General features: G+C 67.1%; 53 protein-coding genes and 1 riboswitch (2 of these 54 cut by a window edge). Of the genes, 45 read left to right on the top strand and 8 right to left on the bottom strand.

Annotated elements, in window-relative coordinates; genetic code table 11:
* Positions 1-528, top strand: the 3' portion of a protein-coding gene (locus IHD13_RS04795; protein WP_195859898.1) for a TRAP transporter small permease. Its footprint begins 3 nt before the window's first position; 528 of the gene's 531 nt are visible here — the last part of the coding sequence; its start codon lies off the left edge, out of view; it ends in the stop codon at positions 526-528.
* Here IHD13_RS04795 and IHD13_RS04800 read toward each other — a convergent pair.
* On the bottom strand, positions 525-1,406 hold the full coding sequence (locus IHD13_RS04800; RefSeq protein ID WP_195859899.1) for a DMT family transporter: 882 nt from the start codon (positions 1,404-1,406) through the stop codon (positions 525-527). The two genes, IHD13_RS04795 and IHD13_RS04800, sit on opposite strands and share 4 nt — an antisense overlap.
* 103 nt (positions 1,407-1,509) lie before the next feature.
* Between IHD13_RS04800 and IHD13_RS04805 the strand changes: the two genes are divergently transcribed.
* From IHD13_RS04805 to IHD13_RS04895, 19 genes are all read left to right on the top strand, one after another.
* Positions 1,510-2,376, top strand: coding sequence for a LysR substrate-binding domain-containing protein (locus tag IHD13_RS04805; RefSeq protein WP_195859900.1), 867 nt, complete (start codon positions 1,510-1,512; stop codon positions 2,374-2,376).
* A gap of 339 nt (positions 2,377-2,715) precedes the next feature.
* Positions 2,716-4,185 carry a protein adenylyltransferase SelO gene (locus IHD13_RS04810; protein WP_195859901.1) on the top strand — a complete coding sequence of 490 codons (1,470 nt, stop codon included), beginning with the start codon at positions 2,716-2,718 and terminating at the stop codon, positions 4,183-4,185.
* A gap of 9 nt (positions 4,186-4,194) precedes the next feature.
* Complete coding sequence (locus IHD13_RS04815; RefSeq protein ID WP_195859902.1) at positions 4,195-5,163, top strand: LysR substrate-binding domain-containing protein; 969 nt, start codon at positions 4,195-4,197, stop codon at positions 5,161-5,163.
* Between the two features lie 98 nt (positions 5,164-5,261).
* Positions 5,262-6,728, top strand: coding sequence for a 2-hydroxymuconic semialdehyde dehydrogenase (locus tag IHD13_RS04820; RefSeq protein WP_195859903.1), 1,467 nt, complete (start codon positions 5,262-5,264; stop codon positions 6,726-6,728).
* 14 nt (positions 6,729-6,742) lie between these two features.
* Complete coding sequence (locus IHD13_RS04825) at positions 6,743-7,552, top strand: fumarylacetoacetate hydrolase family protein (RefSeq protein WP_195859904.1); 810 nt, start codon at positions 6,743-6,745, stop codon at positions 7,550-7,552.
* 11 nt (positions 7,553-7,563) lie between these two features.
* A complete protein-coding gene (locus tag IHD13_RS04830) occupies positions 7,564-8,505 on the top strand; it encodes an acetaldehyde dehydrogenase (acetylating) (protein ID WP_195859905.1) in 942 nt (313 codons plus the stop codon).
* An 11-nt stretch (positions 8,506-8,516) separates the two neighbouring features.
* Complete coding sequence (dmpG, locus tag IHD13_RS04835) at positions 8,517-9,539, top strand: 4-hydroxy-2-oxovalerate aldolase (protein WP_195859906.1); 1,023 nt, start codon at positions 8,517-8,519, stop codon at positions 9,537-9,539.
* Positions 9,536-10,303 (top strand): 2-keto-4-pentenoate hydratase, encoded by a 768-nt coding sequence (locus tag IHD13_RS04840; protein ID WP_195859907.1) that lies wholly within the window; start codon positions 9,536-9,538, stop codon positions 10,301-10,303. The genes dmpG and IHD13_RS04840 overlap by 4 nt, the downstream gene beginning before the upstream one ends.
* 21 nt (positions 10,304-10,324) lie before the next feature.
* Positions 10,325-10,756, top strand: coding sequence for a RidA family protein (locus IHD13_RS04845; RefSeq protein WP_195859908.1), 432 nt, complete (start codon positions 10,325-10,327; stop codon positions 10,754-10,756).
* Positions 10,756-11,328, top strand: a complete 573-nt coding sequence (locus IHD13_RS04850) for a 3-hydroxyanthranilate 3,4-dioxygenase (RefSeq protein ID WP_195859909.1) — start codon at positions 10,756-10,758, stop codon at positions 11,326-11,328. Before IHD13_RS04845 ends, IHD13_RS04850 begins: the two co-directional genes overlap by 1 nt.
* Positions 11,325-12,311, top strand: a complete 987-nt coding sequence (locus IHD13_RS04855) for an amidohydrolase family protein (RefSeq protein ID WP_195859910.1) — start codon at positions 11,325-11,327, stop codon at positions 12,309-12,311. Before IHD13_RS04850 ends, IHD13_RS04855 begins: the two co-directional genes overlap by 4 nt.
* Before the next feature lie 186 nt (positions 12,312-12,497).
* The gene (locus tag IHD13_RS04860) at positions 12,498-13,484 is read left to right on the top strand and encodes a TRAP transporter substrate-binding protein (RefSeq protein WP_195859911.1); all 987 of its coding nucleotides are present in this window, start codon (positions 12,498-12,500) and stop codon (positions 13,482-13,484) included.
* 44 nt (positions 13,485-13,528) lie between these two features.
* Positions 13,529-14,077 (top strand): TRAP transporter small permease, encoded by a 549-nt coding sequence (locus IHD13_RS04865; RefSeq protein WP_195859912.1) that lies wholly within the window; start codon positions 13,529-13,531, stop codon positions 14,075-14,077.
* Positions 14,074-15,333, top strand: a complete 1,260-nt coding sequence (locus IHD13_RS04870; protein WP_195859913.1) for a TRAP transporter large permease — start codon at positions 14,074-14,076, stop codon at positions 15,331-15,333. The genes IHD13_RS04865 and IHD13_RS04870 overlap by 4 nt, the downstream gene beginning before the upstream one ends.
* 258 nt (positions 15,334-15,591) lie before the next feature.
* Positions 15,592-16,695 (top strand): TRAP transporter substrate-binding protein DctP, encoded by a 1,104-nt coding sequence (gene dctP, locus IHD13_RS04875; RefSeq protein WP_195859914.1) that lies wholly within the window; start codon positions 15,592-15,594, stop codon positions 16,693-16,695.
* 86 nt (positions 16,696-16,781) lie between these two features.
* The gene (locus tag IHD13_RS04880) at positions 16,782-17,285 is read left to right on the top strand and encodes a TRAP transporter small permease subunit (RefSeq protein ID WP_195859915.1); all 504 of its coding nucleotides are present in this window, start codon (positions 16,782-16,784) and stop codon (positions 17,283-17,285) included.
* On the top strand, positions 17,282-18,607 hold the full coding sequence (locus IHD13_RS04885; RefSeq protein ID WP_195859916.1) for a TRAP transporter large permease: 1,326 nt from the start codon (positions 17,282-17,284) through the stop codon (positions 18,605-18,607). Before IHD13_RS04880 ends, IHD13_RS04885 begins: the two co-directional genes overlap by 4 nt.
* Before the next feature lie 31 nt (positions 18,608-18,638).
* Entirely contained in the window at positions 18,639-19,532 is an 894-nt protein-coding gene (gene mmsB, locus IHD13_RS04890) for a 3-hydroxyisobutyrate dehydrogenase (protein WP_195859917.1), read from the top strand.
* Positions 19,533-19,878: 346 nt separating this feature from the next.
* Positions 19,879-20,673 carry an IclR family transcriptional regulator domain-containing protein gene (locus tag IHD13_RS04895; RefSeq protein ID WP_195859918.1) on the top strand — a complete coding sequence of 265 codons (795 nt, stop codon included), beginning with the start codon at positions 19,879-19,881 and terminating at the stop codon, positions 20,671-20,673.
* Positions 20,674-20,745: 72 nt separating this feature from the next.
* Here IHD13_RS04895 and IHD13_RS04900 read toward each other — a convergent pair whose 3' ends face one another.
* Entirely contained in the window at positions 20,746-21,729 is a 984-nt protein-coding gene (locus tag IHD13_RS04900) for an AraC family transcriptional regulator (protein WP_195859919.1), read from the bottom strand.
* 199 nt (positions 21,730-21,928) lie between these two features.
* The gene (locus IHD13_RS04905) at positions 21,929-22,948 is read right to left on the bottom strand and encodes an AraC family transcriptional regulator (protein ID WP_195859920.1); all 1,020 of its coding nucleotides are present in this window, start codon (positions 22,946-22,948) and stop codon (positions 21,929-21,931) included.
* 225 nt (positions 22,949-23,173) lie between these two features.
* Between IHD13_RS04905 and IHD13_RS04910 the strand changes: the two genes are divergently transcribed.
* The 18 genes from IHD13_RS04910 (at position 23,174) to kynA (ending at position 41,151) form a co-directional block, all read left to right on the top strand.
* Entirely contained in the window at positions 23,174-24,406 is a 1,233-nt protein-coding gene (locus tag IHD13_RS04910; protein WP_195859921.1) for a dienelactone hydrolase family protein, read from the top strand.
* A 19-nt stretch (positions 24,407-24,425) separates the two neighbouring features.
* A complete protein-coding gene (locus IHD13_RS04915) occupies positions 24,426-25,214 on the top strand; it encodes an SDR family oxidoreductase (RefSeq protein ID WP_195859922.1) in 789 nt (262 codons plus the stop codon).
* Between the two features lie 50 nt (positions 25,215-25,264).
* The gene (locus IHD13_RS04920; RefSeq protein WP_195859923.1) at positions 25,265-26,506 is read left to right on the top strand and encodes a styrene monooxygenase/indole monooxygenase family protein; all 1,242 of its coding nucleotides are present in this window, start codon (positions 25,265-25,267) and stop codon (positions 26,504-26,506) included.
* Between the two features lie 2 nt (positions 26,507-26,508).
* Positions 26,509-27,030 carry a flavin reductase family protein gene (locus IHD13_RS04925; RefSeq protein WP_195859924.1) on the top strand — a complete coding sequence of 174 codons (522 nt, stop codon included), beginning with the start codon at positions 26,509-26,511 and terminating at the stop codon, positions 27,028-27,030.
* 64 nt (positions 27,031-27,094) lie between these two features.
* Entirely contained in the window at positions 27,095-27,982 is an 888-nt protein-coding gene (locus tag IHD13_RS04930; protein WP_195859925.1) for a SphA family protein, read from the top strand.
* A 226-nt stretch (positions 27,983-28,208) separates the two neighbouring features.
* Positions 28,209-29,597, top strand: a complete 1,389-nt coding sequence (gene antA, locus IHD13_RS04935; protein WP_195859926.1) for an anthranilate 1,2-dioxygenase large subunit — start codon at positions 28,209-28,211, stop codon at positions 29,595-29,597.
* Positions 29,598-29,600: 3 nt separating this feature from the next.
* Positions 29,601-30,086 carry an anthranilate 1,2-dioxygenase small subunit gene (antB, locus tag IHD13_RS04940; RefSeq protein ID WP_195859927.1) on the top strand — a complete coding sequence of 162 codons (486 nt, stop codon included), beginning with the start codon at positions 29,601-29,603 and terminating at the stop codon, positions 30,084-30,086.
* A 19-nt stretch (positions 30,087-30,105) separates the two neighbouring features.
* The gene (antC, locus tag IHD13_RS04945) at positions 30,106-31,122 is read left to right on the top strand and encodes an anthranilate 1,2-dioxygenase electron transfer component AntC (RefSeq protein ID WP_195859928.1); all 1,017 of its coding nucleotides are present in this window, start codon (positions 30,106-30,108) and stop codon (positions 31,120-31,122) included.
* Positions 31,123-31,200: 78 nt separating this feature from the next.
* Entirely contained in the window at positions 31,201-32,136 is a 936-nt protein-coding gene (gene catA / locus IHD13_RS04950) for a catechol 1,2-dioxygenase (protein WP_195859929.1), read from the top strand.
* A 68-nt stretch (positions 32,137-32,204) separates the two neighbouring features.
* On the top strand, positions 32,205-33,188 hold the full coding sequence (locus tag IHD13_RS04955; RefSeq protein ID WP_195859930.1) for a TRAP transporter substrate-binding protein: 984 nt from the start codon (positions 32,205-32,207) through the stop codon (positions 33,186-33,188).
* 10 nt (positions 33,189-33,198) lie between these two features.
* Positions 33,199-33,765, top strand: a complete 567-nt coding sequence (locus IHD13_RS04960; RefSeq protein WP_195859931.1) for a TRAP transporter small permease — start codon at positions 33,199-33,201, stop codon at positions 33,763-33,765.
* Entirely contained in the window at positions 33,762-35,021 is a 1,260-nt protein-coding gene (locus IHD13_RS04965; RefSeq protein ID WP_195859932.1) for a TRAP transporter large permease, read from the top strand. Before IHD13_RS04960 ends, IHD13_RS04965 begins: the two co-directional genes overlap by 4 nt.
* Before the next feature lie 82 nt (positions 35,022-35,103).
* Positions 35,104-36,090 (top strand): TRAP transporter substrate-binding protein, encoded by a 987-nt coding sequence (locus tag IHD13_RS04970; RefSeq protein ID WP_195859933.1) that lies wholly within the window; start codon positions 35,104-35,106, stop codon positions 36,088-36,090.
* A 101-nt stretch (positions 36,091-36,191) separates the two neighbouring features.
* Entirely contained in the window at positions 36,192-37,208 is a 1,017-nt protein-coding gene (locus IHD13_RS04975) for a TRAP transporter substrate-binding protein (protein ID WP_195859934.1), read from the top strand.
* Between the two features lie 56 nt (positions 37,209-37,264).
* On the top strand, positions 37,265-37,828 hold the full coding sequence (locus IHD13_RS04980; RefSeq protein ID WP_195859935.1) for a TRAP transporter small permease: 564 nt from the start codon (positions 37,265-37,267) through the stop codon (positions 37,826-37,828).
* On the top strand, positions 37,825-39,099 hold the full coding sequence (locus tag IHD13_RS04985; protein ID WP_195859936.1) for a TRAP transporter large permease: 1,275 nt from the start codon (positions 37,825-37,827) through the stop codon (positions 39,097-39,099). Before IHD13_RS04980 ends, IHD13_RS04985 begins: the two co-directional genes overlap by 4 nt.
* Before the next feature lie 18 nt (positions 39,100-39,117).
* Complete coding sequence (locus IHD13_RS04990; RefSeq protein WP_195859937.1) at positions 39,118-40,272, top strand: alpha/beta hydrolase; 1,155 nt, start codon at positions 39,118-39,120, stop codon at positions 40,270-40,272.
* A gap of 27 nt (positions 40,273-40,299) precedes the next feature.
* Positions 40,300-41,151: a tryptophan 2,3-dioxygenase gene (kynA, locus tag IHD13_RS04995; protein ID WP_195859938.1), complete on the top strand. Its 852-nt coding sequence runs from the start codon at positions 40,300-40,302 to the stop codon at positions 41,149-41,151.
* Positions 41,152-41,155: 4 nt separating this feature from the next.
* Here kynA and IHD13_RS05000 read toward each other — a convergent pair whose 3' ends face one another.
* Positions 41,156-41,617: an Lrp/AsnC family transcriptional regulator gene (locus tag IHD13_RS05000; protein WP_195859939.1), complete on the bottom strand. Its 462-nt coding sequence runs from the start codon at positions 41,615-41,617 to the stop codon at positions 41,156-41,158.
* A 137-nt stretch (positions 41,618-41,754) separates the two neighbouring features.
* Between IHD13_RS05000 and kynU the strand changes: the two genes are divergently transcribed.
* From kynU to IHD13_RS05015, 3 genes are all read left to right on the top strand, one after another.
* The gene (kynU, locus tag IHD13_RS05005; RefSeq protein ID WP_195859940.1) at positions 41,755-42,987 is read left to right on the top strand and encodes a kynureninase; all 1,233 of its coding nucleotides are present in this window, start codon (positions 41,755-41,757) and stop codon (positions 42,985-42,987) included.
* Positions 42,988-43,083: 96 nt separating this feature from the next.
* A complete protein-coding gene (locus IHD13_RS05010; RefSeq protein ID WP_195859941.1) occupies positions 43,084-44,481 on the top strand; it encodes a sodium-dependent transporter in 1,398 nt (465 codons plus the stop codon).
* A gap of 200 nt (positions 44,482-44,681) precedes the next feature.
* Positions 44,682-45,575, top strand: a complete 894-nt coding sequence (locus tag IHD13_RS05015; RefSeq protein ID WP_195859942.1) for a hypothetical protein — start codon at positions 44,682-44,684, stop codon at positions 45,573-45,575.
* Between the two features lie 63 nt (positions 45,576-45,638).
* Here IHD13_RS05015 and IHD13_RS05020 read toward each other — a convergent pair whose 3' ends face one another.
* The 3 genes from IHD13_RS05020 to IHD13_RS05030 all read right to left on the bottom strand — a co-directional run bounded on the left by IHD13_RS05020 (position 45,639) and on the right by IHD13_RS05030 (position 50,282).
* Positions 45,639-46,745, bottom strand: a complete 1,107-nt coding sequence (locus tag IHD13_RS05020) for a histone deacetylase family protein (RefSeq protein WP_195859943.1) — start codon at positions 46,743-46,745, stop codon at positions 45,639-45,641.
* A gap of 176 nt (positions 46,746-46,921) precedes the next feature.
* Positions 46,922-49,096, bottom strand: coding sequence for a catalase/peroxidase HPI (gene katG / locus IHD13_RS05025; RefSeq protein WP_230086144.1), 2,175 nt, complete (start codon positions 49,094-49,096; stop codon positions 46,922-46,924).
* Positions 49,097-49,343: 247 nt separating this feature from the next.
* A complete protein-coding gene (locus IHD13_RS05030) occupies positions 49,344-50,282 on the bottom strand; it encodes a LysR family transcriptional regulator (RefSeq protein WP_195859945.1) in 939 nt (312 codons plus the stop codon).
* 379 nt (positions 50,283-50,661) lie between these two features.
* Here IHD13_RS05030 and IHD13_RS05035 point away from each other — a divergent pair, with 379 nt between their 5' ends.
* Together IHD13_RS05035 and IHD13_RS05040 are read left to right on the top strand one after the other, a co-directional pair.
* Positions 50,662-52,161 carry a CoA-acylating methylmalonate-semialdehyde dehydrogenase gene (locus IHD13_RS05035; RefSeq protein WP_195859946.1) on the top strand — a complete coding sequence of 500 codons (1,500 nt, stop codon included), beginning with the start codon at positions 50,662-50,664 and terminating at the stop codon, positions 52,159-52,161.
* A 137-nt stretch (positions 52,162-52,298) separates the two neighbouring features.
* On the top strand, positions 52,299-52,886 hold the full coding sequence (locus IHD13_RS05040) for a peroxidase-related enzyme (RefSeq protein WP_195859947.1): 588 nt from the start codon (positions 52,299-52,301) through the stop codon (positions 52,884-52,886).
* Between the two features lie 6 nt (positions 52,887-52,892).
* Here the strand turns inward: IHD13_RS05040 and IHD13_RS05045 are convergent, their stop codons facing one another.
* On the bottom strand, positions 52,893-53,570 hold the full coding sequence (locus IHD13_RS05045; protein WP_195859948.1) for a hypothetical protein: 678 nt from the start codon (positions 53,568-53,570) through the stop codon (positions 52,893-52,895).
* 224 nt (positions 53,571-53,794) lie between these two features.
* Positions 53,795-53,895, top strand: a riboswitch (TPP riboswitch).
* Here IHD13_RS05045 and IHD13_RS05050 point away from each other — a divergent pair.
* The gene (locus IHD13_RS05050; protein ID WP_195859949.1) at positions 53,885-55,291 is read left to right on the top strand and encodes a sodium:solute symporter family transporter; all 1,407 of its coding nucleotides are present in this window, start codon (positions 53,885-53,887) and stop codon (positions 55,289-55,291) included. (Overlaps the previous riboswitch by 11 nt.)
* A protein-coding gene (locus tag IHD13_RS05055; RefSeq protein ID WP_195859950.1) for a TenA family protein crosses the window boundary here: on the top strand, positions 55,288-55,639 show its 5' portion. 344 nt of this gene lie beyond the right edge of the window; only the first 352 of its 696 coding nucleotides appear in the window; its start codon is at positions 55,288-55,290; its stop codon lies off the right edge, out of view. Before IHD13_RS05050 ends, IHD13_RS05055 begins: the two co-directional genes overlap by 4 nt.

Here is a 55,639-nt window from a genome sequence, read left to right on the forward strand (position 1 = left end):
TTCGCGCGACTCTCCCGGCGCCTCGCCCGTGGCGAGGAGATCGCCGCCGCCGCCCTGGCGGCGGCGGTGACCCTGCTGATCCTCATCAATGTGGCCTTCCGCGCCGCCGGCCATCCCCTCTACTGGGTCAGCGAGCTGGCCATCTACGCCATGATCTGGATGACCTTCCTGATCTCCGGCGTGGTGCTCAAGCGCCGCCAGGGCATCGCCGTGACCCTGCTGGTGGATGCCCTGCCGCGGCTGCCCCGCTACCTGCTGGGGCGCTTCGTGGACCTCACGGTGCTGGGCTTCGCGCTGCTGATGCTATGGCTCTGCTGGCGCTGGTTCGAGCCCCTGGCCCTGGCCCGCAGCGGCTTCGACGTGCGCGCCTTCCAGGGCGAGACCTTCAACTTCATCTATGCCGAGAACACCTCGACCCTGGGCATCAGGAAGTTCTGGGTGTGGCTGATCCTGCCCTGGTTCGCCCTGTCGCTGACCCTGCATGGGCTGGTTAATCTGGTGACGGGGTGGCGCTCTACCGGCGCCTAACGGCTGGCGGTCAGGCTGCCCGTCACCACCAGTGCCGCGGCCAGCGGCAGGCGCCAGTCCGGCGTGGTGACGCCGGCCAGCACCAGGAAGAGGGTGGCGAGCACCGGGACGGCGTGGGCCAGGTTGCCGAGCCGGTGGGCCTGGGGGTCGCGCAGGGCGCGATCCCAGGCCAGCATGGCCAGGCCATAGGGGCCCAGGCCCAGGGTGGCGGTGATGACAAGGGTCTCCGCCGAGGGCAGGGCGGTGGCGCCTTCCAGGGCCAGGCTGGCGGCGCCGGTGATCAGGCTGGCAATGAGCAGCAGGTGGGGCATGCGCCCGCCCAGCCGCCAGGCCGGCACCTGGCAGGCCAGGGAGTAGAGCGCCCAGCACAGGGCCGTGATCCCGGCCAGGCCATAGCCGCCCCAGGCGCCGGAAGCGCCACCGGCCAGCGCCTGGGGCGCCACCAGCAGGGCGGCACCGCTGAAGGCCAGGCCGGCACCGACCAGGGTGGTGGCCGGCAGCCGCCCCAGCGCCAGGCGGCGGCTGGCCAGCAGGAAGAGCACCGGCCAGGTGTAGAGGATCAGCGCCGCCTCCTCGGCGGGGGCGCGGGTAAAGGCGGCGAAGCCGGCGCCCACCGCCCCGGCGATCAGCAGTGGTACCCCCAGATGGACCATCAGGGCCTGCCCCCAGGGGAGCGGGGCGTCGTGGCGATGCCGGCGTGCCATGGGCAGGGTGCCCAGGGCGCCGGCCAGCAGCGCCAGGGTCGCCAGGCGCAGTGGCGGCAGCGCCTCGGCGAGACCGGCCAGCAGCGGTACCAGGGCCCAGAGCAGCACCGCCAGGCCGGCGGCGGCGGGGCCCTGCCAGGTGGAGAGATGGCGTGCGGAAGTCACTGTCTGCATGGTCGAGCCTCCTGGCGGGGATGACGAGAGCAGCCTATCCATCCCATACTCATCATAAAATCGATCTTTTTTGATCCAATCCATCAAGCCTGGTGATGTATCGATGCGTGCCGAGACCCTCGACCTGAGCCTGCTGCGCACCCTGGTGGCGGTGGCCGACACCGGCAGCGTGACCGCCGCGGCCCGGCGCCTGGCCTATACCCAGTCCACGGTGAGCATGCAGCTCTCGCGCCTGGAGGCCTTCCTCGACGTGGCGCTCCACGAGCGGGAGGGACGCCGCATCCGCTTCACCGCCGAGGGCCAGCGCCTGCTGGGCCATGCCCGTCGCCTGCTCGCCCTCAACGACGAGGCCCTGGCCGATATGCGGACGCGCCGGGTGGTGGGGGAGCTGACCCTGGGGATTCCCGAGGACTATGCGTCCCTGTTGACCTCGGTGTTTGCCTATTTCCACCAGCTCTACCCGGAGGTGAGCCTGCAGGTGGTCTGTGCCACCAGCGCCGACCTGGTGGCGCGAGTGCGCCGGGGCGAGCTGGACCTGGCCCTGGTGACTCGCCAGCGCCACTCGCCGGGGGGCGAGGTGATTCGTCGCGAGCCCCTGGCCTGGGCGGTGGGCGGCCAACGGCAGCCCTCCTTGGAGGATCCCCTGCCGCTGGCGCTCTACTCGCCGGGGGCGGACCTGTTCCGCGAGGTGGCCGAGCAGGTACTGGCCGCTGCTGGACGCGACTGGCGCCTCGCCTATACCAGTCAGTCGATGACCGGGCTGACGCCGGTGGTGCAGGCAGGCCTGGCCATCGTGGTGGTGACCCGGAGCATGCTGACGCCGGAGCTGCGGGTGCTGGAGGCGAGCAGCGGCCTGCCGCCCCTGCCCGCCGTGGAGCTGGCCCTGCACCGGCCGCCGCATCGTCCTTCCGAGCCCGCCCGGCGCCTGGCCGAACTGATTCGCGAGCAGCTCTCGCCCGGCAGTGACTGATGTCGTGAGTTGATCAGTCGCAGGCAATCACGTCGGAATGGCTGAGGGGCGCTGGGGACAGCTGGAGCAAAGCGTCTTTTCAGGGGTGAGGAAGCCCCTTCCGAACGGGTAGGCCATGGATGGCCTACCCCGGTCCTGAAAGCGAAGCAGGACAGCGTAGCGCCTCAGGAAAAAGTCGAGCGCCCAGGGAGGGGTTCACAGCGTCTTTGCGAAGGCTTGTCCCCAGGGTAGCCCCGGGCCTCAACAGAGGGGAGCATTACCCGAGCGGGGTGGGGAATGGTGGCCAGCCTTCGTGGTCATCCGTAGAGTAAGCGCCATTATCCGATTGCGGAGCCTGCCATGTTTCCCGACTTCACCCTGCGCTATGCCCGCCTGCCGGCGCACTTCTACGAGCCCTTCACCCCCGTCCCGGTGGCGGCGCCGCGGCTGTTTGCCTTCAACCGCCCGCTGGCCGAGGAGCTGGGCTTCGATTTGACCGCCTTCGACGAGGCCCAGGCCACCGCCTGGTTCTCCGGCAATGCCGTGCCTCCCGGTGCCGAGCCCCTCGCCCAGGCCTATGCCGGCCACCAGTTCGGCGGCTTCAATCCGCGCCTCGGCGATGGCCGGGCGGTGCTGCTGGGAGAGGTCACCGACCGGGACGGGCGGCTCAGGGATATCCAGCTCAAGGGTGCCGGGCGCACGCCCTTTTCGCGGGGGGGCGACGGTCGCTCGCCGCTGGGGCCGGTGCTGCGGGAGTACCTGGTGAGCGAGGCGATGCATCGCCTCGGCGTGCCCACCACCCGGGCCCTGGCGGCGGTGACCAGCGGCGAGCGGGTGTTCCGCGGCGTGCCGGAGCCCGGCGCCATCCTGACCCGGGTGGCCTCGAGCCATATCCGCGTGGGGACCTTCCAGTACTTCGCCGCCCGGGGCGACCAGGAGGCGGTGAAGACCCTCGCCGACCTGGTGATCGAGCGTCACTATCCGAGCCTGCGCGAGGAGGCGGCGGGCGAGCGCTACCTGGCCCTGGTGGCGGCGGTCCAGGCCCGGCAGATCCGCCTGGTGGCCCAATGGATGGGGCTCGGCTTTATCCACGGGGTGATGAACACCGACAACTGCAGTATCGCCGGCGAGACCATCGACTATGGCCCCTGTGCCTTCATGGAGGCCTACGACCCCCGCACGGTGTTCAGCTCGGTGGACGATGGCGGCCGCTACGCCTATCGCAACCAGCCGTGGATCGCCCAGTGGAACCTGGCGCGCCTGGCCGAGACATTGCTGCCGCTGATCGACGACGACCATGAGCGTGCCGTGGCTCGGGCCACCGAGCTGATCCAGGCTTATGAATCGGACTACGAGGCCGAGTGGCTGGCGGTCTTCCGCACCAAGCTGGGGCTGACGCAGGCCGAAGCGGGCGATCAGGCGCTGGTCGAGGCCCTGCTCGAGGCGCTGCAGGCCGGCCACGCCGACTTTACCCTGAGCTTCCGGTACCTTGCCGAGGCGGTCGAGGCAGACAGCCCGGCGCTGCTCGAGCGGTTCGAGAACGACGCGGCGTTGCGCCGCTGGCTGCCCCGCTGGCGCGAGCGTCTCACGCGGGAAGGCGTCGATGCGTCCGCCATCGCCGAACGGATGACGGCGGTGAACCCGCTCTATATTCCCCGCAATCACCAGGTGGCGGCGGCGATTGCCGCCGCGGAGGACGACGACTTCGCCCCCTTCGAGGCCCTGCGCCAGGTGCTCGCCGAGCCCTTCGCCGAGCAGCCCGGTCGTGACGCCTATGCGCGGCCCGCGGCCCCCGCCGAGCGGGTCTTCCGCACCTTCTGCGGTACCTGAGGCCAGGCCATGAAATACACCGATATCTCCATTGCCCGTAAGCTCAAGTTCCACCAGCTGATGGTGCTCGATCAGGTGGTGCAGAGCGGCTCCATGCTGCGCGCCGCCCAGGCCCTCAACCTGACCCAGCCGGCGGTCACCAAGGTGATCCACGACCTGGAGGCCTACTTCGATGCGCCCCTGCTGGTCCGCGGCAACCGGGGCGTCAGGCCCACCGAGCTGGGCGAGCTGGTGCTCAAGCGCGCCAAGGGGCTGCTCGCCGAGCTGCGCAGCCTTACCGATGAGGTCAATGCCTTCCAGGAAGGCACCAGCGGCCAGGTGGTGGTGGGCACCCTGATCTCGGCGTCGGTATCGCTGCTGCCCAGGGCGATCCGTCTGCTCAAGCAGCGGGCGCCAGGGGTGATGGTGTCGCTGCGGGTGGGACAGATGGATCAGCTCTTCCCGGCCCTGGCGGTGGGAGATCTCGACCTGGTGGTAGGGCGCATCCCCGATGACTGGCAGTGGCGGGACGAGGCCGCCGAGCTGTCGGTGGCATCGCTCTACAACGAGGGGCTCAGCGTGGTGGCGGGGGCCGATCATCCCCTGCATGGCGAGTCGGCGCTGCGCCTGTCGGACCTGCAGGGCTACCCCTGGGTGCTGCCGACCCGGGAGTCGCTGCTCAGGCGCACCGCCGACCGGCTCTTCGCCGGGGCGGGGCTGAGCATGCCGCAGAATGTGGTGGAGTCCCTCTCCATCCTCACCAACCTGGCGTTGATGCAGGATCAGCAGACCATCGCCTTGATGCCCCAGGAGGCGGCGCGACCCTTTACCGAGGCGGGGTTGCTCAAGGCGTTCGACCTGGGCGAGTCGCTGGTCTTCGGTGATATCGGCTGCTTCTTCGCCTCGGGGCGGGAGCTGGGGCCGGCGGCGCGGCTATTCCGCGAATGCCTGGAGCGGGTGAGCGAGGCCGATGGTGGGCCGTTGCTCCCTGGTATTTAAACTGGGAATATCTGAAGCCTCTAGTTTTATTATCGATTAATACCCGCTCTGGCTAGACTCGATCCGAAACAAGCCATCACGCCGTTTCGGAGAAGACCGTGTCGACCCCAGCCCCCCAGCTCCTCAATTATGTCGGCGGTGAGTTTCTCGCCACCGACCAGACCTTCCCCAATATCTCGCCCATCGATGGCCGCCTGCTGAGCCGGGTCTGCGAGGCCGACGAGGCCCTGGTAGGCCGTGCCGTGGCCGCCGCCAAGGCCGCCCAGTCGGGCCCCTGGGGGCGTACCAGCGCCAGCGAGCGGGCCGATCTGTTGATGCGCATCGCCGATGGCATCGAAGGCCGTTTCGAGGAGTTCGTGGCCGCCGAGGTGGCCGACACCGGGCGCCCGGTGGAGCAGGCGCGGCGCCTGGATATCGCTCGCGGGGTGCACAACTTTCGCACCTTCGCCGAGCTGATTCGCCAGTCCGGCGGCGACTACTTCGAGATGCGCGCCGCCGACGGCAGCGATGTCTTCAGCTACACGGTGCGCAAGCCCCATGGGGTGGTGGCGATCATCTCGCCCTGGAACCTGCCGATGCTGCTGCTCACCTGGAAGGTGGCGCCGGCCCTGGCCTGCGGCAACTCGGTGGTGGTCAAGCCCTCCGAGGAGTCCCCCTCCACCGCCACCCTGCTGGCCGAGGTGATCCACGCGGCGGGCCTGCCCGAGGGCGTCTTCAACCTGATTCATGGCTTCGGGCCGGGCTCCGCCGGCGAGTTCCTCACCAAGCACCCGGAGGTCGATGCCATCACCTTCACCGGCGAGTCGCGCACCGGCAGCGAGATCATGAAGGCGGCCGCCGACGGCGTGCGGGACGTCTCCTTCGAGCTGGGCGGCAAGAACGCCGCCGTGGTCTTCGCCGACTGCGACTTCGAGGCGGCGGTGGCCGGCGTGGCCCGCTCCAGTTTCACCAACTCGGGCCAGGTCTGTCTCTGCTCGGAGCGGGTCTATGTGGAGCGCCCGATCTTCGAGCGCTTCGTGGCCGCCCTCAAGGCGAAGGCCGAGGGCCTCAAGATCGGTTACCCGGACGAGCCCGGCGTCGACATGGGCTCGATGATCTCTCGGCAGCACCGGGACAAGGTGCTCGGCTACTTCGACCTGGCCCGCGAGGAGGGCGCCACCCTGGTGACCGGTGGCGAGGTGCCCGAGTTCGGCGATGCCCGCGACCAGGGCGCCTATGTGCGTCCCACCATCTGGACCGGCCTGCCCGACGATGCCCGCTGCGTGCAGGAAGAGGTGTTCGGCCCGGTCTGCCATATCGCCCCCTTCGATCGTGAGGAGGAGGTGGTCGAGCGGGTCAACGGTACCGCCTATGGCCTCGCCACGGCGCTGTGGACCCGCGACCTGGGCCGCGCCCATCGCCTCTCCCGCCGGTTCCATGTGGGCATGGTGTGGGTCAATACCTGGTTCCTGCGCGACCTGCGCACCCCCTTCGGTGGCGCGCGTCTCTCCGGCCTGGGCCGGGAGGGGGGCCGTCACTCCCTCGATTTCTATTCCGAACTGACCACCATCTGCGTCAACCCCTGAGCGAGGAGATTCCCATGCATACCGCCCTGATCGAGGCCGCCGAGCGCCTTCGCCAGGCCCAGGCCTCGGGCCGGCCCTGCGCGCCGGTGCGCGAGCTGATCGCCCGCGCCCAGGCCGAGGAAGACGGCGACCGGGTCGCCCTGGCCTACGCCGTCCAGCAGCACAATACCCGCCTGGCCGAGGCCCAGGGGCGCCGCCGGGTGGGCTTCAAGGTGGGGCTCACCTCCCGCGCCGTGCAGCGCCAGCTGGGGGTCGACCAGCCGGACTTCGGCGTGCTCTTCGCCGATATGGCCGCGGGTGATGGCCAGCCCATCGCCGCGGAGGCCGTGTTGCAGCCCAAGGTGGAGGCGGAGATCGCCCTGGTGCTGGGTCGGGACCTCGACCACGAGCGCCACACCCTGGCGGACCTGATCCGCGCCACCGACTTCGCCCTGCCGGCCATCGAGGTGGTGGGTAGCCGCATCGCCGACTGGGATATCCGCCTCGAGGACACCATCGCCGACAACGCCTCCTCCGGCTGCTTCGTGCTGGGCAGTCGCCCGGTCAGGCTCGAGGCCCTCGACCTGGTGCGCTGCGGCATGAAGATGACCCGCCGCGGCGAACCGGTCTCGGTGGGCGCCGGGGCCGCCTGTCTCGACAACCCCCTCAATGCCGCCGTCTGGCTGGCCGACACCATGGCCCGCTTCGACGAGCCGCTGCGGGCCGGCGACGTCCTGCTGACCGGTGCCCTGGGGCCCATGGTGGCCGCCGCGCCGGGGGATGTCTTCCAGGCCGACATTCAGGGGTTGGGCAGCGTGACCGCCGCCTTCGCCCAGTCACAGTGAGGGGAGCGACCATGAGCAAGAAAGTCAAAGTGGCCATCATCGGTTCCGGCAACATCGGCACCGACCTGATGATCAAGATCCTGCGCCACGGCGAGTCCCTGGAGATGGGTGCCATGGTGGGCATCGACCCGGCCTCCGACGGCCTGGCCCGGGCCCGTCGTTTCGGTGTGCCCACCACCGCCGAGGGCATCGATGGCCTGCTGGCCATGGACAATATCGACGAGATCAAGATCGCCTTCGACGCCACCTCCGCCGGGGCCCACCAGCGCCACAACGCGCTGCTCCAGGCCCGCGGCATCAAGGTGGTCGACCTGACCCCGGCGGCCATCGGCCCCTACGTGATCCCGCCCATCAACCTGGACGAGCACCTGGACGCCCCCAATATCAATATGGTCACCTGCGGTGGCCAGGCCACCATCCCCATGGTGGCGGCGGTTTCCCGGGTCACCCAGGTGCACTACGGCGAGATCGTGGCCTCCATTTCCAGCCAGTCCGCCGGCCCCGGCACCCGGGCCAATATCGATGAGTTCACCGAAACCACCTCCCAGGCCATCGAGACCTGCGGCGGGGCCGCCAAGGGCAAGGCGATCATCGTTCTCAACCCCGCCGAGCCGCCGCTGATCATGCGTGACAGCGTCTTCGTGCTCGCCGAGGAAGCCGACCGGGACGCCATCGAGGCCTCCATCGGCGCCATGGTCGAGGCGGTGCAGGCCTATGTGCCGGGCTATCGCCTCAAGCAGCGGGTGCAGTTCGAGTCGATTCCGGCCGAGCGCCCGGTCAACCTGCCGGGCCTGGGCCCGACCCACGGCCTCAAGGTCTCCATCTTCCTGGAGGTGGAGGGCGCCGCCCACTACCTGCCCGCCTATGCCGGCAACCTGGACATCATGACCTCTGCCGCCAAGGCCTGTGCCGAGCGCCTCGCCGAAACCTGCCTGCTGGCCGCCACCGTCTGAGGAGACCCGCCATGAGCAGAAAACTCTATATCTCCGACGTCACCCTGCGCGATGGCAGCCATGCGGTACGCCATCAGTACGGCCTCGAGGAGGCCAAGCGCATCGCTCGCGCCCTCGACGCCGCCCGGGTCGACTCCATCGAGGTGGCTCACGGCGACGGCCTGCAGGGCTCGAGCTTCAACTACGGTTTTGGCGCCCACAGCGATGTGGAGTGGATCGCCGCGGTGGCCGAGGTGGTGGAACACGCCATGATCACCACCCTGCTGTTGCCGGGCATCGCCACCGTCCATGACCTGGACGCCGCTTTTGCTGCCGGCGCTCGGGGGGCGCGCATCGCCACCCACTGCACCGAGGCGGATGTCTCCCGCCAGCATATCGAGCATGCCCGCAAGCTCGGCATGGACACCGTGGGCTTTTTGATGATGAGCCATAGGCAGACGCCCCGGGGCCTGGCCGAGCAGGGCAAGCTGATGGAGTCCTACGGGGCCCAGACCATCTATGTGGTGGATTCCGGTGGCGCCCTGACCATGGACGGGGTGCGCGAGCGCTTCCGGGCCATGAAGGACATCCTCGATCCGGCCACCCAGCTGGGCATTCATGCCCACCACAACCTGAGCCTCGGCGTGGCCAACTCCATCGTCGCGGTGGAGGAGGGGTGCGATCGGGTCGACGCCAGCCTGGCCGGCATGGGCGCCGGCGCGGGTAACGCGCCCCTGGAGGTGTTCATCGCCGCCGCCGAGCGCCTGGGATGGGATCACGGCACCGACCTCTACACCCTGATGGATGCCGCCGACGATATCGTGCGGCCGCTGCAGGACCGTCCGGTGCGGGTCGACCGGGAGACCCTGGCGCTGGGCTATGCCGGCGTCTACTCCAGCTTCCTGCGCCATGCCGAGGCCGCCGCCGAGCGTTATGGCCTCAAGACCGTGGACATCCTGGTGGAGCTGGGCCATCGCAAGATGGTGGGTGGCCAGGAAGACATGATCGTCGACGTGGCCCTGGACCTGTTGGCCCAACAAGGAGAGCGCGCATGAGCATCGAGATTTCCGCTATCGCCGAGGCGCTGGATCAGGCGGCCCGCCGTGCCGAGCCCCTGGCCCAGTTCAGCACCCACACGCCCTTCAGCCTGGACCAGGCCTACGCGATCCAGCGCGCCTCCATGCAGCGCCGCCATGACGACGGCGAGCGCAGCATCGGCATCAAGCTGGGCTTCACCAGCCGTGCCAAGATGCAGCAGATGGGCGTCGACAGCCTGATCTGGGGCTGGCTCACCGACGCCATGCTGGAGGAGGACGGTGGCGAGGTGGCGCTGTCGCGCTATATCCACCCCCGCGCCGAGCCGGAGGTGTGCTTCCTGGTGGGACGCACCATCGACCGGCCCCTGACCCTGCTGGAGGCGGCCGACTATATCGAGGCGGTAGCCCCGGCCATCGAGATCATCGATTCCCGCTACGAGGCCTTCAAGTTCAGCCTCGAGGACGTGGTGGCCGACAACTGCTCCTCCTCCGGCCTGGTGGTGGGGCCCTGGTCCCGGGACCTTGCGGGGCTCGACAACGCCGGGGTGCTGGTGCGCCTGGACGGCCAACTGGTACAGGCCGGCTCTACCGCGGCGATTCTCGGTAACCCCCTGCGCAGCCTGGTCGAAGCCGCCAAGCTGGTCAGCGAAGCGGGCCTCAGCCTGCCCGCCGGCAGCCTGATCATGGCCGGCGCCGCCACCGCCGCCGAGGCGTTGCGCCCCGGTGTCCACGTCAGCGTGGAAGTGGCCGGCTTCGGCGCATCCGCCTTCACCTGCGTCTGATTACCCCACGAGGAGCCTGTCATGAGCACCCGTCGTGCCACCCTGGTAGAAGGCAAGGCCAAGCCCCGGGGTGCCTTCCCCCATATCAAGCGCGCCGGCGACTTCCTGTTCGTCTCCGGTACCAGTTCACGCCGCCCCGACAACAGCTTCGAGGGGGTCGAGGTGGACGAGATGGGCACCACCCGGCTCGATATCCGCGCCCAGACCCGGGCGGTGATCGAGAACATCCGTGACATCCTGGCCAGCGAAGGGGCGGGCCTCGGCGATGTGGTGGAGATCAGTGCCTTCCTGGTCGATATGAACGACTTCGGCGGCTACAACGCCGTCTATGCCGACTACTTCGACGAGACCGGCCCGACCCGCACCACGGTGGCGGTGCATCAGCTGCCCCATCCGCATCTGCGCATCGAGATCAAGGCCATTGCCTATTCGCCCCGCAAGGAGAACGAATAATGGACAAGCATCACTACAGCCCACCGCTCAACTTCAATCGCTGGCTCGAGGAGCATGCCCATCTGCTCAAGCCCCCGGTGGGCAACCGGCAGATCTGGGCCGACAGCGACTACATGGTCACCGTGGTGGGCGGGCCCAACCAGCGCACCGATTTCCACGACGACCCGGTGGAGGAGTTCTTCTACCAGTTCAAGGGCAACGCCTACCTGAACATCTGGGATCGCGGCCGCTACGAGCGCATCGAGCTCCGGGAGGGCGACATCTACCTGATGGCGCCCCATGTGATCCACTCGCCCCAGCGCCCGGAGCCCGGCAGCCTCTGCCTGGTGATCGAGAAGACCCGCCCCGAGGGGCTGCATGATGCCCTGCAGTGGTCCTGTGCCCGCTGCGGCAATGTCATCAAGCGCTACGAGATGCAGCTGGAGAGCATCGTCACCGACCTGCCGCCGGTCTATGAGCGTTTCTACGCCACCAGTGAAGAGGAGCGGCGCTGCAGCCAGTGTGGCGAGGTCCATCCGGGTCGCGACTGGGAGACCTGGCACCGCATGCTGCATGAGGTGCATGGCCAATGAAGATCGATATTCACTCCCACTTCATGCCGCCCATCAGCCAGGCCGAGGCGGCTCGCCTCGATCCGCTGCGGGCGCCCTGGCTGAAGACCGAGGGGCGCGGCGGCCAGATCATGGTGGGCGACACGCCCTTCCGGCCGGTCAACGACCTGCTCTGGGATCCGGCGCGGCGTGTCGATTACCTGGACGAGCAGGGCCTCGACGTCCAGATCATGTGCGCCACCCCGGTGATGTTTGGCTACGACCAGCCGGTGGCGCGGGCCCTGCCCTGGGCCCAGTTGATGAACGACAAGGCCCTGGAAATGGCCGCCTTCGCGCCGGATCGCCTCAAGGTGCTGGCCCAGGTGCCCCTGCAGGATATCGATGCTGCCTGTCGCGAGGCGAGCCGCGCCAAGGCCGCCGGCCACCTGGGCGTGCAGATCGGCAACCATGTGGGGCCCAAGGATCTCGACGAGGAAGGACTGGTCACCTTCCTGCAGCACTGCGCCACCGAGGAGATTCCGCTGCTGGTACACCCCTGGGACATGATGACCGACGGACGCATGAAGAAGTGGATGCTGCCCTGGCTGGTGGCCATGCCCGCGGAGACCCAGCTCGGCATCCTCTCGCTGATCCTCTCCGGTGCCTTCGAGCGCATCCCCGAGACACTGAAGCTGTGCTTCGCCCATGGCGGCGGCGGTTTTCCCTACCTGCTGGGGCGCGTCGACAACGCCTGGCGGCATCGGGACATCGTCCGCGAGGATTGCCCGAACCTGCCCTCCAGCTACGTGAAGCGCTTCTACGTGGACTCGGCGGTCTTCGACGACGGCGCCCTGCGCCTGCTGGTGGACGTGATGGGCGGCGACCGGGTGATGCTCGGCTCCGATGCGCCCTTCCCGCTGGGCGAGCAGTCCATTGGCGCCGGGGTCAGCGAGCACCCGACCCTGCCAGCGGCGGACAAGTCGCGGATCCTGGGGGGTAACGCCAAGGCGTTCTTCGGGATTTAAGGCGGCATCGGGACCCTGCCCGAAGACGAGGGGACACCCGCGCCTACAGGTATTCCATATTAAAATACCAGGGGCCGATTAATTTATTTTTAGATTATATCCGCGCTGGCTAGACTCCCGAGACAGGGGGAATCCCGCCCGGATCGGGCCCTGGAGACGTCACCACCACGAGGTCGAGATACCATCATGAACAATATCAACAAGATCGCATCGACAACCCTCGCCATTGGCCTGGCCATGGCGTCCTGGAACGTTCAGGCACGGGATTTCCGCCTGGGCATGATCACGCCGCCTTCCCACCTCTGGACCCAGGCCGCCGAGGCCTTCGCCGAGGACCTGGCCGAGCGCTCCGGCGGGGAGCACAGCGTCAGCGTCTTCCCCTCCCAGCAGTTGGGTAACGAGGCACAGATGGTGCAGCAGATGCAGGCCGGCTCCCTGGACATGGCCTTCCTGACCATCGCCGAGATCTCTAATCGTATCGATGACTTCGGCGCCCTCTATGCCCCCTACCTGGTGGATGACGTGGAACATGCCGCCCGCCTGCTGCGCTCCGACGTGGCCGGTGAGCTGCTCGAGCTGATGCCGGCCGAGATCGGCCTGGTGGGGGTCGGTTACGGCATGTCGGGGATGCGCCAGATCCTCAGCCGGGGGGCCATCGGGTCGCCCGATGACCTGCGCGGCCAGCGCCTGCGCATCACTCCCTTCGAGCCGATTCGCGACTTCTATCTGGCTGCCGGTACCGCGCCCACCCCGCTGCCGCTGCCGGACGTCTATGATGCCCTGGCCAATGGCCAGGTGGACGCCATCGACATGGATTTCGAAGCGATCGAGGCGCTCAAGTTCTACGACCAGGCCGAACACCTGCTGATCTCCAACCACATGATGTTCCCGATGGTGGGCGTGGTCTCGGGACGGGTCTGGCGCGAGCTCTCCGCCGAGGACCGTGAGCTGATCATCACCACCATGAACACTCACCTGGATGGCGTCATCGAGAGCGTCCTGGAGCGGGAGCCGGCCCAGGAGGCCACCCTGCGTGGCCTGGATATCACCATCACCGAGGCCGATGAGACGTTCTTCCGGGGGGCCGTCGAGGCATGGGAGGCGACCTGGCGCGAGCGAGCACCGGCACTGACCACGCTGCGTGAGGCGGCGGCGGTGCTCCGGGTCGAGTAATGCATCATCCAATGCCCCGGGGTCGCCCGGGGTTGGGGCTCCCTATGCTTAAGCAACTCTCTCAAGGGCTGGTCCGTATCGAGTCGATGGCCGCGGCCCTGCTGGCGGCGGCGGTCACCGCCCTGATCCTGCTCAATATCGTCACCCGGGCCCTGGGCAGTCCGCTCTACTGGGTCAATGAACTGGCGATTCACGCCATGGTCTGGATGACCTTCCTGACCACTTCGGTGGTGCTGAAACGCCGTGAGGGGATCGCCGTGACCCTGCTGGTCGAGGCGTTGCCTGCCCGTGGGCAGGGGCTCTCCCGCCTGGTGGTGGATGCTGTGGTACTCTTCTTCGCTGGCCTGCTGCTGTGGCTCTGCTGGCGCTGGTACGACCCCATGACCCTCTGGGCCACGGGCTTCGATATCGCCGCCTTCCAGAGAGAGACCTTCAACTTCGTCTACTCCGAGCGCACCAGCACCCTGGGGCTGCCCAAGTTCTGGTCCTGGCTCTGTCTGCCGGTCTTCTCGGCGTCTCTGGGGCTGCATGGCCTGGTCAACCTGATCGATAGCCTCAAGGGCCTCGCGGCCGGGCAAAGGAGACTGGCATGACTCTCGCCGTATTCGCACTCTTGCTGCTGGGGGCGGTACCCATCGCCCTGGTGCTGGCCCTCTCCGCGGCCTGGTATATCGTCGATTCCGGCAACACCCTGCTGTTCGCCTCCTACCCCCAGCAGCTGTTCGGGGCCATTGAGCACTACGGCCTGCTGGCGATTCCGCTCTTCATGCTGGCCGGGGAGCTGATGAACGAGGGGGGCCTGACCCGCCGGCTGATCGACCTGGCGCGGATCCTGGTGGGCGGCTTCCGCGGCGGCCTGGTCTATATCAACCTGGTGGCCAACATGATGATGGCGGCCATCGTCGGCTCGGCGGCCTCGCAGATCGCCATCATGTCCCGGGCCATGGTGCCGGCCATGGAGCAGGAGGGCTACGACAAGCCCTTCGCGGCGGCGGTCACCGCGGCCGGTGGCCTGATGTCGCCGATCATCCCGCCGTCGATGCTCTTCGTGCTGTTCGGGGTGATCGCCCAGGTGCCCATCGCCGACATGTTCATCGCCGGTATCCTGCCGGGGCTCTTGATGGGCGGGCTCTTCTTTATCGCCATCACCGCGATCGGCCTGGTGCAGCAGTATCCCAGGGGCGACTGGCCGAGCCGTGCCCAGGCGCGCCATTACCTGTGGATGGGGCTGCCGGCGGTATCGATTCCGTTGATCATCATCGGCGGCATCCTCTCGGGGCTGGCCACCCCCACCGAATCGGCGGCACTCGCCTCCCTGGCGGCGCTGCTGATCGGCCGCTACGTCTACCGGGACCTGAGCTTCGATCGTCTGCCGCGGATCCTCGAGCGCACCGCCATCAACGCGGGACTCGTGATCATGCTGATCGCCGCCGCCGGGGTCTTCGGCTGGGTGATTATCTACGAGCAGCTGCCGCAGATGGCCGCCGCCTGGATCGCCGCCCTGACCACCGATCCCTTCCTCTTCCTGCTGCTGGTGATCGGCGTGCTGCTGCTGGTGGGGATGATCGTCGACGGCATCGCCGCCCTGATCCTGGTGGTGCCGATCCTGCTGCCCATCGCCACCCAGCAGTTCGACATCACCCCCTACCAGTTCGGCGTGGTGGTCTCCCTGACCCTGGTGCTGGGGCTGCTGACGCCGCCGGTGGGGGCGGGGCTCTTCATCGCCTCGTCGATGACCGGGGTGCCGCCGCTGCGGATCTTCCGGGCCCTGCTGCCCTTCCTGCTGATGAGCCTGATCGCCCTGGTGCTGCTGGCCTGGCAGCCCTGGCTGACCCTGGCACTCCTGTAACCCCGCGTGACTCCCCGAAGACGAGGCGCTTGTGCAGTAATGCACAAGCGCCTTGTGCTATTGCGTGTTGTTCGCCAACGATCCCCCTGACTACACTCGATGAGGCCGTATTGGCTTTACCTAATGGTCAGGCCGATCGGCGAATAACGACAAGAATTCCGGGTTGGCCTGGCGATGGCGCCGGTTGCCCAGGCGGGCGGGAGTCTGTCTAGGCGTGCATCTGGGCACGGGCTGACCGATCACAAGGAGCACGCAGCAATGACAAGACGAGTGAGCTTCGCGGTATCCAGCCTGGTCGCCGGCATCGCCCTGGCGGGCCTTTCCAGCACTGCCCAGGCCCAGCAGCAGTGGACCATGACCACCACCTGGCCGGACAGCCTGGCGCTGATCGAGATGGACCGTCACTGGGCGGAACTGGCCAACCTCTTGACCGGCGACGAGCTGCAGATCGAGTTTCACGCCGGCGGCACCCTGATGCCCGGCACCGAGGTGTTCGATGCCACCGAGAGCGGCAGCATCGAGGCCGCCGGCGACTGGCCCGGCTACTGGGCCGGGCGCAACTCCGCCTTCTCGCCCCTGGGCACCACCACCAGCCTGTTCAATGCCGTGGATTACCTGAACTGGATCCTGGAGTGGGGCGGCTTCGACCTCTACCAGGAGATCTACGGCGAGTACGACCTGGTCTACCTGCCCTACGGCATCACCAACAACGAATCGGGCTTCATGGGACGCACCCCCATCGAGAGCCTGGCCGACCTGGACGGCAAGCGGCTGCGTCTCTCCGGTCGCGACCAGGGCCGGGTGCTGGAGCAGTTGGGCGGTTCCCAGGTGACCCTCTCCGGCGGCGAGATCTACCAGGCCGTGGAGCGGGGCGTGGTGGATGGTGCCGAGTTCTCCACCCCGGGGGTCGATTTCGGTGCCGGCTTCGCCGAGGTGGTGGACTACTGGGCGGTGCCTGGCTGGCACCAGAGCGCCAGCGTCTTCGGGGTGATGATCAACCGCGACGCCTGGGACGCCCTCTCCGAGGAGACCCAGCAGAAGCTGCGCATCGCCGCCGAGGCCACCATGGCCTGGTCCCTGGCCTGGTCCGAGCGGGGCTCCACCGAGGGCACCGAGGCCTTTATCGACGCCGGGGTGCAGATCTCCCAATTCTCCGATGAGGACCTGGCACGTATCCAGGAGATCACCAACGCGGTGATCCTGCAGGGCGCCTGCGAGAACCCCACGCATGCCCGGGTCTACCACTCCATGGTCAGTTACCTGGAGCACTACGCCAGCTGGCGCGATATTTCCGCGCCCTTCAACATGAGCCGAAGCAACGACAACCTGCCTTCTTTGGAGGAGCTCGAGGCCTGCCTCTAGGCGCCTGCTTGCGCTCAGCCCCATAAGGCCCGCCCCTCGGGCGGGCCCTTCCCCGCCGCGCTTTGTCTTGCCTAGAGGAGATCGTGATGGAGGCCATTGCCAAGGTCATTGATCTGATCAATGAGTGGTTCGGTCGTCTGCTGGCACCGCTGATCGCGGTGATCGCCCTGGTGGTGCTCTACGACATCGGGCTGCGCTTCTTCAGCGGTCGTCCCAGCGACTGGGCCTTCGATATCACCAAGATGCTGTTCGGCGCCCACTTCATGCTGCTGGCGGCCTATGGGCTGCGTCACCACGCCCATGTGGAGGTGGACGTGATCAAGCGTCTGCTGTCACGGCGCAAGCAGGCGGTACTGGAGATCCTCGGCTACCTGATCTTCTTCGTGCCCTTTATCTACCTGCTGCTCAGCTATGGCTGGAGCTTCTTCATGCGCTCCTTCAGCCGCGGCGAGACCACCTACGGCATGGTGGCGATCCCGGTCTATCCGGTGAAGGCGGTGATCGTGATCGCCGCGGTGGCCATCCTCCTGCAGGCCATCGCCGTGGTGATCCGCGCCATCCTCGAGCTGCGCCGGGAGGAGATGCCATGAGCGCCGAGCTGTTGACCCTGTTCATGTTCGCCGGCCTGCTGGTGGGACTCTTCATGGGCCATCCCCTGGCCTTCGTGCTGGGTGGCGTGGCGGTGGTGGCGGCCTACCTGGGGCCCGGGCCCCAGGTGCTGGGCTCGATCATCAACAACGTCTACGGGCGTGCCATGGACAACTATGTGCTGGTGGCCATCCCGCTGTTCATCCTGATGGCGCGCTTCCTCAACGACTCCGGGGTCACCGAGAAGATGTTCCAGGTGATGCGCCTGCTGCTGGGGCGGGTGCGCGGCGGCCTGGCGCTGACCGTGGTGATCGTCTCGGTGCTGCTGGCCGCCACCACCGGCATCGTCGGCGCCTCCATCGCGGTGATGGGGATGATCGCCCTGGTACCGATGCTGCGCCATGGCTACCACACCCAGCTCAGCACCGGGGTGATCATGGCCAGCGGCTGCCTGGGCATCCTGATCCCGCCCAGCATCATGCTGATCCTGATGGCCAGCTACTCGCCGGTCTCGGTGGGGGCGCTGTTCGCCGGGGCCCTGGTGCCGGGGCTGCTGCTGGGTACCCTCTATGCCCTCTATGTGCTGGTGGTGTGCTTCTTCAAGCCCGAGTATGGCCCGCCGGTGGGCGCCGAGGAGCGCGCCGAGACCGGGCTCGGCGAGCTGCTGGTGATGCTGCTCAAGTACGTATTGCCGCCCATGGGGCTGATCCTCGGCGTGCTGGGGGCCCTGTTCACCGGCCTTGCCACCGCCACCGAGGCCTCGGCCATCGGCGTGCTGCTGGCCTTCGTGCTCTTCCTGGTGTTCGGCGATCGCAAGCCGCGTACCTGCTACCGCAGCTTCCTGGAGGCGAGCAAGACCACCACCATGGTGATGTTCGTGCTGGTGGGCGCCACCGCCTTCACCGGGGTCTTCACCCGCGGCGGCGGCATGCGGGTGATCCAGGAGCTGGTGATGGCGATGCCCGGCGGCACCGCCGGGGCCCTGCTGCTGATGCTGCTGTTGGTCTTCGTGCTGGGCATGTTCCTCGACTGGACCGGCATCGTGCTGCTCAGCTTCCCGATCATGCTGCCCATCGTCGACGCCATGGGGGTGGACCTGCTGTGGTTCGTGGTGATGGTGGCGGTGGTGCTGCAGACCTCCTTCCTGACGCCCCCCTTCGGCTATGCGCTCTTCTATCTCAAGGGGGTGGCCCCGCCCGGGGTGGAGATCGTCCATCTTTATAAGGCGGTGATTCCCTTCTGCCTGCTGATCCTGCTGGCCTGTGGGCTGCTGGCCCTCTTCCCGAGCCTGGTGACCGGGCTGCCGGCGCTGCTGCTGGGCTGACTTTCGAAAACCACCGCAAGGAGTGACTACCATGAAAATCGCCTTTATCGGCCTGGGCAATATGGGCGCCCCCATGGCCACCAACCTGGTCGCCGCCGGGCATGACCTGCATGTCTTCGACCTCTCCGCCGAGGCGATGCGCGCCCTGGGCGAGGCCGGGGCCCAGGTCGCCGCGAGCGCCGCGGCGGCGGTCGAGGGCGCCGCGGTGGTGATCTCCATGCTGCCCGCCGGGGCCCATGTGAAGGGGCTCTACCTGGGCCGCGACGGGGCGCCGGGGCTGCTGGCGAGCCTCGACGCCGAGACCCTGATCATCGATGCCTCCACCATCGCCCCGGAGGATGCCCGGGAGGTGGCGGCGGCCGCCGCCGAGCGTGGCCTGGACTACCTGGACGCGCCGGTCTCCGGCGGCGTAGGGGGCGCCAAGGCGGGCACCCTGACCTTTATCGTCGGCGGCAGCGAGGCGGGCTTCGCCAAGGCGCGGCCGGTGCTGGAGGGCATGGGCAAGAACATCTTCCATGCCGGTGGGGTAGGGGCCGGCCAGGTGGCCAAGATCTGCAATAACATGCTGTTGGGCATCCTGATGAGCGGCACCGCCGAGGCCCTGGCCCTGGGGGTGGAAAACGGTCTCGACCCGGCGGTGCTCTCCGAGATCATGCGCCAGAGCAGCGGCGGCAACTGGGTGCTCAACGGCTACAACCCCTGGCCCGGCGTCATGGAGGGCTCGGCGGCCTCCCGGGGCTACCAGGGGGGCTTCCTCACCCACCTGATGGCCAAGGATCTGGGGCTGGCCTGGGAGCTGGCGCTGGGCTCCCGCTCTTCTGTGCCCATGGGCTCCCAGGCCCGCAACCTCTTCGCCCTGCACGCTCGGGAGCATGGCGAGCTGGACTTCTCCAGCATCCTCAAGCTCTATCACCACGACGACTGAGACTGCCCGAGGCATGAGGAAGTGCAAGTAGTCATAGTCGGAAGCGCTTAGGGGCGCTGGGGGCAGGCCGAAGCAAAGCGTCTTTTTCAGGGGTGAGGAAGGCCCTTCCGAACGGGTAGGCCATGGATGGCCTACCCCGGCCCTGCAAGCGGAGCAGGATGCGAGAGCGCCGCAGGAAAAAGTCGAGCTTCCATGGAGGGATTTACAGCGTCTTTGCGAGGGTCCGGCCTTCCGGGTGCCTGTCCCCAGGATAGCCCCGTGTCTCCGCAGCGGGGCGAACATTTGTTCGCCCCGCCGTGCTAGAGTAGGGCCTTCGACGGTAGCCCCAGGCGGAGGCAAGCAGCAGATGGAGATCCCCCCCCAGGAAGCGACCCTGAGCCCGGACGATCGTGACTTCGTCACCGCCCTGGCCAGCGGCCTCGAGGTGATCCAGGCCTTCGACGAGGCGCATCCGCGCATGACCCTGAGCGAAGTGGCGGCGCGCACCGGCATGAACCGCGCCAAGGCGCGGCGCTTCCTGTTGACCCTGCATGCCCTCGGTTATGTGCGCAAGCAGGGGCGCAGCTTCGAGCTGGCCCCGCGGGTGCTGCAGCTGGGCTACGCCTTCCTCTCGGCCAACGACTACCGGGGCGTGATCCAGCAGTACCTGGAGGAGATCACCGCCGAGAGCGGCGAGTCCTCCTCCCTGGGGGTCCTCGACGGCGACGAGGTGACCTATGTGGCGCGCTCGGCGGCCCGCCATCGGCTGATGGCCATTACCCTGGCGGTGGGCACCCGACTGCCGGCGGCCTACACCTCCATGGGGCGGGTGCTGCTGGCCCAGTTGCCGGCCGCCGAGCTCGACGCCTACCTGGCACGGGTGACCCTGGAAGCGCATACCGAGCGCAGCGTCACCGACCCGGCGACGCTGCGCGCGCGCATCGAGGAGGCCCGCCAGCAGGGCTACGCCATCGTCGATCAGGAGCTGGACCCGGGGCTACGTTCCCTGGCGGTGCCGGCCTTCGACGGCGGCGGCACGCTGATCGGCGCCATTAACATCAGCACCAATGCCGCGCGGATCGACCTCGAGACCCTGACCCGGCGGTTGTTGCCCTTGCTGCAGGAGAAGGCGCGGGCGATTCGCGACGCCGTGCATCAATAAGCCCGCACGCCGAGCACCAAGAAGGCGCCGATGGGAACCCCATCGGCGCCTTTCTCGTTATGGAAGCCCTATTTATTGCAGCGGCGCGGCGACCGAGCGCTTGAGGGTCTCGGAGGGCAGCTCGCCGTAGCGCGCCTTGTACTCCTTGGAGAAGCGCCCCAACTGCTGGAAGCCGCAATCCATGGCGATGCTCGAGACGCTCTCGTTGGGGGCGGCCCGCTCCAGGCGCCGGCGCACATAGTCGAAGCGCAACTGGCGGAAGTAGGCGATGGGCGAGACCCCGTAGTGGGTATGGAAGTCCCGGTAGAGGCGCTCTCGGGAGACGCCGGCGGCCCGCTCCAGGTCGGCCAGCCCCAGGGGGCGATCCAGGGACTCGTGCAGCAGGGCCTCCAGGTCACCCAGGTAGGCGGGGCGCCCCTGCTGACGGCCCAGCAGCTCGCTGGTGTAGTTGTGGGGCTGGGTATAGAGCAGGCTGGTGATCAGCGAGTTCTCGAAGTTGCTCCACACCTCGGGGATATCGCAGAGCGACCCCTCGGCATGCAGCATCTCCTGCAGGTTGGCGACCATTTGCCACCACTCCTTCACCGTGCCGCTCAGCGGCATGCGCGGATCGAAGATTACCGGCCGCGACAGCTGGCGGCGCAGCAGCTGTGACAGCTTGTGTTCCAGGGCCTGGCGGGAGAGGCGAACCAGGCGCTTCTGGCACTGCTCGTCCATGCTCAGGCGCAGCGGCTGGCTGGGTGAGATGATCGCGCCCACGGCGGCATCGGAGTCGAAGGCCGCGCCCTGGTACTCGATGCTCTGGGCCCCCTGCAGGGGCAGGCTGATGCTGTAGCTATGGGTCAGGTCGGCGATGCCGACGGTCACCCGGGTCGCGTACTCGATGGTGCCAATGGAGACATGGCCGAGGCGGGTGCCCTGGTGGCGAAAGCTGAGCTGACGCGGCTGGGGCACCTCCAGGCGATGGGGGCCATTGACCTGGCACATCCAGCGGCAGGCCGAGTCGGGATGACGAAACTCGGCGGCGATCTGTTGTCGGGTCAGGGGTACGGTCATGGTTCCTCCTGGCCTCGCCGCGGTAATCGTTATCGTGGGGTCGTGTGACCCGGGGCGGTCGAGGCGTTGTTCGCATATCGTTCTTGGGTACGTATTGCGAACTGGCGTTGTTATTCTGCCATCTTGGCCAGGCAATGGCCAATCACCTAAAGGTATCCCCTTTCGGCGTCGAGGGGAAACCGGAGCCCCGAGTCGTTCGCTAGGGGGGCTCCTGCCCCTTGCCTCGCCGTGTCTCACTGGGGGCTTCGCCGAAGGCCTGCCGATAGGCGAGGCTGAAGCGCCCCATATGGGTAAAGCCCCAGCCCATGGCGATCTCGGTGATCGATGCCCTGCCAGTGTCCGAGAGCAGGGCCTGGCGCACCCGCCGCAGGCGCACCTGGCGCAGGGTCTCCATGGGGCTCTGGTGACGAAAGTCGTGGAAGCCGGCATAGAGGGTACGCAGGCTGACGCCCGCCACGTCCGCCAGCTGCGCCGGGGTCAAGGGCTCCTGGGCATGGGCTTCGATGTACTCCTCCACGCGCTTGACGTGACGCGGCGCGAGCCGCTTGTCTCCCTGGCGCAGCGCCTCGCTGTAGTTATGGGGCTGAGTGGTCAGCAGGGTATGGATGATCAGTTGCTCGAGCTGGGGGGTGATCAGCGGATCCCGATCGGCCTCCGGCGACTCCCCGAGCAGCCGGGTGACATAGGCGATGAGGTTGAACCAGCTCGGGGTGTCACGCCAGCGCAGGGCGGGATGGAAGCTCAAGGGGGAGCGCAGGGGGCGTCCCAGGAACTGGCCGCAGGCCTGTTCCAGTGCGTCGCGCTCAATGCGCAGCATCAGCTGATCGCAGTCATCGCTCCAGTGCATCCTGAGCCGGGCCGTGGGATTGAGCACCGAGGCCAGCCCCGCTCCCGATGACACACGTTCGCCGTCGCTGTCGATTCGGGCTACCCCCTGGAGGGGCATCTGGATCAGGTAGAAGCCCTCGAGGCGCTCCGGGTCGATACGTACCGCGCCGCCATAGGCCAGGCGGTTATAGGAGACGCGCCCCAGGGTCACCGAGTGCAGGCGAGCCGCCAGGCGCCCGCCCTGGCCCAGGGGCTCCAGTCGATGTGGCTTGAAGACACTGGCGACGCTCTGGCGCGCCTCTTCCGCGGCGGTCGATCGGAACACCAGGCGCCGATGGTCCTCCATCAGGGCTCGCTTCAGCCAGTCGGGTAGTGGCTTGTGCGTTGTCATGGGGGTCTCGCTTGTTGTTGTTATGTGCCCGCGTCAGGGACGGGCATCGCAATGCCCTTGCAGTATAAGGGCGGCATTTCCTGATTCGCGTCGTGGAAACGCACTTTCTGCACTCAGCGGATAGTGGTCGCACTCAGCGGATCGTGGCCTGCCCGGGCCCTTGCCTAAGGTGGTGGCGTGGATTCCCGCAATGACCCGCCAACAACAACACCAGGAGGCATCGGCATGGGCACTTCCATCGAGATCAAGGCCGCGGATGGCAGCGGCAGCTTCAGCGGATATCTGGCCATTCCGGCCTCCGGCAGCGGCCCGGGGATCGTGCTGCTGCAGGAGATCTTCGGCGTCAATGGCACCATCCGCGAGATCGCCGATTACTACGCCGAAGAGGGCTATGTGGTGCTGGCTCCGGACCTGTTCTGGCGCCAGGAGGCCGGGGTCGAGCTCGACTACACCCCGGAGGATTGGCAGCGCGCCTTCGGCTTCTACCAGGGCTTCGATCAGGATCGCGGCATCGAGGATATCGCCGCCGCCATCGCGGCCCTGCGTTCGCGCCCCGAGTGCAGCGGCCAAGTGGGGGCGCTGGGCTTCTGCCTGGGGGCCCGCCTGGCCTACCTGACCGCCTGTCGCTGCGACGTGGACGTGGCCGTGGGCTACTACGGCATGGGCATCGAGAATCACCTGGACGAGGCGGCCTCGATTCGCGGCCGCCTGGTGCTGCACTTCGCCGAGCAGGACGAGTACTGTCCCGCCGCCGCCCGCCAGGATATCGAAGCCGCCCTGGGCCAGCGGGAGAACGTCGAGCTCTATCGCTATCCGGGGGTCGACCACGCCTTCGCCCGGCCCCGTTCCGAGCATTACCACAAGCCCTCCGCGCTGATGGCCCACCAGCGCTCGGTGGCGGCCTTCCGCCAGGCGATGGGGCCCCACTACGACCTATCGGCGCTGTGGGACAAGCACTGCGAGTACGAGTTTTCCACCCGCAACGTGGACGACACCATGGCCACCATGGTCGCCGAGCCCTATGTGAACCATATCCCGACCCTGACCGGCGGGGTGGGCTACCGGGAGCTCTATCGCTTCTACAAGCACCACTTCGTCGACAGCAACCCCGATGACACTACCCTGATTCCGCTGTCGCGAACCATCGGTGCCACCCAGATCGTCGACGAGCTGCTGTTCTGCTTTACCCACGACCGGGAGATCGACTGGCTGCTGCCGGGGATCGCTCCCACCGGCAACTACGTGGAGATCCCCCTGGTCGCCATCGTCAAGTTCCGCGGCGACAAGCTCTACCACGAGCACATCTACTGGGATCAGGCCTCGCTGCTGGTGCAGGTCGGGGTGCTCGACCCCGCCGGGCTGCCGGTGGCCGGCCGCGAGACCGCCGCCAAGCTGCTCGACGAGACCCTGCCGTCCAATGCCTTGATGCCCACCTGGGCCGATAGCGCCAACCGCTGAGGGAAGGGAGGAGCGTCTCATGGAATCACTGCACAAGCGCAGCGTCATCATCACCGGCGGAGCCACCCTGATCGGCCAGGCCCTGGCCGAGGCCTTCGTGGCGGCGGGCAGCCAGGTCGCCATCCTCGATATCGATGCGGCGGCCGGGGCGGCCCTGGCCGACCGGCTGGGGCCGGGGGCGCGTTTCATCGCCACCGACATCACCCGGGACGACCAGCTCCAGGCGGCGGTGGCGCGGGTCGAGGCGGAGGTGGGCGGGATCGACATCCTGGTCAACCTGGCCTGCAGCTACCTGGACGATGGCCTGGCCTCGTCCCGGGCCGACTGGCTGACGGCGCTGGACATCAACCTGGTCAGCGCGGTCATGGCCGCCAAGGCCGTGCACCCGGCCCTGCGCCGTCGCGGGGGCGGCGTGATCATCAACTTCAGCAGCATCTCGGCCGAGGTCGCCCAGACCGGGCGCTGGCTCTACCCGGCCAGCAAGGCGGCGATGCGCCAGCTGACCCGCAGCATGGCCCTCGACCTGGCCGAGGCGGGCATCCGCGTCAATTCGGTATCGCCGGGCTGGACCTGGTCGCGGCTGATCGAAGAGGTCAGCGGCGGCGACCGGGCGCGTACCGACCGGGTGGCGGGGGACTTTCATATGCTCGGCCGCGCCGGGGACCCGGAGGAGGTCGCCCAGGTGGTGCTCTTCCTCTGCTCCGACCGGGCCAGCTTCGTCACCGGCGCCGACTACGCCGTGGATGGCGGCTACTCGGCGCTGGGCCCGGAGCAGCGAGTGCCGGCAATCCCGCGGCTCGCCGGCTGATTTCACCGAGGCCTCTGGCCATCACAACAACAACCGATGGGGAGATTCCCATGACCCGACGCATTGCTATCGTAGGGGCCGGTCAGTCCGGCCTGCAGACCGGCATCGGCCTGCTCAAGAGCGGTTACCAGGTGACCCTGCTCTCCAACCGTACCGGTGAACAGATCCGCCAGGGGCGGGTGATGTCGAGCCAGTGCATGTTCGATCAGGCGCTGCAGACCGAGCGCGACCTGGGGCTGAACTTCTGGGAGGACGAGTGCCCGCCGGTGGAGGGCATCGGCATGACGGTGCCCCACCCGGAGCGGGCCGGCGCCAAGCTGATCGACTGGGCCGCGCCCCTGGAGCGCTACGCCCAGTCGGTGGATCAGCGCCTCAAGATGCCGGTCTGGATGGAAGCGTTCGAGCGCCTGGGGGGCGAGCTGGTGATTCGCGACGCCGGCATCGAGGAGCTGGAAGAACTGGCCGCCAGCCACGACCTGGTGCTGGTGGCCGCGGGCAAGGGCGATATCGTGCGGCTCTTCGAGCGCGATGCCGAGCGGTCGCGCTTCGACAAGCCCCAGCGGGCCCTGGCCCTCACCTATGTGCAGGGCATGACGCCCCGGGAGGACTTCTCCCGGGTGGCCTTCAACCTGATCCCCGGCGTCGGCGAATACTTCGTCTTCCCGTCCCTGACCCTCAACGGCCCCTGCGAGATCATGGTCTTCGAAGGGGTGCCCGGTGGGCCCATGGACTGCTGGCAGGAGGTCACCACCCCCGAGCAGCACCTGGCCAAGAGCCTGGAGCTGCTGCGCACCTATGCGCCCTGGGAAGCGGCGCGCTGCCAGGACGTGCAGCTCACCGACGACAACGGCATCCTCGCCGGGCGCTTCCCGCCCACGGTGCGCAAGCCGGTGGCGACCCTGCCGTCGGGGCGCCAGGTGCTGGGCATCGCCGATGCCCTGGTGGTCAATGACCCCATCACCGGTCAGGGCTCCAACAACGGCGCCAAGTGCAGCCGCGTCTACCTGGACGCCATCCTGGCCCGGGGTGATGCTCCCTTCGATCGGGCCTGGATGGAGGCCACCTTCGAGTCCTACTGGCGCTATGCCAAGGACGTGGTGAGCTGGACCAACAGCCTTCTGCTGCCGCCTGCCGAGCACATCCTCGAGCTACTGGACGCCGCCCAGCATGCCCCGGAGCTGGCCTCGATGCTGGCCAACGGCTTCGATAACCCCCCCGACTACCTGCCCTGGTGGCTCGATGCCAAGGCCTGCCGCCACCTGATCAACGAACAGCTCAAGCTGGAGGCCTGATCATGACTACCCTGACCGCATCCAAGCCGGCCGTGGCGGTTGGCGCCGAGGCCCTGGACCCCCGGGCCCTGCGCCAGACCCTGGGCCATTTCGCCACCGGCGTGACCGTGGTGACCACGACGGGGGAGGGCGGCGAGCCCATCGGCATCACCGCCAACTCCTTCTCTTCGCTCTCCCTGGATCCGCCTTTGATCCTGTGGAGCCTGGGCGTGCAGTCGCCCAGCCTTGCCGCCTTCGCCGAGGGGCGCCACTTCGCGGTGAATATCCTCGCCGCCCAGCAGGAGGCGCTGGCCATGCAGTTCGCCCGCCCCGCCGAGGACAAGTTTGCCGGCGTCGCGGTGCAGACCAGTGCCGAGGGGGTGCCGCTGCTGGCGGATAGCCTGGCGCGCCTGGAGTGCCGCGTCGAGTTCACTCGCCTGGCCGGGGATCATCTGCTGATCGTCGGACGGGTGCTGCGCTTCGCCAGCGAGGCGGGCGAGCCGCTGCTCTTCTACCAGGGGGGCTTTCAGCGCCTCTGCGCCTGAGCCTGCCCGCCCCGGGGCCGTCCGGCCCCGGGCCATAACAACAACAGCCATGTGAGATCATCCGATGAAAGGAACTGCACTGCGAGGCGGGATCGCCGGCCTGGCCCTGCTGGCCGCGGCCTCGGCCCAGGCCACCGAGGGGGGCGGGTCGAGCTACCCCATGGGGGCCGAAAACTTCCTGATGGGGGCCCTGCCGTCGCCGGGCGTCTATCCGCTGCTCTACGCCAACCACTATGCCGCCGATGCGTTCCGCGACGGCCAGGGGAATCGCCTGCCCATCGACTTCCGGCTCAGGGCCAATGTGCTGGCGCCGCGCCTGCTCTGGGTCACCGAGCAGACCCTGTGGGGCGGTCAACTGGCCTTCGCCGGCCTCTTTCCGCTGGTCGACCTGGATGTCACCGTCAATGGCCAGCACGATAGTGCGCGGGGCCTGGGGGATATCGACCTGACCATGGCCCTGGCCTATCACCATAGCCCTCACCTGCATAGCGCCGTGGGGGTCGACCTCTTCGTGCCCACCGGCAGCTTCGATGCCGGCCGCCTGGCCAATCTCGGTCGCAACTACTGGACCGTGCAGGGAGTCTATGCGCTCTCCCGGGTCGACCCCGAGGGGCTCAACTGGGATCTCAAGGTGATGTATGACTACAACTTCGAGAACAGCGACACCCACTACCAGTCGGGCCAGGAGCTGCATGCCGACTACGCCCTGGGCTATGCGCTGCGCCCCAATTGGGTCGCGGGGGTGGGGGGCTACGCCTACCGGCAGGTCACCGATGATCGCCTCAACGGGGTCGAGATCGGCAATCGCGGCCGGGCCTTCGCCATTGGCCCGTCGCTGAAGTGGGACAACGGCCAGGGCGCCTTCGTGACCCTCAAGTATGAGCGGGAGTTCGCCGTCCAGAATCGCCCCCAGGGGGATTCCCTGTGGCTCAAGGCGAGCCTGCCGTTCTGATTCAGTCAGTGCATATCTTTCGAAAAAGGCACCGTTCGCCCCGGCGACGGTGCCTTTCTCTTTGGTCGTATGGGTTCTTTAAAGATGTTAACTATCAGTGGGTTATATGCCCGCTCCGGGGGTGGAGAAAAAGTGCATAGCGTTCCTCCAAGAACTGCATAGTGAGCCCTGGGGAAGGGCGCCTAAGGTGAGTCGTACCAAAACAGCAACAAGACGGTAACGACCGATGACAGCATATCGCTCCCTCCCCGAATGGCAGGCGTTCATCGAGAAGTGCATCGATTTCCGCCCCGATAACGGCGTCTATCGTGTCTCCCGTGACATGTTCACCGATCAGGCCCTCTTCGATCTCGAAATGGAACTGATCTTCGAAAAGCAGTGGATCTTTGCCTGCCACGAGAGCCAGATCCCGAACAACAACGACTTCATCACCATGCAGGCCGGCCGCCAGCCGATGATCATCACCCGCGACGGCAAGGGCGAGCTGCGCGCGCTGGCCAACACCTGCCAGCACCGCGGCGCCACCCTGACCCGGGTCGGCAAGGGCAACCAGTCCACCTTCACCTGCCCGTTCCACGCCTGGTGCTACAAGTCCGACGGCCGCCTGGTCAAGGTCAAGGCGCCGAGCGAATACCCCGCCGACTTCGACAAGGCCAGCCGTGGCCTGAGCCAGGCGCGCATCGAAAGCTACCGTGGCTTCGTCTTCATCAGCCTGGACACCGAGTCCAGCGTCGGCCTCGAGGAATTCCTCGGCGACACCAAGCTGTTCTTCGACATGATGGTGGAGCAGGCGGAAGACGGTGAGCTGGAGGTGCTGCCCGGCGAGTCCCGCTACACCTTCAACGCCAACTGGAAGCTGCAGAACGAGAACGGCCTGGACGGTTATCACGTCAGCACCGTCCACTACAACTACGTCTCCACCGTGCAGCATCGCCGCGAGCTGGAGGCCCAGAAGCACGGCAGCGGCGGCGATACCCTCGACTACAGCAAGCTGGGCGCCGGCGACAAGGACACCGATGACGGCTGGTTCTCCTTCACCAACGGTCACAGCCTGCTGTTCAGCGACATGCCCAACCCCCAGGTGCGCCCCGGCTATGCCGCGGTGATGCCGCGCCTGCTGGAGCAGCACCCCCAGGAGCGCGCCGAGTGGACCATGCACCGCCTGCGCAACCTGAACATCTACCCCAGCCTCTTCTTCATGGACCAGATCAGCTCCCAGCTGCGCATCGTGCGCCCGGTGGCCTGGAACAAGACCGAGGTAATCAGCCTCTGCCTGGGCGTGAAGGGCGAGTCCGACGCCGACCGCGAGAACCGCATTCGCCAGTTCGAGGACTTCTTCAATGTCTCCGGCATGGGCACCCCCGATGACCTGGTGGAGTTCCGCGAGCAGCAGCGCGGCTTCGAGGCGCGGGCCACCGAGTGGAACGACATCTCCCGGGGCCATGAGCACTGGCAGTACGCCGAGACCCACAACAGCCAGGTGCTGGGTATCCAGCCGGTGATCACCGGTACCGAGTTCACTCACGAGGGCCTCTACGTCAACCAGCACGGCACCTGGCAGCGCCTGCTGCTCGAGGGCCTCGAGAAGAAAGCACTCAAGCTCCAGGAGGTGTAAGTCATGAGCCAGCAGCAAGCCATCGAGCAGTTCCTCTATCGGGTCGCCGAGTATTGCGACAACCAGGAGTGGGACGCCTACCTCGAGCAGTTCGCCCCGGAGTGCGAGTTCCATATTCCCCAGTGGAAGGGCGAGCACGAGGTCACCAGCGACCCCAAGCGCGAGATGTCGCTGATGTACTACGCCGATCGCACCGGCATCGAGGATCGTATCTTCCGTCTGCGCACCGGCAAGTCCGCGGCCTCCACGCCGATGCCGCGCACCCTGCACCTGATCAATAACGTACGCCTGGCGACCCGCGAGGATGGCCAGGTGCAGGTTAAGGTGAACTGGGTGACCCACTTCCATCGCTTCGGCGAGAGCGGCCACTTCTTCGGCACCGCCGACTACACCCTGCGCGGCGACGGCGACGACTGGAAGATCACCCGCAAGCACACCGTGCTGCTCAACGACAAGATCGATTCCGTCCTGGATTTCTACCACGTCTGATTGCGCTGGAGGGCGAGTCATGCACAACACAGCCGCCATCGTCTTTCGGGACGGCACCACCCGCTTCGTCAAGGTCGACGCCAACGAGCTGCTGATGGACGCCGCGCAGCGCCACGGGGTCAACCTGCCGGTGGATTGCCGGGAAGGGGTCTGCGGGACCTGCCGCTGCCTGCGCGAGTCCGGCGAGGTCGAGGTCGAGTACATCGACGAGGAGGCCCTGACCGAGGAGGAGATCGCCGACGGGCATGTGCTGGCCTGCCAGACTCGCCTGCGCTCCAGTCAGGCCTCCTTCTACTTCGATATCGACTCCACGGTCTGCAGCGTGGCCACCGAGGTGCACGACGGCACCGTCACTGCCGTGGAGGCGGTCTCCGACGGCGCCGCCATCCTCGAGATCACCCTCGACGACCCGGCCCAGGCCCTGCCTTATCTGCCCGGCCAGTATGCGCGGATCGAGGTGCCGGGCTCCGATGAGTGGCGCGCCTACTCCTTCGCCACCGCGGCGGTGAAAGAGGGCAAGCTGCGCTTCTTGATTCGCCTGCTGCCCAGCGGGGTGATGAGCGATTACCTGCGCGACCGGGCCAAGGTGGGCGATGCCATCTCCCTGGAAGCGCCCCTGGGCGCCTTCTATCTGCGCGAGGTGCAGGCCCCGCTGCTGATGGTGGCCGGCGGTACCGGCCTCTCCGCCTTCCTCGGCATGCTCGAGGAGCTGGCCGAGAAGGGCGAGTGCACCCAGCCGATTCGCCTCGCCTATGGGGTGACCCAGGAGCAGGACCTGAGCGAGCTCGATCGCCTCGAGGCCTTTACCCGCACCCTTCCCGACTTCGCCTTCGACACCGTGGTGATGAATCCCTCGGAGGCGTGGCAGGGCAACAAGGGGGTGGTCTGCGATCTCTTCGACCTCGACTTCCTGGCCCGGCCCTTCGATGCCTACCTGTGCGGGCCGCCGCCGATGATCGAGGCCACCAAGCAGTGGCTCGCCGAGCGCGAGGTGGGCGAGCACCGCGTCTTCTTCGAGAAATTCGTTTCCAGTTGAGGCCCTGGGCCTATCAGGGCCCCAGTACCGGCCCGGGTGGCCACCTCCGTCCCAAGAATGACAACGAGAGACTTGACCATGACCGTAAAGATTTTCGATAGCGCCGATGTCCAGAGCTTCCTCAGCAAGGTGGCCGGTTTCGACCAGGCCGGCGGCAGCGAGCGCGCCAAGCAGATCCTGCATCGCCTGCTCAGCGATGTGTACCAGCTGATCGACGACTATGACGTCACCCCGGAGGAGTTCTGGTCGGCGGTGAGCCTGATGAACGAGCTCGGCAAGGAGACCCAGTTCGGCCTGCTGGCCCCGGGCCTGGGCTTCGATCACTACCTGGACATGCGCATGGATGCCGCCGATGCCGAGGCCGGCCTGACCGGCGGCACCCCGCGCACCATCGAGGGTCCCCTCTACGTGGCCGGTGCCCCGGTCTGCGAGGTCGAGGCCCGTCTGGACGATGGCAGCGACACCGACAGCGAGGTGATGTGGCTGACCGGCCAGGTGCGCGACACCCAGGGCAACCCCATTCCCCATGCCCAGGTCGAGGTGTGGCACGCCAACGCCAAGGGCGGCTACTCCTTCTTCGACCCGTCGCAGTCCGAGTACCACCTGCGTCGTACCATCATCGCCGATGCCGAGGGGCGCTATCACGCCCGCAGCATCATCCCCTCCGGTTACGGCGTGCCCAAGGGCAGCCCCACCGACCAGGTGCTCGCCGCCCTGGGCCGTCATGGCCAGCGTCCGGCACATATCCACTTCTTTATCTCGGCGCCGGGCCACCGTCACCTGACCACCCAGATCAACCTGGCCGGTGACGAGTACACCTGGGATGACTTCGCCTTCGCCACCCGCGAGGAACTGGTGGTCGATGCCAAGCGCATCGAGGACCCCAGCGAAGCCGAACTGCGTGGCCTGAGTGGCCCCTTCACCGAGGTGGTCTTCGACGTGGAACTGGCCAAGACCGAGGACCCCGAGCAGCAGGCCCGCCACAAGCGCCCGCGTGCCCTGGAAGACGGCTGACGGCCTCCCCCCACCCCCCGGCGGGGGTGGGGGATTCGCTCTCCATAACAACACTAGAGAGACACCCCATGACACCCATCAAGACCCTGTTGAGTACCGCCGTGGCGGCTTCCCTGGTCCTCGGCGCTACCACCGCCCAGGCCCGCGACTTCCGCCTGGGACTGATCACCCCGCCCCAGCACCTCTGGTCCACCGAGGCCGTGGCCTTCGCCGAGAGCCTGCACGAGCGCTCCGGCGGCGAGCATAGCGTCAGCGTCTTCCCGGCCCAGCAGCTCGGCAACGAGGCCCAGATGGTTCAGCAGCTGCAGACCGGGGCGCTCGACATGGCCTTCCTGACCATCGCCGAGATCTCCAACCGGATCCCTGACTTCGGTGCCCTCTATGCCCCCTATCTGGTCGATGACGTCGACCACGCCGCCCGTCTGCTGCGTTCCGACGCCGCCGGCGAGCTGCTCGAGCTGATGCCCCAGGGCGTGGGCCTGATCGGCGTCGGCTACGGCATGGTGGGCATGCGCCAGGTGCTCTCCCGGGCACCCATCGAGAGCCAGGCCGACATGCGCGGCAAGCGGCTGCGCATTACCCCCTTCGAGCCGATCCGCGACTTCTACACCGCCACCGGCGCGGCCCCGGCGCCGCTGCCGCTGCTCGAGGTCTATGACGCCCTGGCCAACGGCCAGGTGGACGCCATCGACATGGATTTCGATTCGATCCTGATCCTCAAATTCCACGAGCAGGCCCCCAACCTGCTGATCTCCAACCACATGATGTTTCCCATGGTGGGCGTGGTCTCGGGGCGGGTCTGGCGCGAGCTTTCCGCCGAAGACCGCGAGCTGATCGAGACCACCATGGCCGAGCACCTGGAGAACGTGTTGAGCGGCTTCCAGGCCATGGACGCCGCCCAGGAGGCGGAGATCCGCGAGCTCGACCTCAATATCGTCGAAGCCGATGCGGCGTTCTTCAGCGATGCCATCGCCGAGTGGGAAGCCACCTGGGGCGACAAGGCCCCGCGACTGACGATGCTTCGCGAGGAAGCCGACCGCCTACGTGAATGAGGGTGACGTCATGCTGTCACGACTTTCCGACCGACTGGCCAAGGGAGAAGAGATCGCCGCCGCCGCCCTGGCGGCGGCGGTGACCCTGCTGATCCTGGTCAATGTGGCCTTCCGCGCCGCGGGCAGCCCCATCTACTGGATCAGCGAGCTGGCCATCTACGCCATGATCTGGATGACCCTGCTGATCGCCAGCGCGGTCTTCAAGCGGCGTCAGGGGATCGCCGTGACCCTGTTCACGGACCTCTTGCCGAGCTCCCTGCAGCGCCTGGTCGGAGTCTTCGTGGACCTCATGGTGGCGGGCTTCGCGCTGGTGCTTCTGGTGCTCTGCTGGCGCTGGTATCAGCCGCTGGCCCTGTGGCAGGCCGGCTTCGATGTGCAGGCCTTCCAGGGCGAGACCTTCAACTTCATCTACGCCGAGAACACCTCGACCCTGGGCATCAAGAAGTTCTGGGTGTGGCTGATCCTGCCCTGGTTCGCCGCCTCCCTGCTGCTGCATGGCCTGGTCAACCTCGGCCAGGCCCTGCGTGGCCTGGGTCAGCCGGTATCCCATTCCACTCGAGAGGAGGTGGCCCGATGACCGTCGCCGTCTTTGCCTTCCTGCTGCTGGGGGCCGTGCCCATCGCCCTGGTGCTGGCGCTCACCGCCCTGTTCTATATCCAGGTCTCGGGCAATACCGTGCTCTTCGAGTCCTATCCCCAGCAGCTGTTCGGGGCCATCGAGAGCTATGGGCTGCTGGCCATCCCGCTCTTCATGCTGGCCGGGGAGCTGATGAACGAGGGCGGGGTGACCCGCCGGCTGATCGACCTGGCACGGCTGCTGGTGGGCGGCTTCCGGGGCGGGCTCGCCTATATCAACCTGGTCGCCAACATGATGATGGCGGCGATCATCGGCTCGGCGGCCTCGCAGATCGCCATCATGTCCCGGGCCATGGTGCCGGCCATGGAGAAAGAGGGCTATGACAAGCCCTACAGCGCCGCCATCACCGCCGCCGGTGGCCTGCTCTCGCCGATCATTCCGCCGTCGATGCTCTTCGTGCTGTTCGGGGTCATGGCCCAGGTGCCCATCGCCGACATGTTTATCGCCGGCATCCTGCCGGGGCTGCTGCTGGGCGGCACCTTCTTCCTGGCCATCGCCGTGGTGGGCCTGGTGCAGCAGTACCCCAAGGGGGAGTGGCCGAGCCGTCAGGAGGCGATGAAGGCCCTGAAGATGGGGCTGCCGGCCATGTCGATTCCGCTGATCATCATCGGCGGCATCCTGCTCGGCCTGGCCACGCCTACCGAGTCGGCGGCACTCGCCTCCCTGGCGGCCCTGCTGCTGGGGCGCTACCTCTATCGCGACCTGAAGTTCGCCATGCTGCCCGAGGTGCTCAAGCGTACCGCCATCAACGCCGGCCTGGTGATCATGCTGATCGCCGCCGCCGGGGTCTTCGGCTGGGTGATCGTCTACGAGCAGCTGCCGCAGATGGCCGCCGCCTGGATCGCCGCCCTGACCACCGATCCCTTCGTCTTCCTGCTGCTGCTGATCGGCGTGCTACTGCTGGTGGGGATGATCGTCGACGGCATCGCCGCCCTGATCCTGGTGGTGCCGATCCTGCTGCCCATCGCCACCCAGCAGTTCGATATCACCCCCTACCAGTTCGGCGTGGTGGTCTGTCTGACCCTGGTGCTGGGGCTATTGACGCCACCGGTAGGGGCGGGGCTCTTCATCGCCTCGTCGATGACCGGGGTGCCGCCGCTGCGGATCTTCCGGGCGCTGCTGCCCTTCCTGCTGGCCAGCCTGGCCACCCTGGTGCTGCTGGCCTGGCAGCCCTGGTTGACCCTGGCGCTGTTGTAGCACCAAGGGGAGCGAAGGAGACCGCTCGCATCTCCTTCGCTCCCTGCTGTTTCTGCCATTGATAACAACTCAAGAGAACACCATGACGCAGACCAAGACTCTGTTGACGGCGACACTAGCCGCCGCTCTGAGCCTGAGTGCCCTGAATGCTCAGGCCCGCGACCTCCGCCTCGGATTGATTACCCCCGCAACCCACCAGTGGAGCCAGGCCGCCGAGCGCTTCGCAGCGGATCTCGAGGTGGCCAGTGACGGTGCCTATCGCATCAGCGTTCATCCGGCCCAGCAGTTGGGCAATGAGGCCGAGATGGTTCAGCAACTCCAGGGAGGGACGCTGGACATGGCCTTCTTGACCCTGGCCGAGCTCTCCAACTGGATTCCCGATTTCGGCGCCCTCTACGCCCCTTATCTGGTGGATGGTGTCGACCAGGCGGCGGCGCTGCTGCGAACCGATGCCGCCCGCGAGCTGCTCGAGTTGATGCCCCAGGGCATGGGGTTGGTGGGCGTGGGTTACGGCATGGCTGGGATGCGTCAGGTGCTCTCCCGGGATCCCATCGAAAGCGCGTCCGACTTGCGCGGCAAGACGCTGCGCATCACGCCCTTCGAGCCCATTCTCGACTTCTACCTGGCCGCCGGCAGCGCGCCGATTCCCCTGCCCTTGCCAGCCGTTTACGACGCCCTGGCTAACGGTCAGGTGGATGCCATCGACATGGATTTCGACTCCATTCTGATGCTGAACTTCCATGAGCAGGCCAACCATCTGCTGATTTCCAACCATATGATGTTTCCCATGGTAGGAGTGATGTCCGGGCAGTTATGGCGTGATCTTTCGGAGGATGGCCGGGAGCTGATTCAGGACACCATGAATCGTCATCTGGATGAAGTGATCAGTACCTACCAGCAGCAGGACGCTGAACAGGAAGCCGAGCTGCGCCGTCAGGATATCGAGGTTGTGGAGGCGGATCGCGCGGTCTTCCAGGAGGTGATTGCCGCCTGGGAGGCGACCTGGAACGACAAGGCGCCATCACTGGCCGCGCTACGCGAGACCGCAGCGGCCCTGAACTTGCCGTGAGATGGTGGGTGAATGTCAAGGAGGTGCTTAAGCAAGGACGCCGTGGGTATGATGGAAAGGTAAAAAGCTAATTTATAGTTTGCTTTATCATGGAGAAAATAATGCATAACAAGTCTCTGACGACCAAGCTGCTGGCCTCCCTGGCCCTGGTATCGCTCTCGGCCTTCACGACGGCCACGGCATTTGGGGCCGACTACACCATGCGCCTGGGGGTCGCGACCCGCAACGATCCCATCCACCACTACGCCGAGCGCTATGCCGAGCGCATCGAGGCCGCCTCCGAGGGGCGCATCCGCGCGGAGACCTTCCCCGGCGGTGAGCTGGGCAGCATCCAGCGCATGCTGGAGAACCTGCAACTGGGCACCATGGAGATGGTGGTGGCACCGCCGGCCTTCGCCCGTGGCATCAACCGGGGCTTCGATGCCGCCACCGTCTCCGGCCTGTTCGAGGATATCGAGCACGCCAGCCGGGCGCTGCAGGACGAGGCGTTCCGCGACACCTACCTGGCCCTGGCCGCCGATCGCGGCCTGACCGGTGTCGGCCTCTGGGCCTATGGGCCCACTTCCTATGCCACCCGTCAGCCGGTGGCGTCCCTGGAGGATTTCCAGGGCATGCGCATTCGCACCATCGGCACCGAACTGGAGAATGCCGAGCTGCGCAGCCTGGGCGCCACGGCGGTGCCGATGCCCTTTATCGAGATCGTGCCGGCCATGCAGAACCGCTCCATCGATGGGGTACGCAGCAGCCTGCTGGCCATGAATGGCGTCAATATGCAGTCCGCCGCCGAGCACCTCACCATCACCCAGGAGGCCCTCTATCCGATCACCGCTTTCGTCTCCACGGCCTTTATCCAGCGCCTGCCGGAGGACCTCCAGCAGGTAGTGCATGAGGTGGGGGCCGAGGTCGAGCGGGAGATGCTGGAGGTGGTGCTGGCCTCCGAGAGCCGCGTCCTGGAAGCCTGGCGAGAGGAGGGCGTCACTATCATCGAGTTCGACGCCGAGCAGCGCGCCTACATGGGTGAGATGATCCGCACGGCCAGCGAGTCGGTGCTGGCCCAGGATGCCGAGACCTTCGCGCTTTATAACCTGCTGGTCGAGTCTGCCGAGCGTCACCGCTAAGGCTTCACTCCCAGGCCCCCGCCCGGCGGGGGCCTTCGCAAGAGGCTTCGCCGCTTATGCGCTATCTCTCCCTGGAGGGCCGCCCGCCGTGGGTGGGGCGGCTCCTGCGATGGCTCGAGGGACTGGAAAGGGTCATCCTCAAGCTGCATCGTGCCCTGTTGGGAACCCTTATCCTCGCCGCCATCGCCATCAACTTCTCCAATGTGGTGGGGCGCTACTTCTTCGGTACCTCCCTCGGCTGGACCGAGGAGGTGCTCTCCTATCTGCTGATCTGGTCGGTCTTCGTCGGCAGTGTCCTGGTGACGCTCGACAACCAGCACCTGAGGGTCAATGCCATCGAGGCCTACCTGCCCGCCTGGGGGCGCTACCTGCTCGAGGCACTCATGCTGCTCTGCATGATCGCCCTCTGCCTCTTTGTCGCCCGGCAGTCGAGCGCCGTGGTCAGCCTGATGTCGCAGATGGGGCAGCGCAGCAGCACCGCGGGGATTCCCATGGCCTGGGCCCATGCAGGGGTCTATGTGGGCTTCGCGATGATGGCCGTGGCCGCCGGCCTGCGCCTGGCGAGGCATCTTCTGGAAGGCGTGGCGCGCGACCACGATGCCAAGGAGTCCTCCTCATGAACATGGTGCTCTTCGTCCTGCCGGTGGTCTTCCTGGCGCTGGGTTTTCCGGTCTATCTGGTGATCCTCGCCGCGGCTTCCCTGGCCGTGGCGCTGTTCATGAACATGCCGGGGGTGGCCATCCACCAGGCGATGTTCGGTACCCTCAGTGCCTACTCGCTGCTGGCGGTGCCTTTTTTCCTGTTCGCCGGCGAGCTGATGGCTCGGGGCTCCCTGTCGAAGCGTATCATCGACTGGGTGATGTGCCTGGTCGGCAACATGCGCGGTGGCCTGGGCATGGTGACCCTGGGGGGCTCGACCTTCTTCGGCGCCATCTCGGGCTCCTCGGTGGCCACGGTGGCCGGGGTCGGGCGCCTGGTCGACCGGCCCATGGCGGAGCAGGGCTATGGGCCCCAGTTCGGCTCCGGGCTGCTGGCGTCTTCTGCCGCCATCGCCCAGCTGATTCCGCCCTCCATCGCCCTGATCCTCTATGGCATCGCCGCGGAGCAGTCGATCACCAAGCTGTTCGTGGCCGGTATCCTGCCCGGCCTGGTTCTGGCGGCGGTACTGGGCTGCTATATCTACCTGGCGGCGCGACGCAAGGGGCTCCAGGCCAGCGGCGGGATGCGCGTCGGCGACTTCTGGCGCAACTCGCGGCGTGCCTTCCTGGCCCTGATGATGCCGGTCTTTATCCTGGGGGGGATCTACGGTGGGGTTTTCTCGCCCACCGAGGCCGCCGGGGTGGCCTGTGTCTATGCGCTGGTGGTGAGCGCCGTCATCTATCGGGACGTGGACATGGCCGAGGTCTGGCGCACCGCGGTGAACGCCATGTACCTCTCCGCCCAGATCATGATCATCGTGGCGGCGGCGGGGGTCTTCAGCTGGGTGCTGACCATCAACGGGGTGCCACGGAGCCTGGCGGGCTTCGTCGCCAACCTCGACCTGACGGTCTGGCAGGTGATCCTGATCATCAATGTCCTGCTGCTCTTCGTGGGCTGCTTCATGGACACCTCCTCGGCGATCCTGCTGTTCACGCCGCTGTTGCTGCCGGTGGCCCTGCAGATGGGCATCGACCCGATTCACTTCGGCATCATCGTCACAATGAACCTCTCCATCGGGCTGTTCACGCCGCCCTTCGGGCTCAACCTCTTCATGGTGCATGCCCTCAACCGCACGCCCATGGCCGAGGTGTACCGTGGCGTGCTGCCCTTCGTGCTGGCCAGCCTGATCGCCCTGCTGCTGGTCAGTTATATACCGGCACTTTCCCTGCTGCTGGTGCCCTACCTCGGCTGAAATGACTTGGAGTCAGTGATGAACGATTGCATCGAGCTACGCGGCGAATGGCCCACATCGCCGGATGAGGAGGGGCGGCGGCAAGCCTACCGTCAGGGGCTGATGGCGCTGCAGGCCGAGATGGGCCGGCGAGGGGCGACCCCTTTCCACCTCGAGGCGTTGACGGTGGGGGCGCCGGAGGGGGCCCTGGATCCGCAAGGACGCCACTACGAGCGGATCTTTCGTCACCTCTTCGGTGGCGTGCGACCGACGTTCACGCGAGCCACCGCCGATACCCTGGTGCTGACGGCGACCCTGGCGGCGATTCGGCCCGGCGAGGCGTCACCGGTACCGGTCTGGCATGGCCTGACGCCCGCCCAGGTGGGACGCGCCTACAGTCCTCGGGCCACAGTGCCCGAGGCGCCGGAGATCTTCGAGGCCTGGCGTCGCCGGGGGGATGCCTGCCTGGCGGGGGAGGGCGTGGTGCGCGACCTGGCCTACGGGCCCGGCGAGCGTCAGCGCCTCGACCTCTTGCTGGCCGATGCGCCCGGGGCGCCGCTGCATGTCTTCCTGCATGGCGGCTACTGGCAGGCCATGGACAAGGACGACCATGCTCACCTCTTCGCGCCCCTGCGCGAGCGTGGCGTCAACGTGGCCCTGATCGAGTACACCCTGGCCCCCCAGGCGACCCTTGGCGATCAGGTCGAGGAGGTACGCCAGGCCCTGACCTTTCTGTGGCGCCAGGCGGCGACCTACGGCTATGACCGCCATCGCCTCCAGCTCAGCGGTCACAGCGCCGGTGGCCACCTGGGGGCCTGGCTGCTGGCCACCGACTGGCCCGCCCGGGAGGCTGGCATGCCGGCACAGCCGTTCGGCTCGGCGCTGCTGGTCAGCGGGCTTTATGAGCTAGAGCCGTTGCGCCATCTGCCCTTCGGCCCGCTGGTAGGCTTGACCAGTGTCGAACGGGCGCGAGACGGGAGCCCCATTCATGCCCGGCCTCATCCCGGGGCGCGGCTCTGCCTGGCGGTGGGGGAGCAGGAGAGCGAGGAGTTCCACTGGCAATCCCGAGCCCTGGCCGAGGCCTGGGGCGGTGAGGTCGAGGTGCTCAGCATCGCCGGCACGCACCACTTCTCGGTGATGGAAACCTTCCAGGAGGGCGAGCTGATGGCCCGCGCCCTGCGATACTTGGGATAAGGACAGTTGGCAACGGGAGGAGGCGACATGGCTGAGGGGAAGAGAGCGGGACGCACTCGCGTGGACCTGGCGGCCGAAGGGGTGCACTGGGACCCGGCGATGAGCTATGGCCAGTACCTGGCCCTGGAGCCGCTGCTGGCCTGCCAGACGCCATTGACCGACGAGCACGACGAGATGCTGTTTATCGTCATCCACCAGGTCTCCGAGTTATGGCTCAAGCAGTGCCTCCACGAGGCCCATGCCGCGGCGGCGCATATTGCCGCCGACCAACTGCGGCCCGCTTTCAAGATGCTGACCCGGGTGGCGCGCATCCAGGAGCAGATGATCCAGGCCTGGGAGGTGCTGGCCACCCTGACCCCGGCGGACTATGCGCGCTTTCGCGATAGCCTGGGGCAGAGCTCCGGCTTCCAGTCCTACCAGTACCGGGAGCTGGAGTTCTTGCTGGGCAACAAGCACCCCGAGCTGGTGGAAGTGCATCGCGGCCATCCCGAGCACTATCGGCGCCTTACCCAAATCCTCGAGGCCCCGAGTCTCTACGATACCTGCCTGCAACTGCTGGCCCGGCGGGGCTTCGCCCTGCCCGACGAGGTGCTGGATCGCGACTGGCGCGAGCCCTATGCCCCCCACCCGGAGGTGGAATCGGCCTGGGCCGCGGTCTATGGCGACACCGAGCGCCATTGGGACCTCTACGAGCTGGCCGAGAAGCTGGTGGACACCGAGTACCATTTCCAGCAGTGGCGCTTCAGCCATATGAAGACGGTGCAACGGATCATCGGCCACAAGCCCGGCACCGGCGGCACCAGCGGCGTCGGCTATCTCGCCAAGGCCCTGGAGCTGACGTTCTTCCCCGAGCTCTGGTCGGTGCGTACCCGGATGTAGGAGGTCAGGGCATCACCTTGAGGGGGCCAGCCTCCTTGAGGGTGTTCATGGCGACCTGAGTGGCGATATCGCGGATGCCCGCCATGGGGCTGATGGTGGTGGAAAGGAAGTGGGAAAGCTCGGCGAGGTCCGCCACCCTTACCTTGAGGATGAAGTCATGGCTGCCTGTCACGGCATGGCAGTCGATCACCTCGTCCCGGGCCAACAGCGTCGCTACCGCCTCCTGGGGTGAGGCCATGCGCCCCTTGTCCACCGAGAGGAAAATAAAGGCGGTGACCTTGAGGCCCAGGGCCTCCGGGTCGAGGCGCAGGCCGTGTCCCCGGATGACCCCACTCTCCTCGAGGCGGGCGATGCGCCGCGAGCACTGGCTGGGGGAGAGGTTGACCGCTTCCGCCAGGGCGGCCAGGGTCAGGCGAGCATCTCGCTGCAGGGCATGAAGAATCCGCCGGTCGAACCTGTCTAGCATATCCATTGCGAATACCTGATTTTTGGTGCAATAATTTTGCATTAAAGATGACATGTGCGTCGAAGAACGCAAGCCTTTCCCGCCTTATCCCTCCTAGAATCGGTTTCAGATATCCGATCGATTCCCTGGAGGACACCATGACCCCGACTCTCGATAGCGTGCGTGAACTGGATCGCCGTGACCCCCTGGCCGCTTTCAAGGCTCGCTTCGCCCTTCCCGAGGGGGTGATCTACCTGGATGGCAACTCCCTCGGTGCCCAGCCGGTGGCCGCCCGGGCGGCCCTGGATGCCACCCGGGATCAGTGGCGTGACGAGCTGATCAAGGGCTGGAACCAGGGCTGGTTCGACGCTCCGGAGCGCCTGGGTGACCTTCTGGCGCCGCTGATTGGGGCCGGGGCTGGCGAGGTGATCGTCAGCGACAATATCACTCTCAATCTCTTCAAGCTGCTGGGCTATATCACCGAGTCCCAGGGGCGTGCGCGGCCGGTGATCTTGAGCGAGGGGGGTAACTTTCCCACCGATGGCTATATCGCCCAGGGGCTGTGCCGCTTCGCTGGCCTCGAGCACCGGGTGTTGCCCGAGGGGGCGGATCTTGCCGACTACCTGGACGAGCGGGTCGCCGCCGTGGTGCTGAGCCAGGTCAACTACCGCACCGGCCGGCTGCGCGATATGGCCGCCATCACCGCCCAGGTGCATGAGCAGGGCGCCGAGATCGTCTGGGACCTGGCCCACTCGGCCGGGGCCCTGCCGGTGGACCTGCATGGCTGCGGTGCCCGCTATGCGGTGGGCTGTACCTACAAGTACCTCAACGGCGGCCCCGGGGCGCCGGCCTTCCTCTATGTCCACGAGGATCATCAGGCCGGCGGCTGGCAACCGCTCTCGGGATGGCACGGTCATGCCGCACCTTTCGCCTTCGATGGCGACTATGCGCCGGCCCCGGGCATCACCCGTTTCCGTACCGGAACCCACTCGGCGCTGATCTATGCCCCCCTGGAGGCCTCGCTGCGGCTCTGGCAGGAGGTGGACATGACCGCCCTGCGGGAGAAGAGCCTGGCCCTGGGGGAGCTGTTCCGCGACTGCCTGGCCGACCTGCTCGACGCCGAGGGGATCGAGGACATCACCCCCCCTCAGGCGGAGCGGGGCAGTCAGGTGGCGCTGATTCACCGCGACAACGGCTATGCCATCGTCCAGGCGCTGATCGCCCGGGGCGTGATCGGCGACTACCGGGAGCCGGGGCTGATGCGTTTCGGCTTTACCCCCCTCTACCTCAGCTATGAGGACGTCTGGCAGGCGGCCCGACACTTCCGCGAGGTGGTGGAGAGTCGCGAATACCGGGAGGCGCGTTTCCAGGTGCGTTCGGAAGTGACCTGAGGAGCCCGCGATCCGGCTGCGATCACTTCGACAGACTCGAACGGCCCGAGGCGCTGCCTCGCCGAGCCGACTCTTCCATCCGATGAGATAATTCCAATGACAATATCGCAATCGAACAGCGCCGCTGGCGCCACTTCCTCAGCCGAGGCGACCGCCGGGCGTGCGCAGTTCTCCAGCCGTTTCGGCTTCCTGATGGCCGCCGCCGGCGCCGCGGTGGGCCTCGGCAACGTCTGGAGCTTTCCCTCCATGGCCGCCAACAACGGCGGTGGCGCTTTCCTGCTGGTCTATGTGGCGATGGCCTTTATCCTCGCCTACCCGGCGCTGATGGCGGAGCTGACCCTGGGACGTTATGCCCAGAGCGGTATCATCAATGCCATGGGCCGGGTGGGCGGACATGGCCTGCCACGCCGCCTGGGTCACGGGGTCGGCGGCCTGGCCCTGCTGGCCGCCTGCCTGGGGCAGGCCTTCTATGCCATCGTCACCGGCTGGCTGATCGGCTATGCCCTCCTGGCCCTGGCTGGGTTGCTGGGCCTCGAGGGGGCGGCGGCCTGGCTTGGCGATGGCAGCTTCTGGCGGGACTGGAGCCTGACCCTGGCGGCCATGGTCATCACCGCGGCGGTGGTCCTGGCCGGGGTCAACCAGGGCATCGAGCGCTGGACCAAGCGGCTGATGCCGCTGCTGCTGGTGATGATGCTGGGGTTGATCGCGGTAATGCTGAGCTTCCCCGGCGCCGGCGAGGGGGTGAAGACCTACCTGGTACCGGACCTGTCACGAATCGACGGGCAGCTGCTGCTGGACGCCATGGGCCAGGCCTTCTTCTCGCTCTCCATCGGCGTCGGCGCCATGGTGGTCTACGGCTCCTACCTGAGCCGCAAGGCCAATCTGCCGCGGGTCGGGGCCCAGGTGATGCTGATCGACATGGGCGTGGCCTTCGTCGCCGGCCTGCTGATCATTCCGGCCATGTTCGTGGCTCATGGGCTGGGCGTGGAGGTCTTCAACGAGGCCGGCGAGCTGCAGAGCTCGGCGACCCTGCTGTTCGCGGTGATGCCCGCCCTCTTCGAGGCCATGGGAGCGCTGGGGCTGGGCCTGGAACTGATCTTCTTCATGCTGCTGGCCATCGCCGCCCTGACCTCCATGTTCCCGGTGCTGGAGGTACCGGTCTCGACCCTGGAGGAGACCGGCCTGATCCGCCGTCGCTCGGCCACCTGGCTGATGGCGTTGGTCACCTTCGCCATCGCCACCCTGATCCTGGTCTACTTCGAGCCGCTGTTCGACTGGGCCATCACCCTGACCATCAGCTACAGCATGCCGCTGGTGGGCGCCCTGGTCTGCCTCTATGTGGGCTGGCTAATGTCGCGCAATGCCAAGCTTCAGGAGCTGCGCCAGGGGGCCCCGGAGATCGAACGCACCCTGTTCTGGAAACTCTGGCCCTGGTACATCCGTGTGGTCTGTCCGCTGCTGATCCTGGTGGTGATGCTGCGCAGCCTGACCTGAGTCGGCTCGCGAGGCCTGTCGACCCGCCGCCCCTGCCTCAGGGGCGGCGGGGCGCTTTTTGCCATCGGGAGGGGAGTCGTCCCGCCCCGGAGGAGGCTATGCTCAAGGTGGTGGGCCGCAACGCGGCCGTGAACGCCTGAGGCGGCAGACGCGGGGGCTCAGTGTCCTCTACGGAGGCTTTCAGCGAGGTTCCCCGAACCATGGCTCGAGGAGATTGGCGACCCGGCCGGAGTGTCATCCGGCTGCTGGGGATACTGCTCTGGGTTTGCCTGGCCGGCGTCCTGTCGGCCCAGGCCCAGGACGACTGGCTGCGCGACAGCTGGCGTGATGTGATCGCCGGCTCGCCCTTCGACGAGCCCCTGGTGGTGGCCTCCGAAGAGCGTCCCCATTCGGTGAGTGGCAGCGTGCATGCCCGCCTCGAGCAGCCCTTCGCGGAGCTCGCCGAGGCACTCGGCTCGCCGTCGGCCTGGTGCCAGGTGCTGTTCCTGCACCTCAACGTCAAGGGCTGCTTCCATGACCCGGCGGGCGATGAGGCGGCGCTGACGCTCTATCTGGGTCGCCAGCGTTTTGAACCCCTGACCGAAGCCGAACGGCTCGATCTGCGCTTGCGATGGGGCGCCGAGGGGCCCACCTACCTGGAGATGGTGCTGGAGGGGGAGCGGGGGCCCTACGGCACCCGGGCCTTTCGCCTGCAGTTGCGTGCCGTGCCGGACCTCGACGGGGCCAGCCTGGTGCAGCTGCGTTACTCCCTGGTGTACGGCATGACGGCCCGCCTCGCCCTGCGTGGCTATTTCGCCTTCGGGGGACGCGACCGGGTGGGGTTCAGCGAGGCGCCGGGCGAGGATGGCCGACCGCGCCCGGTGGGTGGCATGCGGGGCATGATCGAGCGCAACGTCATGCGCTTCTACCTGGCCCTGGTGGCCTATCTGGAGACCCGGACGCTGCCCGAGGCGGAGCAGCTGGAGGCCAGCTTGTCCCGCTGGTTCGCCCTCACCGAGCGCTACCCCGAGCAGTTGTACGAGATCGACCGTTCCGACTATCTGGAGATGAAGCGCCGCGAGCAGGCGCGGCAGCATCGCGACGACAGGCGATGAGGGAGCTGCTCCGTATCGGTGACGGCACTATGCCGGGCACATGGCGGTGGAGCCGGCCCCGGCTCAGTCCGGGGGTGGTTCGACGAAGGCGCCGCGGTGGAAGCCCGCCGCGGCCTCGACCTCGGCGAGGCCACGCTGGCCGGGTTCCGGCGGTTCCTCGCCGGCCAGCACCCGCAGCACCGACCTAACGCCGCGTGACAGCGAGATCAGGTTGTAGCCACCCTCCAGCACGAAGACCAGGCGCTCCTGGCAATGCCGGCGGGCCAGGGCCTGGAGGATGCCGGTCATGGCGGCGAAACCGTCATAGGAGACCTCCATGGCCAGGTCATGGCTGTGCGGGTCGAAGCCGGTCGAGACCAGGATCAGGTCGGGCCGGAACCAGTCGGCCGCGGGTACCAGGATCTCGCGAAAGGCCTTGAGGTAGGCGGCGTCGCCGGCGTCGGCGGGGAGGGGCACATTGACGTTGGTGCCATCCCCCAGGCCCATGCCGATCTCCTCGAGAGTCCCCGTGCCGGGATAGAAGGGGGCGGTGCGGTGCAGGTCGAAGAACAGCACATGCGGGTCGGCCCAGAAGATATCCTGAGTGCCGTTGCCGTGATGGGCATCCCAGTCGACGATCATCACGCGCCGGCAGCCCAGGGCGGTGCGGGCATGCGCGGCGGCCACCGCCACATTGTTGAACAGGCAGAAGCCGCGGGCGCGCACCGGCTCGGCATGGTGTCCGGGGGGCCTCACCAGGGCGAAGCTGCTCGCGGCTCGCCCCGCGACGACGGCTTCGACGGCGGCGATCGCCGTGCCGGCGGCCACCTCGGCGGCGTCGACGCTACCGGGCGACACGGCCGTAGTGTCCACATCCAGCCAGGCGCTCTGGCCGCGCAGCTCGAAGATATGGTCCAGGTAGGAGCTGGTATGCACACGTCCCAGCTGCTCCCGCGTCGCCACCCGGCCGGACTCGAAGGCCACGCCGGGAATCGGCTCGAGCTCCAGGAGGCGCCGGATGGCGGTGAGCCTGGCGGGGTGTTCCGGATACTTCCAGGGGACGCCCAGTCCCGACAGCAGCGAGCGGATACGATTGTCCATGCGTCCCGGCAGGAAAGGCACCTCGATATCCGGTTCATGGGCCAGCATTCGCTCGTCATAGAAGACGATCACGCGGTTCTCGTCGGCCATGAGGCAGGCTCCCCGGGTTTGCGGCGACAAAGGTGGTTCAGGCGACATGCCTGGCTACAGCATAGACGGGGGAGAGGCGTCGAGTGGGCGCCGACGCCAACAGGTGGGCAGAAGAAAGCCGCACCCTTGGGGTGCGGCTTTTGCGGTGTGCCCGCTGGCAAGGTGTGGCTCCGCCGTTACCGGGTGATATCGAAGCGATCGGCGTTCATCACCTTGGTCCAGGCCTTGACGAAGTCCTTGACGAATTTCTCCTGGTTGTCGTCCTGGGCATAGACCTCGGCGTAGGCGCGCAGGATGGAGTTGGAGCCGAACACCAGGTCGACACGGGTGGCGGTCCACTTCACCTGGTCGCTCTGGCGGTCGCGAACCTCGTAGAGGTTCTTGCCCGTCGGCACCCAGCGATAGGCCATATCGGTCAGGTTGACGAAGAAGTCGTTGGTCAGCTGACCCTCCCGGTCGGTGAAGATACCGTGCCGGGTGCCGCCATGGTTGGTACCCAGCATGCGCATGCCACCGATCAATACGGTCATCTCCGGCGCCGTCAGGCCCAGAAGCTGGGCGCGGTCGAGGAGCATCTCCTCCGGCTTGACCACATACTCCTTCTTCTGCCAGTTGCGGAAGCCGTCGGCGACGGGCTCCAGGTACTCGAAGGAGTCGGCGTCGGTCATCTCGTCGCTGGCGTCGCCGCGACCGGGCACGAAGGGCACCAGGATCTCGTGGCCCGCGGCCCGGGCCGCTCGCTCGATGCCCACGCTGCCGCCGAGGACGATCAGGTCGGCGACGCTGGCGCCGGTCTCGGCACTAAGGCCCTCGTAGACCTTCAGCACCTTGGCCAGGCGATCCGGCTCGTTGCCTTCCCAGTCCTTCTGCGGGGCCAGGCGAATGCGAGCGCCATTGGCGCCGCCGCGCATATCGGAGCCGCGGAAGGTGCGGGCGCTGTCCCAGGCGGTGCTGACCAGCTCGGCCACGGAGAGGCCGCTCTCGGCGATCCGCTGCTTGACCGCTTCCACGGAGTAGTTGGTGTTGCCGGCGGGGACCGGGTCCTGCCAGATCAGGTCCTCGGCGGGCACCTCCGGGCCGATATAGCGGGCCTTGGGCCCCATGTCCCGGTGGGTCAGCTTGAACCAGGCGCGGGCGAAGCAATCCTTGAAGTAGTCGGGATCCGCCATGAACTTCTTGCAGATCTCCCGGTACGTCGGGTCCATCTTCATGGCCATGTCAGCATCGGTCATGATCGGGTTATGGCGCTTGGACGGATCGCTGGCATCGACCGGCTTGTGCTCCTCCTTGATATCGATGGGCTCCCACTGGTTGGCGCCGGCGGGGCTCTTCTTCAGCTCCCACTCGTAGCCGAACAGCAGCTCGAAATAGCCCATGTCGAACTGGGTGGGGTGGGTGGTCCAGGCCCCTTCGAGGCCCGAGGTCACCGCCCGGGATGCCTTGCCCTGCATATTGGGGTTGTGCCAGCCGAGGCCCTGCTCGTGGACGTCGGCTCCTTCGGGCTCCGGACCCAGGGCCTCGGCATCGCCGTTGCCGTGGGTCTTGCCGACGGTATGGCCGCCGGCGGTGAGCGCCGCGGTCTCCTCGTCATTCATCGCCATGCGGGCGAAGGTCACGCGCACCTGCTCGGCGGTCTTGAGGGGATCGGGCTGGCCGTTGACGCCCTCCGGGTTGACGTAGATCAGGCCCATCTGCACCGCGGCCAGGGGGTTCTCCATGGTGTCGGGCTTGTCGAGATTTTCGTAGCGGGAGTCGGAGGGCGCCAGCCATTCCTTCTCGGCTCCCCAGTAGATGTCCTTCTCGGGGTGCCAGATGTCCTCGCGGCCGAAGGAGAAGCCGAAGGTCTTCAGGCCCATGGACTCGTAGGCCGCGTTGCCGGCCAGGATGATCAGGTCGGCCCAGCTGATCTTGTTGCCGTACTTCTTCTTGATCGGCCACAGCAGGCGCCGGGCCTTGTCCAGGCTGGCGTTGTCGGGCCAGCTGTTGAGGGGAGCGAAGCGCTGGTTGCCGGTGCCGCCACCGCCGCGGCCATCGGCGATCCGGTAGGTGCCGGCGGCGTGCCAGGCCAGGCGGATCATCAGGCCGCCATAGTGACCCCAGTCCGCCGGCCACCAGGACTGGCTGTCGGTCATCAGGGCGTGCATGTCCTTCTTCAGCGCCTCGAAGTCGAGCTTCCTGACCTCCTGGCGGTAGTCGAATCCCTCGCCCATGGGATCGGTCTTGCGGTCGTGCTGGTGGAGAATGTCCAGGTTGAGGGACTCCGGCCACCAATCCGTATTGGACTGGCCGCTGACGGTCTGGCCACCGTGCATGACCGGGCACTTGCCGCTGCTGCTCTGTTGGTCGCTCATTGCTCTCTCCATTCCTCTCTAGTCATGGCCACTTGGCGGTGCCTCACTAGTGATAGATGAGAAGCGCCGACCTTAACAATGCGCTGAATCAACTTTGCGTCACTCAGGCATCGGCGGCGGCCTTCCCCCGTCTGCTCTCTATAAGCTAAGAGCCGAGGACGGTTGCCGCCATTTTTCTTTCTCGAAGGCCTTGATAGTCACGCTTTATCAATAAAGATTGATATACCCATGACCCGTTATTGATGGCTCAGGCTTCGGGGAGGATCAAGCTGGCCGATTCCCCCATCAGGAAGTCGCGGTTGAGCTCGAGGGCCTCGCGCAGGTAGTCCCACAGCAGCCGCACCCGGGCCAGCTGGCGCTGCTCCTGGCGAGCGGTGATCCAGAACTGCCGGTTCACCTCCACCTCGTCGTCGAGCACCGCGGCCAGGGCCGGGGCCGGCTCCGCCATGAAGCAGGGCAGGACGGCGAGCCCCGCGCCGTGCAGGCAGGCCGTGTACTGGGTGGTGACGCTGGTGCTGCGGATCGCCATCTGGGGCGCCTGGCCGACCTTGGCCGGGTCGAGCAGCGGCTCCAGGTAGCTGAGCTGGTCGCTGAAGATCAGGTCGTCCACGTAGCCGATCAGCCGGTGGCGCCCCAGTTCGGCGAGGCGTTCTGGGCGGCCGCGACGGGCCAGATAGTCGCGGCTGGCGTAGAGGCGCAGGCGGTAGTCGCAGAGTCGCGAGACCACCAGGCCGGGGCTCGCCGGGCGCTCGATGGTGATCGCCAGGTCCGCCTCGTGGCGGCTCAGGTTGACGACCCGGGGCAGGGCCAGCAGGTCGAGGGTCAAGCCCGGGTGACGATCGCCGAAGGCGGCCAGCAGGGGGGCCACCACCCAGGTGCCGAAGCCCTCGGTGACGCCCAGGCGAATCTGGCCGCTGAGGCGACGATTCTGGTCACTGACGCCCTCCAGCGCCTCCTGGGCGTGACGACTCATCTCCTCGGCATGGGCGCGCAGCCGCTGGCCCGCCTCGGTGAGGCGGTAGCCATGGGTGCTGCGCTCGAAGAGCTGGGTGTTGAGCTTCTCCTCGAAACGCCGAGTGCGTCGCGACAGGGTGGAGTGATCCAGGCCCAGGCGTCGCGCCGCCTCGGTGAGGCGCTGACAGCGTGCCACCTCCAGGAAGAGTTGTATGTCCTGCCAGTCGAGCATGGCCACCTCGGCGTATTGTTGTGCATTCGTGCACAAACAATGTGCGGCCCTGGCCATTGTCTGTCAATTCAGCCCCTGACTACACTCAAATCATCCCTAGGCTTTAGTACGAAAAGTCGGCGAGCGATGGCCAGACAAGGCAAAAATCGACGAAAAGACGGACCGGGCTCGCGTGCGAGTTTACGCGGTGTAAATGAGTACTTTGATCGGACTCGCGCACGAGTCGATTTTTAACGCCGTATGGGCGAGCGCAGGCAGTTTTCGTGCAGAGCTTGGATAGCGTATCGCCCTTGCTGATATGCACATCAGTAGCGCTTCGGATAACAACCCCAACCATCGGGTCTAAGGCAGTGACGCCGCCCGCTCAGGAGTCGCCATCATGTCCATCCGCGAGATTTCCCTCTATATCGACGGCCAGGCCGTGCCCTCTCAGAGCCAGGAGTGGCGCGACGTGCTCAATCCGGCGACCCAGGAGGTGGTGGCCCGGGTACCCTTCTGCACCGCCGAGGAGGTCGACCGGGCCGTGACCAGTGCCAAGGCCGCCTTCAAGGAGTGGCGCAAGGTGCCCCTGGCCAAGCGTCAGCGCATCATGCTCAGGTTCCAGGCGCTGATTCGCGAGCACACCACCGAGCTCGCCGCCCTGATCACCGAGGAGCACGGCAAGACCCTGCCGGATGCCGAGGGCGAGGTGGGCCGCGGCCTCGAGGTGGTGGAACACGCCTGCTCGATTCCCTCCCTGCAGTTGGGCGAGCTGGCCGAGAACGCCGCCAGCGAGGTGGACGTCTATACCCTCAACCAGCCGCTGGGGGTGGGCGCCGGTATTACCGCCTTCAACTTCCCGATCATGCTGCCCTGCTTCATGTTCCCGCTGGCCATCGCCACCGGTAACACCTTCGTGCTCAAGCCCTCCGAGCAGGACCCCAGCTCGACCATGCGCCTGGTGGAACTGGCCCATGAGGCGGGCCTTCCCGCCGGGGTGCTCAACGTGGTGCATGGCGGCCCCGAGGTAGCCAACCAGATCTGCGATCACCCGGACATCAAGGCGCTCTCCTTTATCGGCTCCACCCAGGTGGGCACCCATATCTATCGCCGCGCCGGCGAGGCGGGCAAGCGGGTGCAGTCGATGATGGGCGCCAAGAACCACTGCGTGATCATGCCCGATGCCAACCGCAGCCAGGCCATCAACAACCTGCTGGGCTCTGCCTTCGGTGCCGCCGGCCAGCGCTGCATGGCCAACTCCGTGGTGGTGCTGGTGGGCGAAGCCCAGGCCTGGCTGGAGGATATCGTCGAGGGTGCCCGCCAGATGAAGGTGGGCCCCGGCACCCAGCGCGATGCCGACCTGGGGCCGCTGGTCTCGCCCGCCGCCCGGGATCGGGTGGTCAGCCTGATCGATGCCGGCGAGAAGGAGGGCGCCAAGCTGATGCTGGATGGCCGCGGCTACCGGGTGGAGGGCTATGCCAAGGGCAACTTCGTGGGCCCCACCGTCTTCGCCGGGGTGAGCGCCGAGATGACCATCTACCGGGAGGAGATCTTCGGGCCGGTGCTCTGCGTGGTGAGCGTCGACACCCTGGATGAGGCCATCGACTTCATCAACGCCAACCCCAACGGCAACGGGACCTCCATCTTCACCAACTCCGGCTGGGTGGCCCGACGCTTCGAGACCGATATCGACGTGGGCCAGGTGGGCATCAACGTACCGATTCCGGTGCCGGTGGCCTACTTCAGCTTCACCGGCTCCCGGGCCTCCAAGCTGGGTGACCTGGGCCCTAACGGCAAGCAGGCCATCGCCTTCTGGACCCAGACCAAGACGGTCACCGCCCGCTGGTACGAGCCGGAGAACGTCTCCAGCGGCATCAACAGCACCATCTCGCTGAGCTGATCCGGCCGAGAGCCGGCCACGGCGGCCCCGCCTCGATGAGGTGGGGCCGCTGCCGTTGGGGCCATGGACGTATGGACAATAGGATTACGTTTACGTTAACTGAAGATTATTGATCATAACCCGAGGAGTCCCACGCCATGACCCCATCCATCAGCCGTTTCCCCGTGCCCGAGTCGCTGGATGAGTTGCCCGCGGATATCCGCGACGCCATCCTGGCGGTGCAGGAGAAGGCCGGCTTCGTGCCCAATGTGTTCCTGATGCTGGCCCATCGGCCGGCGGAGTTCCGGGCCTTCTTCGCCTACCATGACGCCCTGATGGAGCGGGAGTCGGATACCCTGACCCAGGCGGAGAAGGAGATGATCGTGGTGGCACTGAGTGCCCGCAACCGCTGCCTCTACTGCGTGGTGGCCCATGGGGCCCTGCTGCGGATCTACAGCAAGGCGCCGCTGCTGGCCGATCAGGTCGCGATCAATCACCGGGTCGCCGAGATCAGCGATCGTCATCGGGTGATGCTCGATTTCGCCCTGCACAGCGGCCTGGGGGTGGGGGAGCTCGACGACGACTGGGCGGCGCGGCTCGAGGCGGCGGGCTTCAGCCGGGACGATAGCTGGGATATCGGCGCCATCGCCGCCTTCTTCGGCCTCTCCAATCGCCTGGTGACCCTGGCCGGCACCCCGCCCAACCCGGAGTTCTACCTGATGGGTCGGGTGCCGCGAGAGAAATAGGGCGGACTAGTCGCCGAGCATGGTCTCCACGAAGGCGGCCAGGGGGGGCAGGGCGCCGGCATGGACCAGCAGGATGACCCGAGCCCGGTCGTCGCCTTCGAGGCCGGTCACCACGCCGAACTCGCACTCTTCCAGGTGGAATTCATGGATCTCCCGGGGCCCCTCCGGGGTCTCGCAGCGTGCCACCCGATAGCTTTCGTCCTCGCCATAGGTGAGGCGGTGATAGACCTTGAAGAAGGTGTAGAGGGAGAGGCCCCGCTCGAAGCTGGGCCAATGGGCCGGGTTGCTGCGGGTCTCGGTATCGATCGTCTGGCCCCGGGCCTCGGCGGCGGCGATGGCCTCCGCCAGGGGCCCGGCCAGCAGCGTCTCGGCCTCCCGGGGCGGGGCCAGCTGCGCGTCGATGGCGGCCTGGTAGCGGGCCACCACCGGCAAGAGGTCGTCGCGCCGGGTCAGGGGGTGGTCGCTATGGGTCAGGGTTTGCGGGTCGGCTTCGCCATTGGCCCAGCCATGGAGCACCCGCAGGGTTAGGCGTCCCTCCCGGCTGGGCCGGTCCAGCAGGGCCTGGAGGGCGACGCGCAGGTGCAGGCGGCGCTCGACGACCTCATTGTCGAAGGCGCTGTAGGGGTCGGTAAAGATGGTGTGGAGCCGCCCCGGGGCATGCTCCTTGGCTTCGGTATAGGGCATCGAGGGTCTCGGTGAATGATCGGGCCGGCGAAACGGCGATAGGTGCCATATCGGCCGATGTGGTGATGACTTGATGCCTGGGAGGTGCGGCTTTGGTCGCAGGCGAGCACTCCGGTGAATTGCCCCGGTGAATCGCCCCGGTGGATAGGCGGTATGGCTTTACACCCGCGGCCGGTGACGACACCATAGGCCGCCGCGAGCCATCGCGAGACAATCCAACCATTCACTGTCGCCAGGGGTGTCCCGCGGGACTGAGAGGGCCAAGTGCCGACCCTGGAACCTGATCCGGTTCATGCCGGCGGAGGAAGTGCGACATGCCTTACCTGACGTCTGCCGTGCTCGGCGCGGCGCTGCTCTGCTTTGCCTTCCTGGGCCTCAAGGCCCGCCGGGCCGATGGCCCCCTCGATGACTATGTCACCGCCCGCAACTCCCAGGGCGCCCAGGCCATCGGCCTGTCGTTCCTGGCCTCCAGCATGGGGGCCTGGATCCTCTTCGCCCCGCCGGAGATCGGGGCCTTCGTGGGGCCGGTGGCGCTGGCGGGCTATGCCATCGGTTCCTCCTTGCCGTTTATCGTGCTGGGGCTCTATGGTCCGGCGATCCGCCGCCATCTGCCGGAAGGGCGCAGCATCGGCGAATTCGCCGAGTCCTGCTATGGCGTCGGGGTGCGGCGCTGGGTCTCCTTCGTCTCGGTGGCCTATATGGCGATCTTCCTGGCCGCCGAGCTCACCGCCATCGGCGCCATCGCCGCGCTGCTCTCCGAGGTGCCGCCGGCGCTGGTGATCCTCGGTGTGGCGCTGGCTACCCTGGTCTACACCACCCTGGGCGGGCTGCGGGCGAGCCTTGCCACCGACCGCTGGCAGGCCTGGTTGCTGCTGGCCCTGCTGCTGCTGGTGGCGGGCGTTGCCTGGTGGTGGCTGCCGCCCATGCCCAGTGAGGCGGTGATGCCCTCCATCCCCACCGGCAGTGCCCTCTCCGTGGCCCTGACCCTGGTGATCGCCGTTACCGCGGCCAACCTCTTCCACCAGGGCTACTGGCAGCGGGTGTGGGCCGCCGAGGATGATCGTGCCCTGGGGCGCGGGGCCCTGTTGGGCGGGGCCAGCAGCCTGCTGGTGGTGATGGCCATCGGTGGCCTGGGCATGCTGGCGGCCATGCACGCGCTGCCGCTCGGCGAGCCGCCGATTCCCTTCTTCGCCCTGCTGAGCGAGGCGCCGGCCTGGCTGAGCCTGCCGGCCCTGGTGCTGGCGGTGACCCTGGTGGCCTCCAGCGTCGATACCCTGCAGAACGCCATCGCCTCCATGGCGGTGGCCAGCGCCGGCCGCCGGGGCCTCTCGGTACGGGGCGCACGATGGGTCACGGTGGCGCTGATGGTGCCGGTGGTCTGGGTGGCCCTGCAGGGCTTCTCGGTGCTACGCCTCTTCCTGATCGCCGACCTGCTCTGCGCCGCCATCCTGCTGCCGGTGCTGCTGGGCCTATGGCGTCGCATGTCGCCACTGGCGGCGGTGGCCGGCGGCGTGGCGGGCCTGGTCGGTGCGGTGCTGCCGGGCTGGATCACCCTGGGCAGCCTCTCCGCCGGGGTGCTGGCCGCCACCTTCCCGGACAGCATTCCGACGCTTCCGCCCTTCCTGGGAGCGCTGGTCGCTTCCACCCTGGTCAGCCTGCTGATCGCCTGGCTCCGCCCGGGGGAACGATTCCAACCGACACTCGAAGGAGATGCCCGATGACCACCCGCGCCGACTGGAATGCCTGGGCCACCGGGCGCGAGATGCCGCGCCTCACCGACTGGCTGCGCGAGATCAGCGAGCCCGACTGGTCCGCCACGGTCAATCATCCGCTGTTCGACGCCCTGGCCGAGGGGCGTCTCTCCGGTGATGACTTCGCCGCCTACATGCTCCAGGACTACGGCTTCGTCGACCCCTTCACGGCGCTGATCGGCCATGCCATCGGCCGGGCGCCGGGCATGGCGGACCGGGTGGTGCTGGGCCAGTTCATGGGCATGCTGACCAGCGACGAGAACAGCACCTTCCAGCGCACCTTCGAGGCCTTCGAGGTGCCCGAGGCCCGGCGCGAGG

It is taken from the genome of Halomonas sp. 328, from assembly GCF_015645095.1.
GTDB lineage: Bacteria > Pseudomonadota > Gammaproteobacteria > Pseudomonadales > Halomonadaceae > Bisbaumannia.

What these genes read in the sequence shown, in the direction of transcription:
- IHD13_RS04800 (WP_195859899.1), bottom strand. Translation starts at nt 1,406, where the DNA reads ATGCAGACAGTGACTTCCGCACGCCATCTCTCCACCTGGCAGGGCCCC.
- IHD13_RS04805 (WP_195859900.1), top strand. Translation starts at nt 1,510, where the DNA reads ATGCGTGCCGAGACCCTCGACCTGAGCCTGCTGCGCACCCTGGTGGCG.
- IHD13_RS04810 (WP_195859901.1), top strand. Translation starts at nt 2,716, where the DNA reads ATGTTTCCCGACTTCACCCTGCGCTATGCCCGCCTGCCGGCGCACTTC.
- IHD13_RS04815 (WP_195859902.1), top strand. Translation starts at nt 4,195, where the DNA reads ATGAAATACACCGATATCTCCATTGCCCGTAAGCTCAAGTTCCACCAG.
- IHD13_RS04825 (WP_195859904.1), top strand. Translation starts at nt 6,743, where the DNA reads ATGCATACCGCCCTGATCGAGGCCGCCGAGCGCCTTCGCCAGGCCCAG.
- IHD13_RS04830 (WP_195859905.1), top strand. Translation starts at nt 7,564, where the DNA reads ATGAGCAAGAAAGTCAAAGTGGCCATCATCGGTTCCGGCAACATCGGC.
- dmpG (WP_195859906.1), top strand. Translation starts at nt 8,517, where the DNA reads ATGAGCAGAAAACTCTATATCTCCGACGTCACCCTGCGCGATGGCAGC.
- IHD13_RS04840 (WP_195859907.1), top strand. Translation starts at nt 9,536, where the DNA reads ATGAGCATCGAGATTTCCGCTATCGCCGAGGCGCTGGATCAGGCGGCC.
- IHD13_RS04845 (WP_195859908.1), top strand. Translation starts at nt 10,325, where the DNA reads ATGAGCACCCGTCGTGCCACCCTGGTAGAAGGCAAGGCCAAGCCCCGG.
- IHD13_RS04850 (WP_195859909.1), top strand. Translation starts at nt 10,756, where the DNA reads ATGGACAAGCATCACTACAGCCCACCGCTCAACTTCAATCGCTGGCTC.
- IHD13_RS04855 (WP_195859910.1), top strand. Translation starts at nt 11,325, where the DNA reads ATGAAGATCGATATTCACTCCCACTTCATGCCGCCCATCAGCCAGGCC.
- IHD13_RS04860 (WP_195859911.1), top strand. Translation starts at nt 12,498, where the DNA reads ATGAACAATATCAACAAGATCGCATCGACAACCCTCGCCATTGGCCTG.
- IHD13_RS04865 (WP_195859912.1), top strand. Translation starts at nt 13,529, where the DNA reads ATGCTTAAGCAACTCTCTCAAGGGCTGGTCCGTATCGAGTCGATGGCC.
- IHD13_RS04870 (WP_195859913.1), top strand. Translation starts at nt 14,074, where the DNA reads ATGACTCTCGCCGTATTCGCACTCTTGCTGCTGGGGGCGGTACCCATC.
- dctP (WP_195859914.1), top strand. Translation starts at nt 15,592, where the DNA reads ATGACAAGACGAGTGAGCTTCGCGGTATCCAGCCTGGTCGCCGGCATC.
- IHD13_RS04880 (WP_195859915.1), top strand. Translation starts at nt 16,782, where the DNA reads ATGGAGGCCATTGCCAAGGTCATTGATCTGATCAATGAGTGGTTCGGT.
- IHD13_RS04885 (WP_195859916.1), top strand. Translation starts at nt 17,282, where the DNA reads ATGAGCGCCGAGCTGTTGACCCTGTTCATGTTCGCCGGCCTGCTGGTG.
- mmsB (WP_195859917.1), top strand. Translation starts at nt 18,639, where the DNA reads ATGAAAATCGCCTTTATCGGCCTGGGCAATATGGGCGCCCCCATGGCC.
- IHD13_RS04895 (WP_195859918.1), top strand. Translation starts at nt 19,879, where the DNA reads ATGGAGATCCCCCCCCAGGAAGCGACCCTGAGCCCGGACGATCGTGAC.
- IHD13_RS04900 (WP_195859919.1), bottom strand. Translation starts at nt 21,729, where the DNA reads ATGACCGTACCCCTGACCCGACAACAGATCGCCGCCGAGTTTCGTCAT.
- IHD13_RS04905 (WP_195859920.1), bottom strand. Translation starts at nt 22,948, where the DNA reads ATGACAACGCACAAGCCACTACCCGACTGGCTGAAGCGAGCCCTGATG.
- IHD13_RS04910 (WP_195859921.1), top strand. Translation starts at nt 23,174, where the DNA reads ATGGGCACTTCCATCGAGATCAAGGCCGCGGATGGCAGCGGCAGCTTC.
- IHD13_RS04915 (WP_195859922.1), top strand. Translation starts at nt 24,426, where the DNA reads ATGGAATCACTGCACAAGCGCAGCGTCATCATCACCGGCGGAGCCACC.
- IHD13_RS04920 (WP_195859923.1), top strand. Translation starts at nt 25,265, where the DNA reads ATGACCCGACGCATTGCTATCGTAGGGGCCGGTCAGTCCGGCCTGCAG.
- IHD13_RS04925 (WP_195859924.1), top strand. Translation starts at nt 26,509, where the DNA reads ATGACTACCCTGACCGCATCCAAGCCGGCCGTGGCGGTTGGCGCCGAG.
- IHD13_RS04930 (WP_195859925.1), top strand. Translation starts at nt 27,095, where the DNA reads ATGAAAGGAACTGCACTGCGAGGCGGGATCGCCGGCCTGGCCCTGCTG.
- antA (WP_195859926.1), top strand. Translation starts at nt 28,209, where the DNA reads ATGACAGCATATCGCTCCCTCCCCGAATGGCAGGCGTTCATCGAGAAG.
- antB (WP_195859927.1), top strand. Translation starts at nt 29,601, where the DNA reads ATGAGCCAGCAGCAAGCCATCGAGCAGTTCCTCTATCGGGTCGCCGAG.
- antC (WP_195859928.1), top strand. Translation starts at nt 30,106, where the DNA reads ATGCACAACACAGCCGCCATCGTCTTTCGGGACGGCACCACCCGCTTC.
- catA (WP_195859929.1), top strand. Translation starts at nt 31,201, where the DNA reads ATGACCGTAAAGATTTTCGATAGCGCCGATGTCCAGAGCTTCCTCAGC.
- IHD13_RS04955 (WP_195859930.1), top strand. Translation starts at nt 32,205, where the DNA reads ATGACACCCATCAAGACCCTGTTGAGTACCGCCGTGGCGGCTTCCCTG.
- IHD13_RS04960 (WP_195859931.1), top strand. Translation starts at nt 33,199, where the DNA reads ATGCTGTCACGACTTTCCGACCGACTGGCCAAGGGAGAAGAGATCGCC.
- IHD13_RS04965 (WP_195859932.1), top strand. Translation starts at nt 33,762, where the DNA reads ATGACCGTCGCCGTCTTTGCCTTCCTGCTGCTGGGGGCCGTGCCCATC.
- IHD13_RS04970 (WP_195859933.1), top strand. Translation starts at nt 35,104, where the DNA reads ATGACGCAGACCAAGACTCTGTTGACGGCGACACTAGCCGCCGCTCTG.
- IHD13_RS04975 (WP_195859934.1), top strand. Translation starts at nt 36,192, where the DNA reads ATGCATAACAAGTCTCTGACGACCAAGCTGCTGGCCTCCCTGGCCCTG.
- IHD13_RS04980 (WP_195859935.1), top strand. Translation starts at nt 37,265, where the DNA reads ATGCGCTATCTCTCCCTGGAGGGCCGCCCGCCGTGGGTGGGGCGGCTC.
- IHD13_RS04985 (WP_195859936.1), top strand. Translation starts at nt 37,825, where the DNA reads ATGAACATGGTGCTCTTCGTCCTGCCGGTGGTCTTCCTGGCGCTGGGT.
- IHD13_RS04990 (WP_195859937.1), top strand. Translation starts at nt 39,118, where the DNA reads ATGAACGATTGCATCGAGCTACGCGGCGAATGGCCCACATCGCCGGAT.
- kynA (WP_195859938.1), top strand. Translation starts at nt 40,300, where the DNA reads ATGGCTGAGGGGAAGAGAGCGGGACGCACTCGCGTGGACCTGGCGGCC.
- IHD13_RS05000 (WP_195859939.1), bottom strand. Translation starts at nt 41,617, where the DNA reads ATGCTAGACAGGTTCGACCGGCGGATTCTTCATGCCCTGCAGCGAGAT.
- kynU (WP_195859940.1), top strand. Translation starts at nt 41,755, where the DNA reads ATGACCCCGACTCTCGATAGCGTGCGTGAACTGGATCGCCGTGACCCC.
- IHD13_RS05010 (WP_195859941.1), top strand. Translation starts at nt 43,084, where the DNA reads ATGACAATATCGCAATCGAACAGCGCCGCTGGCGCCACTTCCTCAGCC.
- IHD13_RS05015 (WP_195859942.1), top strand. Translation starts at nt 44,682, where the DNA reads ATGGCTCGAGGAGATTGGCGACCCGGCCGGAGTGTCATCCGGCTGCTG.
- IHD13_RS05020 (WP_195859943.1), bottom strand. Translation starts at nt 46,745, where the DNA reads ATGGCCGACGAGAACCGCGTGATCGTCTTCTATGACGAGCGAATGCTG.
- katG (WP_230086144.1), bottom strand. Translation starts at nt 49,096, where the DNA reads ATGAGCGACCAACAGAGCAGCAGCGGCAAGTGCCCGGTCATGCACGGT.
- IHD13_RS05030 (WP_195859945.1), bottom strand. Translation starts at nt 50,282, where the DNA reads ATGCTCGACTGGCAGGACATACAACTCTTCCTGGAGGTGGCACGCTGT.
- IHD13_RS05035 (WP_195859946.1), top strand. Translation starts at nt 50,662, where the DNA reads ATGTCCATCCGCGAGATTTCCCTCTATATCGACGGCCAGGCCGTGCCC.
- IHD13_RS05040 (WP_195859947.1), top strand. Translation starts at nt 52,299, where the DNA reads ATGACCCCATCCATCAGCCGTTTCCCCGTGCCCGAGTCGCTGGATGAG.
- IHD13_RS05045 (WP_195859948.1), bottom strand. Translation starts at nt 53,570, where the DNA reads ATGCCCTATACCGAAGCCAAGGAGCATGCCCCGGGGCGGCTCCACACC.
- IHD13_RS05050 (WP_195859949.1), top strand. Translation starts at nt 53,885, where the DNA reads ATGCCTTACCTGACGTCTGCCGTGCTCGGCGCGGCGCTGCTCTGCTTT.